The sequence below is a fragment of the Arthrobacter sp. zg-Y844 genome (assembly GCF_024385465.1).
Taxonomy (GTDB): Bacteria; Actinomycetota; Actinomycetes; order Actinomycetales; family Micrococcaceae; genus Arthrobacter_B.
In genome coordinates, this window is sequence record NZ_JANFLS010000004.1 from 57230 (window position 1) to 113241 (window position 56012).

General features: G+C 65.2%; 57 protein-coding genes and 1 pseudogene (2 of these 58 running past the window's edge). 30 read left to right on the forward strand and 28 right to left on the reverse strand.

Translation table 11 applies throughout. From position 1 onward, the window contains the following. On the forward strand, window positions 1-53 hold the 3' end of the coding sequence (locus NNX35_RS16210; protein ID WP_255766888.1) for a YetF domain-containing protein. 493 nt of this gene lie to the left of the window's left edge; only the last 53 of its 546 coding nucleotides appear in the window; its start codon lies off the left edge, out of view; it ends in the stop codon at window positions 51-53. A 307-nt stretch (window positions 54-360) separates the two neighbouring features. Further along, window positions 361-564, forward strand: a complete 204-nt coding sequence (locus tag NNX35_RS12715) for a cold-shock protein (RefSeq protein ID WP_146362594.1) — start codon at window positions 361-363, stop codon at window positions 562-564. Window positions 565-942: 378 nt separating this feature from the next. Here NNX35_RS12715 and glsA read toward each other — a convergent pair whose 3' ends face one another. Continuing rightward, entirely contained in the window at window positions 943-2757 is a 1815-nt protein-coding gene (gene glsA, locus NNX35_RS12720; protein ID WP_255766889.1) for a glutaminase A, read from the reverse strand. Window positions 2758-2963: 206 nt separating this feature from the next. On the opposite strand from glsA, the gene NNX35_RS12725 reads away from it, so the two are divergent. The 6 genes from NNX35_RS12725 (at window position 2964) to NNX35_RS12750 (ending at window position 9142) form a co-directional block, all read left to right on the forward strand. Then, on the forward strand, window positions 2964-3167 hold the full coding sequence (locus NNX35_RS12725) for a cold-shock protein (protein ID WP_146362590.1): 204 nt from the start codon (window positions 2964-2966) through the stop codon (window positions 3165-3167). A gap of 271 nt (window positions 3168-3438) precedes the next feature. Then, window positions 3439-4737, forward strand: coding sequence for an Nramp family divalent metal transporter (locus tag NNX35_RS12730; RefSeq protein ID WP_255766890.1), 1299 nt, complete (start codon window positions 3439-3441; stop codon window positions 4735-4737). Between the two features lie 185 nt (window positions 4738-4922). Further along, entirely contained in the window at window positions 4923-6350 is a 1428-nt protein-coding gene (locus NNX35_RS12735; protein ID WP_255766891.1) for a serine/threonine-protein kinase, read from the forward strand. Between the two features lie 25 nt (window positions 6351-6375). Beyond that, entirely contained in the window at window positions 6376-6789 is a 414-nt protein-coding gene (locus tag NNX35_RS12740) for a YchJ family protein (RefSeq protein ID WP_255766892.1), read from the forward strand. A gap of 148 nt (window positions 6790-6937) precedes the next feature. Beyond that, a complete protein-coding gene (locus NNX35_RS12745) occupies window positions 6938-7993 on the forward strand; it encodes a zinc-dependent alcohol dehydrogenase family protein (RefSeq protein ID WP_255766893.1) in 1056 nt (351 codons plus the stop codon). A gap of 132 nt (window positions 7994-8125) precedes the next feature. After that, window positions 8126-9142 carry a zinc-binding dehydrogenase gene (locus NNX35_RS12750; RefSeq protein WP_255766894.1) on the forward strand — a complete coding sequence of 339 codons (1017 nt, stop codon included), beginning with the start codon at window positions 8126-8128 and terminating at the stop codon, window positions 9140-9142. A 9-nt stretch (window positions 9143-9151) separates the two neighbouring features. Here NNX35_RS12750 and NNX35_RS12755 read toward each other — a convergent pair whose 3' ends face one another. Then, window positions 9152-9802 (reverse strand): NADPH-dependent F420 reductase, encoded by a 651-nt coding sequence (locus tag NNX35_RS12755; RefSeq protein ID WP_255767252.1) that lies wholly within the window; start codon window positions 9800-9802, stop codon window positions 9152-9154. Between the two features lie 107 nt (window positions 9803-9909). On the opposite strand from NNX35_RS12755, the gene NNX35_RS12760 reads away from it, so the two are divergent. Further along, window positions 9910-11007 (forward strand): HoxN/HupN/NixA family nickel/cobalt transporter, encoded by a 1098-nt coding sequence (locus NNX35_RS12760; protein ID WP_255766895.1) that lies wholly within the window; start codon window positions 9910-9912, stop codon window positions 11005-11007. Window positions 11008-11045: 38 nt separating this feature from the next. Here the strand turns inward: NNX35_RS12760 and NNX35_RS12765 are convergent, their stop codons facing one another. From NNX35_RS12765 to NNX35_RS12795, 7 genes are read right to left on the reverse strand one after another with little or no spacing between them, the layout of a single operon-like run. Beyond that, complete coding sequence (locus NNX35_RS12765; RefSeq protein WP_255766896.1) at window positions 11046-11768, reverse strand: ATP-binding cassette domain-containing protein; 723 nt, start codon at window positions 11766-11768, stop codon at window positions 11046-11048. Window positions 11769-11800: 32 nt separating this feature from the next. Then, on the reverse strand, window positions 11801-12655 hold the full coding sequence (locus NNX35_RS12770) for an urease accessory protein UreD (protein WP_255867969.1): 855 nt from the start codon (window positions 12653-12655) through the stop codon (window positions 11801-11803). 4 nt (window positions 12656-12659) lie between these two features. Beyond that, window positions 12660-13412 (reverse strand): urease accessory protein UreG, encoded by a 753-nt coding sequence (gene ureG, locus NNX35_RS12775; RefSeq protein ID WP_255863513.1) that lies wholly within the window; start codon window positions 13410-13412, stop codon window positions 12660-12662. Further along, window positions 13405-14088 (reverse strand): urease accessory protein UreF, encoded by a 684-nt coding sequence (locus NNX35_RS12780; RefSeq protein ID WP_255766899.1) that lies wholly within the window; start codon window positions 14086-14088, stop codon window positions 13405-13407. Before NNX35_RS12780 ends, ureG begins: the two co-directional genes overlap by 8 nt. Before the next feature lie 8 nt (window positions 14089-14096). Then, window positions 14097-15803: an urease subunit alpha gene (locus tag NNX35_RS12785; RefSeq protein ID WP_255766900.1), complete on the reverse strand. Its 1707-nt coding sequence runs from the start codon at window positions 15801-15803 to the stop codon at window positions 14097-14099. A gap of 2 nt (window positions 15804-15805) precedes the next feature. Next, complete coding sequence (locus tag NNX35_RS12790; RefSeq protein WP_304659956.1) at window positions 15806-16123, reverse strand: urease subunit beta; 318 nt, start codon at window positions 16121-16123, stop codon at window positions 15806-15808. After that, window positions 16120-16422, reverse strand: a complete 303-nt coding sequence (locus NNX35_RS12795) for an urease subunit gamma (protein WP_255766901.1) — start codon at window positions 16420-16422, stop codon at window positions 16120-16122. Before NNX35_RS12795 ends, NNX35_RS12790 begins: the two co-directional genes overlap by 4 nt. Window positions 16423-16518: 96 nt before the next feature. Here NNX35_RS12795 and NNX35_RS12800 point away from each other — a divergent pair, with 96 nt between their 5' ends. Further along, window positions 16519-17268 (forward strand): sulfite exporter TauE/SafE family protein, encoded by a 750-nt coding sequence (locus NNX35_RS12800; protein ID WP_255766902.1) that lies wholly within the window; start codon window positions 16519-16521, stop codon window positions 17266-17268. 12 nt (window positions 17269-17280) lie between these two features. Here the strand turns inward: NNX35_RS12800 and NNX35_RS16215 are convergent, their stop codons facing one another. Then, window positions 17281-17919: a hypothetical protein gene (locus NNX35_RS16215; RefSeq protein ID WP_370647054.1), complete on the reverse strand. Its 639-nt coding sequence runs from the start codon at window positions 17917-17919 to the stop codon at window positions 17281-17283. 197 nt (window positions 17920-18116) lie between these two features. On the opposite strand from NNX35_RS16215, the gene NNX35_RS12810 reads away from it, so the two are divergent. After that, complete coding sequence (locus tag NNX35_RS12810) at window positions 18117-19013, forward strand: phosphodiesterase (RefSeq protein WP_255766903.1); 897 nt, start codon at window positions 18117-18119, stop codon at window positions 19011-19013. Here NNX35_RS12810 and NNX35_RS12815 read toward each other — a convergent pair. Next, window positions 19010-19435 (reverse strand): pyridoxamine 5'-phosphate oxidase family protein, encoded by a 426-nt coding sequence (locus NNX35_RS12815; protein ID WP_255766904.1) that lies wholly within the window; start codon window positions 19433-19435, stop codon window positions 19010-19012. The two genes, NNX35_RS12810 and NNX35_RS12815, sit on opposite strands and share 4 nt — an antisense overlap. A 142-nt stretch (window positions 19436-19577) precedes the next feature. On the opposite strand from NNX35_RS12815, the gene NNX35_RS12820 reads away from it, so the two are divergent. Continuing rightward, window positions 19578-21251, forward strand: coding sequence for a catalase (locus NNX35_RS12820; RefSeq protein WP_255766905.1), 1674 nt, complete (start codon window positions 19578-19580; stop codon window positions 21249-21251). 69 nt (window positions 21252-21320) lie between these two features. On the opposite strand, the gene NNX35_RS12825 is transcribed toward NNX35_RS12820, so the two are convergent. Beyond that, entirely contained in the window at window positions 21321-22814 is a 1494-nt protein-coding gene (locus tag NNX35_RS12825) for a stealth family protein (protein ID WP_370647056.1), read from the reverse strand. A 331-nt stretch (window positions 22815-23145) separates the two neighbouring features. Between NNX35_RS12825 and NNX35_RS12830 the strand changes: the two genes are divergently transcribed. The 3 genes from NNX35_RS12830 (at window position 23146) to NNX35_RS12840 (ending at window position 25563) form a co-directional block, all read left to right on the forward strand. After that, window positions 23146-23802, forward strand: a complete 657-nt coding sequence (locus tag NNX35_RS12830; RefSeq protein WP_255766906.1) for a hypothetical protein — start codon at window positions 23146-23148, stop codon at window positions 23800-23802. A gap of 223 nt (window positions 23803-24025) precedes the next feature. Further along, window positions 24026-24676, forward strand: coding sequence for a DUF6318 family protein (locus NNX35_RS12835; protein WP_255867970.1), 651 nt, complete (start codon window positions 24026-24028; stop codon window positions 24674-24676). Window positions 24677-24885: 209 nt separating this feature from the next. Then, window positions 24886-25563, forward strand: a complete 678-nt coding sequence (locus NNX35_RS12840; protein ID WP_255867971.1) for a hypothetical protein — start codon at window positions 24886-24888, stop codon at window positions 25561-25563. Between the two features lie 579 nt (window positions 25564-26142). Here the strand turns inward: NNX35_RS12840 and NNX35_RS12845 are convergent. The 3 genes from NNX35_RS12845 to NNX35_RS12855 all read right to left on the reverse strand — a co-directional run bounded on the left by NNX35_RS12845 (window position 26143) and on the right by NNX35_RS12855 (window position 28208). Then, window positions 26143-26937 (reverse strand): MSMEG_6728 family protein, encoded by a 795-nt coding sequence (locus NNX35_RS12845; RefSeq protein WP_255867972.1) that lies wholly within the window; start codon window positions 26935-26937, stop codon window positions 26143-26145. Window positions 26938-26949: 12 nt separating this feature from the next. Next, window positions 26950-27507 carry a GNAT family N-acetyltransferase gene (locus NNX35_RS12850; protein WP_255867973.1) on the reverse strand — a complete coding sequence of 186 codons (558 nt, stop codon included), beginning with the start codon at window positions 27505-27507 and terminating at the stop codon, window positions 26950-26952. A gap of 65 nt (window positions 27508-27572) precedes the next feature. Next, window positions 27573-28208 (reverse strand): DUF1684 domain-containing protein, encoded by a 636-nt coding sequence (locus NNX35_RS12855; RefSeq protein ID WP_255867974.1) that lies wholly within the window; start codon window positions 28206-28208, stop codon window positions 27573-27575. Window positions 28209-28230: 22 nt separating this feature from the next. On the opposite strand from NNX35_RS12855, the gene NNX35_RS12860 reads away from it, so the two are divergent. Both NNX35_RS12860 and NNX35_RS12865 read left to right on the forward strand, forming a co-directional pair. Then, window positions 28231-28977 carry a TSUP family transporter gene (locus NNX35_RS12860; RefSeq protein ID WP_255863502.1) on the forward strand — a complete coding sequence of 249 codons (747 nt, stop codon included), beginning with the start codon at window positions 28231-28233 and terminating at the stop codon, window positions 28975-28977. 116 nt (window positions 28978-29093) lie between these two features. Then, window positions 29094-30344: a DUF6350 family protein gene (locus NNX35_RS12865; protein WP_255867975.1), complete on the forward strand. Its 1251-nt coding sequence runs from the start codon at window positions 29094-29096 to the stop codon at window positions 30342-30344. On the opposite strand, the gene NNX35_RS12870 is transcribed toward NNX35_RS12865, so the two are convergent. Further along, the gene (locus NNX35_RS12870) at window positions 30341-30772 is read right to left on the reverse strand and encodes a hypothetical protein (RefSeq protein WP_255766914.1); all 432 of its coding nucleotides are present in this window, start codon (window positions 30770-30772) and stop codon (window positions 30341-30343) included. The two genes, NNX35_RS12865 and NNX35_RS12870, sit on opposite strands and share 4 nt — an antisense overlap. Window positions 30773-30812: 40 nt before the next feature. Here NNX35_RS12870 and purN point away from each other — a divergent pair, with 40 nt between their 5' ends. Beyond that, entirely contained in the window at window positions 30813-31391 is a 579-nt protein-coding gene (purN, locus tag NNX35_RS12875) for a phosphoribosylglycinamide formyltransferase (RefSeq protein ID WP_255867977.1), read from the forward strand. A gap of 7 nt (window positions 31392-31398) precedes the next feature. Here purN and NNX35_RS12880 read toward each other — a convergent pair whose 3' ends face one another. Continuing rightward, entirely contained in the window at window positions 31399-32751 is a 1353-nt protein-coding gene (locus NNX35_RS12880) for an MFS transporter (RefSeq protein WP_255766916.1), read from the reverse strand. A gap of 262 nt (window positions 32752-33013) precedes the next feature. Between NNX35_RS12880 and purH the strand changes: the two genes are divergently transcribed. From purH to NNX35_RS12895, 3 genes are all read left to right on the forward strand, one after another. After that, window positions 33014-34627: a bifunctional phosphoribosylaminoimidazolecarboxamide formyltransferase/IMP cyclohydrolase gene (purH, locus tag NNX35_RS12885; RefSeq protein ID WP_255867978.1), complete on the forward strand. Its 1614-nt coding sequence runs from the start codon at window positions 33014-33016 to the stop codon at window positions 34625-34627. Between the two features lie 164 nt (window positions 34628-34791). Next, window positions 34792-36027: an NADP-dependent isocitrate dehydrogenase gene (locus NNX35_RS12890; RefSeq protein ID WP_227924196.1), complete on the forward strand. Its 1236-nt coding sequence runs from the start codon at window positions 34792-34794 to the stop codon at window positions 36025-36027. A gap of 127 nt (window positions 36028-36154) precedes the next feature. Beyond that, window positions 36155-37117, forward strand: a complete 963-nt coding sequence (locus NNX35_RS12895) for a bile acid:sodium symporter family protein (protein ID WP_255867979.1) — start codon at window positions 36155-36157, stop codon at window positions 37115-37117. 314 nt (window positions 37118-37431) lie between these two features. On the opposite strand, the pseudogene NNX35_RS12900 reads toward NNX35_RS12895, so the two are convergent. From NNX35_RS12900 to NNX35_RS12910, 3 genes and pseudogenes are all read right to left on the reverse strand, one after another. After that, a pseudogene (locus tag NNX35_RS12900) lies at window positions 37432-37827 on the reverse strand (Hsp20/alpha crystallin family protein); the annotation flags it as partial. 184 nt (window positions 37828-38011) lie between these two features. Further along, entirely contained in the window at window positions 38012-39481 is a 1470-nt protein-coding gene (locus NNX35_RS12905) for a glutamate--cysteine ligase (protein WP_255867980.1), read from the reverse strand. Window positions 39482-39487: 6 nt separating this feature from the next. Next, window positions 39488-40027, reverse strand: coding sequence for a hypothetical protein (locus tag NNX35_RS12910; protein WP_255766920.1), 540 nt, complete (start codon window positions 40025-40027; stop codon window positions 39488-39490). 231 nt (window positions 40028-40258) lie between these two features. Here NNX35_RS12910 and NNX35_RS12915 point away from each other — a divergent pair, with 231 nt between their 5' ends. From NNX35_RS12915 to NNX35_RS12930, 4 genes are read left to right on the forward strand one after another with little or no spacing between them, the layout of a single operon-like run. After that, complete coding sequence (locus NNX35_RS12915) at window positions 40259-41029, forward strand: hypothetical protein (RefSeq protein WP_255867982.1); 771 nt, start codon at window positions 40259-40261, stop codon at window positions 41027-41029. Then, on the forward strand, window positions 41029-41454 hold the full coding sequence (locus NNX35_RS12920) for a phage holin family protein (protein ID WP_255766922.1): 426 nt from the start codon (window positions 41029-41031) through the stop codon (window positions 41452-41454). Before NNX35_RS12915 ends, NNX35_RS12920 begins: the two co-directional genes overlap by 1 nt. Beyond that, window positions 41451-42080 (forward strand): DUF3618 domain-containing protein, encoded by a 630-nt coding sequence (locus NNX35_RS12925; RefSeq protein WP_255867983.1) that lies wholly within the window; start codon window positions 41451-41453, stop codon window positions 42078-42080. Before NNX35_RS12920 ends, NNX35_RS12925 begins: the two co-directional genes overlap by 4 nt. Window positions 42081-42125: 45 nt before the next feature. After that, window positions 42126-42320 (forward strand): hypothetical protein, encoded by a 195-nt coding sequence (locus tag NNX35_RS12930; RefSeq protein WP_255867984.1) that lies wholly within the window; start codon window positions 42126-42128, stop codon window positions 42318-42320. Window positions 42321-42415: 95 nt separating this feature from the next. On the opposite strand, the gene NNX35_RS12935 is transcribed toward NNX35_RS12930, so the two are convergent. The 7 genes from NNX35_RS12935 to purU all read right to left on the reverse strand — a co-directional run bounded on the left by NNX35_RS12935 (window position 42416) and on the right by purU (window position 50648). Beyond that, window positions 42416-43507, reverse strand: coding sequence for a Gfo/Idh/MocA family protein (locus NNX35_RS12935; protein WP_255867985.1), 1092 nt, complete (start codon window positions 43505-43507; stop codon window positions 42416-42418). A 203-nt stretch (window positions 43508-43710) separates the two neighbouring features. Further along, complete coding sequence (locus NNX35_RS12940) at window positions 43711-44793, reverse strand: sugar-binding protein (RefSeq protein ID WP_255766926.1); 1083 nt, start codon at window positions 44791-44793, stop codon at window positions 43711-43713. A gap of 56 nt (window positions 44794-44849) precedes the next feature. Further along, complete coding sequence (gene mmsB / locus NNX35_RS12945; RefSeq protein WP_255766927.1) at window positions 44850-46142, reverse strand: multiple monosaccharide ABC transporter permease; 1293 nt, start codon at window positions 46140-46142, stop codon at window positions 44850-44852. Beyond that, the gene (mmsA, locus tag NNX35_RS12950; protein ID WP_255867986.1) at window positions 46139-47710 is read right to left on the reverse strand and encodes a multiple monosaccharide ABC transporter ATP-binding protein; all 1572 of its coding nucleotides are present in this window, start codon (window positions 47708-47710) and stop codon (window positions 46139-46141) included. The genes mmsB and mmsA overlap by 4 nt, the downstream gene beginning before the upstream one ends. Before the next feature lie 211 nt (window positions 47711-47921). Further along, a complete protein-coding gene (locus tag NNX35_RS12955; RefSeq protein WP_255867987.1) occupies window positions 47922-49136 on the reverse strand; it encodes an ROK family transcriptional regulator in 1215 nt (404 codons plus the stop codon). A gap of 50 nt (window positions 49137-49186) precedes the next feature. Then, entirely contained in the window at window positions 49187-49714 is a 528-nt protein-coding gene (locus NNX35_RS12960) for a gamma carbonic anhydrase family protein (RefSeq protein ID WP_255867988.1), read from the reverse strand. A gap of 64 nt (window positions 49715-49778) precedes the next feature. Beyond that, window positions 49779-50648, reverse strand: a complete 870-nt coding sequence (purU, locus tag NNX35_RS12965; protein WP_255766931.1) for a formyltetrahydrofolate deformylase — start codon at window positions 50646-50648, stop codon at window positions 49779-49781. A gap of 54 nt (window positions 50649-50702) precedes the next feature. On the opposite strand from purU, the gene NNX35_RS12970 reads away from it, so the two are divergent. Beyond that, complete coding sequence (locus NNX35_RS12970; protein WP_255867989.1) at window positions 50703-51242, forward strand: GNAT family N-acetyltransferase; 540 nt, start codon at window positions 50703-50705, stop codon at window positions 51240-51242. Here NNX35_RS12970 and NNX35_RS12975 read toward each other — a convergent pair. Further along, a complete protein-coding gene (locus NNX35_RS12975) occupies window positions 51217-52287 on the reverse strand; it encodes an FAD-dependent oxidoreductase (RefSeq protein WP_255867990.1) in 1071 nt (356 codons plus the stop codon). The genes NNX35_RS12970 and NNX35_RS12975 overlap by 26 nt on opposite strands. 283 nt (window positions 52288-52570) lie before the next feature. Here NNX35_RS12975 and glyA point away from each other — a divergent pair, with 283 nt between their 5' ends. The 4 genes from glyA to NNX35_RS12995 all read left to right on the forward strand — a co-directional run. After that, entirely contained in the window at window positions 52571-53854 is a 1284-nt protein-coding gene (gene glyA, locus NNX35_RS12980) for a serine hydroxymethyltransferase (RefSeq protein ID WP_255766934.1), read from the forward strand. A 2-nt stretch (window positions 53855-53856) separates the two neighbouring features. Then, window positions 53857-54849 (forward strand): bifunctional methylenetetrahydrofolate dehydrogenase/methenyltetrahydrofolate cyclohydrolase, encoded by a 993-nt coding sequence (locus NNX35_RS12985; RefSeq protein WP_255766935.1) that lies wholly within the window; start codon window positions 53857-53859, stop codon window positions 54847-54849. A gap of 67 nt (window positions 54850-54916) precedes the next feature. Further along, window positions 54917-55894 carry an ABC transporter ATP-binding protein gene (locus NNX35_RS12990; protein ID WP_255867991.1) on the forward strand — a complete coding sequence of 326 codons (978 nt, stop codon included), beginning with the start codon at window positions 54917-54919 and terminating at the stop codon, window positions 55892-55894. Next, on the forward strand, window positions 55887-56012 hold the beginning of the coding sequence (locus NNX35_RS12995; RefSeq protein ID WP_255766937.1) for an ABC transporter permease. The gene runs 768 nt beyond the window's last position; the window shows 126 of its 894 coding nt (coding positions 1-126); it begins with the start codon at window positions 55887-55889; the stop codon falls past the right edge of the window. The genes NNX35_RS12990 and NNX35_RS12995 overlap by 8 nt, the downstream gene beginning before the upstream one ends.

A 56012-nucleotide genomic window follows, 5' to 3' on the forward strand; every position in this document is an offset into this window, starting at 1 on the left:
TCAGGGTGACCAACGCGTCCCGGATTCCGCGTGAGCTGGTGCTTCCCGAGTAGGTCAAGGCATGACGCCGACCACGGCACGAAGCCCTGTTCGACGCCATGCTCGACGAGAATCCAGCTTGGATCACTGAGGCCCGTACCAAGGGCCTGATCAGGTAAACGGAGGGCGCGGGGGAGTGGATTAGGCGCTCGGGCAAACCTCGTGTAGGCTGAAACGCAGTTGTTGTGTTGCGCATTTTGTATTTCAAGTGGCGAAACCCAATTGGTCTAGCTGCTTTTTCTGTAGAAGCGGTAAAGGAACACCGCGACTGAAACCGCCCGAAAGTCGGGATGTGTTTCGAATGCAGAAGGAATTAAAAAAATGGCTACAGGTACCGTGAAATGGTTCAACTCCGAAAAGGGCTTCGGCTTCATTGAGCCCGACGACGGCAGCGCCGACGTCTTCGCTCACTACTCCGCGATCAACTCCAACGGCTACAAGTCGCTGGACGAGAACCAGAAGGTTAGCTTCGACACCGAGCAGGGCCCCAAGGGCCCGCAGGCCTCGAACATCCAGGCCCTCTAAATTTCTTAGAGACTTTGTAACGGCCGCTTAGCGCCGATACTACATAGAGCAGGACGGGATCTCCCGTCCTGCTCTTGTGTTTAACCGGCGTGCTTGGGCTGAAGGTCGCCGGAAAGCGGGTTTCCCTGCAGTTTGTCAGGATTCCCGCGCTGCGCGGCGCAGGGATTGGCACAAACTGCAGGGATCCGGACAAAGCGCAGGGGGTCCGGACAGCTGGAAAGTGCGGGCCCGACATACCGTGCAGGCGCCCGGGTTAGGCGGCTTTAATATTCCTGCGAGCCCTGCGAGCGAGGAATTTCGTTGCCGCCGTTCCGGGTGCCGGAGCAGGAGCCGCCGCAGCGCCGGAGCAGGAGGCTGCGGAGGCCCGCCGCAGCGCCCTCAGTCGTGAATCCGGACGGCTGCCTCGCGCAGGTACTGTTCAACCCGGCTGTACGCGTCCTGGGTCAGGGCCTTCCACAGGTTCATGCTCAGCACCGGATCCTTTTCAGCCAGCTCGTCGATCGAGTCGGCGGTCAGCACCTTGACCTTCACCGGTCCCGCCGCCTTGACGGTGGTTTCCTGGCGTTTGTCCTCACCCATCGCCATTTCACCGAAGGTCATGCCCGGACCCAGCGTGGCGAGTTTGACCCTGCTGCCGTCCGGACCGGGCATGGACGTGGTGATGTGCCCGGAAACGATGAAGAAGACACCCCCGAAGCGCTGGCCTACGCGCCGGACCACGTCGCCGTCGTCGTACGCCCGGTCCTCCATCATTTGCTGCAGCAGCTGCGCTTCTTCGGGGTCCAGCGGGCTGAGCGCCGGGGAGTCTGCTGGATCGATGCTGTCCGGCAGGACAAGCTCGGTGCCGTAGCCTTCCAGCAGCCTGTTTTCGCACCACTCGATGGCCGCGGAACGCATGGTGAAGGATTCCGTCTTCCGGTCCAGTTCCTGCAGTGCGGCCGTAACCGACCCCTCGACATCCACCAGGGCCAGCTCGCGCCCGGCACGGCGGAGCATGTCTTCCGCCTCGGCAATCAGCCGGATAGCGACGTCGGACACTTCGTCCACGCTGCGCAGATCGGCAATGACGAGTTCGACGTCGTCGGGCAGCTCGGTAAGGGCCCGCACCATGGACTCGGCCCCGGCGAAGAGCAGGTCGCCGTTGAGCTCGATCACCTGGACCCGATGGCCGTGCTCGGCCAGGATCTCCGCAGCTTCGTCCGTCCGGCGGATGCCGGAAGGAGTGGAGGTGATGTCGTAGATGGCGCGGATGGCGGAGCGGCCGGTCCGTGCAGCCCGGACAAAGTGGAGGCCGAGGTCGTGGGAGAGCCGCTGGCTGACCGCCACCCCTCGCACGCTGTTGCCGTGGGCGTCCAGGGGAGGGGAATAGACGGCCAGGCCTACTTGACCGGGCAGGACGGCAAGGATGCCGCCGGCCACGCCGGACTTTGCGGGCATGCCTACGCTGCTGATCCAGGATCCTGCGTCGTCGTACATGCCGCAGGTGGTCATCACCGAAAGGACGCGTTCCACCGAGGCCAGGTCCAGGACTTCTTCTCCGGAGAGGGGGTGGCGGCCGCTGTTGGCCAGAGTGGCGGCCATCAGGGCCAGGTCGCGGGCGTTGACCATGACCGAGCACTGCCGGAAGTAGTCCTTGATAATCGGGGCGGGATCGGACTCGATGATTCCGAAGGAGCGCAGCAGATAGGCCAGCGCGGTGTTGCGGTGGCCGGACCTCAGCTCGGAGGCGTAAATCCGCTGGCTCACGTCGAGGTCACGGCCGGCGAAGGCCGAGTAGGTATCCAGGATGCGCTTGAACCGGGACCTGCCGCCGGATCCTTTGACCAGGGAGGTGGCGGTCAGGGCGCCGGCATTGATCATCGCGTTGGCCGGGCGGCCGGTACCTTCGGCCAGGGAGATTTCGTTGAAGGAGTCCCCGGACGGTTCCACGTCCACCTTCTCGTCGACCGCTTCCATGCCCAGGTCTGCGAGGGCCAGGGCGTAGGTGAAGGGCTTGGAGATGGACTGGATGCTGAACTCTTCGCGGGTATCCCCAACCTCATAGACAAAGCCGTCGGCGGTGGCGAGGGCAATCCCGAAGCAATCCGGGTTCACATTGGCCATGGCCGGTATGCCGCGGTACGGGGTGCCGTCTTTCAATCCGGCTATCTCGGCGTGGATCCTGCGTAGGTAGTTCTCGATCGGGGAGTCCATACTTCAAGCCTAGGTGCTTGCGGAGGGGTGACTCTCCACGGGGTGCGCGGTATACTTTTGTTGTTGCAGTGTTGTGCAATTTGTACGTTCAAGCGGCGAAACCCAGATCTAGGGCCAGCCGCTTTTTCTGTATTTTGCATGGAAGGCACGGCAGCGTGAAACTCCCCGAAGGTCGGGGCAGGTTTCGTTCAGAAGGATGATTAAAAATGGCAACAGGTACCGTGAAATGGTTCAACGCTGAAAAGGGCTTCGGATTCATCGAGCCCGATGACGGCAGCGCCGATGTTTTCGCCCACTACTCCGCTATCAACTCCAGTGGCTACCGGTCTCTCGAAGAGAACCAGAAGGTCACTTTCGACACCGAGCAGGGCCCCAAGGGTCCGCAGGCGGTTAACATCCAGGCTGTCTAATAAGACATTAGGTCCGTTTCACGGGCCGGCTTGAATCAGGAGCAGGACGGGATTAATTCCCGTCCTGCTTTTGTTTTGCCCGCCGGATTCTTTCGCTGGCCGTCCATTGCCGGCCCTCGCGGGCGGGCCGGGACGCGTGAGCAATCTAACGCAGGATGACCCGCCGAATGCCGTGTGCCCCAGCCTGGATGCGAAGCTAACCGGGCTCGGAGCGGCGTGCACCATGGGGTAAGCTCCGGCCACACGCGCACCCCAAGGTTAGGAACCAGGCATGTCGGCTGATACCCCTCCCAAGAGGCCCGTAAACCACTCCGATGCAGTGGACGACGACGGCGGTGCACCCGCCAAATGGAAGCTGGTCGGCCCCGGGCTCGTGGTGGCGGCTACCGGCGTCGGCGCCGCCGACATGGTGGCCACCCTCGTTGCCGGATCCCGCTACGGGTACGCGCTGCTCTGGGCGGTGATCCTCGGCGTCGTCCTGAAAATCATCCTGGTGGAGGGTGCCGGACGCTTCACCCTTGCAACCGGTCTGACCATCTTCGAGGGCTGGCGGTCCCTGGGTAAATGGACCACCTGGTATTTCGGCCCCTACATCATGATCTGGGGCTTCATCTACGGAGCCACCGCCATGTCCTCCGCTGCGTTGCCGTTGGCCGCGGTTTTCCCCGCCCTCCCGCTGACGGCGTGGGCGGTCCTGATGGGCCTGGCCGGTTTCGTTATGGTGTGGTTCGGCAGATACGCCACCTTCGAGAAAATCACCGCCGTGCTGGTGGGGCTGATGTTCGTCACGGTGGTGGGGCTGGCCGTGATTGCCGTGCCGAATATTCCGGCGATGTTCGCCGGACTGATTCCGATGATCCCCGAGGGCGGAGTGTTCTACACACTGGCATTGGCCGGCGGTGTGGGCGGAACCATCACCTTGGCCGCGTACGGGTATTGGCTGCGGGAAAAAGGCTGGTACACCCCCAAATGGATGCGGGTCATGCGCATCGACAATTCCATGGCGTACGTGATGACGGGCCTTTTCGTGGTGGCGATGCTCATTGTCGGCGCGGAAGTGGTCCGTTCCGCAGGAGTTTCCCTTTCCAGCGGCGACGAAGGCCTGCTGGATCTGTACGACGTGCTGAAGCTGGAATACGGAGACGTAGTTGGCACCGGATTCCTGATCGGGTTCTGGGCCGCCTCCTTCTCCTCGATCATCGGGGTGTGGAACGGCGTCTCGCTGATGTTCGCCGATTTCTGGGGGAACATCCGAGGCAAGGAATCCGGCCACCCCGACACCCGTATCGGCGGAAAGTACTTCCGCTTCTACGTCCTCTGGCTGACCTTCCCGCCGATGATCCTGTTCCAGCTCGGACAACCCATCGGCCTGATCCTGGTCTACGGCGTACTGGGTTCGCTGTTTATGCCCTTCCTTGCGGTGACCCTGCTCGGCCTGCTCAACGGCCGCCGCATCCCCAAGCAATGGGCCAACAAGCTCCATACCAACCTCGCCCTCGGTTTCACGGCGCTGCTGTTCATTGCGCTGGGCATCCAGCAGCTGTGGGACAACATCGCCAAGGCGCTGTAGCGGCACGGAAACTTCCGGAAGAGCTCCCGCAGGCCGGCCCGCCGCGGACCTTTCGCGGCGGGCTAGTTTAGCGCAGCAGGCGGGCTTCCACGAGGGGTAAAACAGAGTAAAAGAAAAGTGCTTACGGGCCATCTACGCAGCGATTCTGCTCAGCTACGCTATTAGCGGCGAGAGAAGGTTGCAGGATGGAAACCAGCGCAACAGGTGGCCTCGACAGGCTCATCGCAGGCCGATACCGACTCATCGAACCAATTGGACGCGGGGGCATGGCCACCGTCTATCGAGGCCAGGATGAAGCGCTCGGCCGCGACATTGCGGTGAAGCTCTTCCGCGCCAGTGCCGTGGCTCCGGACGACATCGGGCGCCAGGAAAACGAGATGCGCCTCCTCGCTTCACTTTCGCATCCGGGCCTGGTCACCTTGTTCGATGCGGGCAAGGACGACGCCGGCCCCGGGGACGGGAACGGCAAAGCGGGGGAGCCGCGGACGTATCTGGTCATGGAGCTGGTGGACGGTCCGGACCTGCGCAAGCGCCTGCGCGAGGGTGCCGTCCTGTCTGCGGATGTCCCCTCCATCGGGGCCGAGCTGGCGGGAGCCCTGGCCTATATCCATGACAGGGGTGTGGTTCACCGTGACGTCAAGCCGGCAAACATCCTTCTGCCGCCGGCTGTCGCGGGGACATCGCCGCGGGCCAAGCTGACGGATTTCGGTATCGCCCGGATACTGGGCGGCGCACGGATCACTGCTGCCGGTGCCACCCTCGGCACCGCCAACTACCTCAGCCCGGAACAGGCGTCCGGACTCGGGGCAGAGGCAGCAAGCGACATTTACTCCCTTGGCCTGGTGTTGCTTGAGTCCGTCACGGGAAGGGTGGAGTTTAACGGCAGCGCTATCGAGGCGGCGGTCGCCCGCCTCAGCCGCGACCCCGCGATTCCAGAGTCCCTGGAAAGCCATTGGCGCGGCCTGCTTTCCGCCATGACCAGCCGGGACCCGGACCTGAGGCCGACGGCCGCTGAAGTGTCCGCGACCCTGTTGGACTACCGCTGGGCGGAAGGGACGGTGCAGCCGGGACGGGTACCGCAGCTGGCCTCGGGCCCGGGTGGACCAGCAGGTCCGCCGGCTCCCGCAGACCGGGCTCCCGCCGAACCGGACTGGGACCCGTGGAGCGGACCGGCAACGCAGGCGGATGTTGCCTCCGTGAAAGCCGACGACGCCGCCGGGGGAGCCGGCGTCGTCGTTACCCCAAGGGAAGCGGACGGGACCGATGGCGGCCAGGCCCTGGGCGGGCATCCCTCGGCGCCCCTGCCTTCGGTTCCCCCGCCCATGGACCTGCCGGCCCTGTCCGGGCAGATCACGTCTCCGCCGAGTGTCCCGCCCACCGTAGGGACGGTAGCCGCAAAGCCGTTGTCCGAGCCGACGCCGCGTGTACAGGTGCTCGTCGAACCGCGGCAGTCCTTCGCCGGACGAGCCCTGCTTGCCGTCCTGGTGATGGCCGTGCTGACGGCGGCGGTGGTCCTGATGCTCGGGCGCGTGGGGGCGCTGCCGGACGGAGGCGTCATCCCGGGGGAGATCGGGCAGAACCTGGAGCGGCTGCAGGACAACTTCGGGCCGTAACGCACCGGCGCGGGATACTGGAGCGATGAGTACCTCTACACCCGTCCCGTCCACCCCTGTCACCGAGGAAAGCCGCTGCCCGTGCCTTAGCGGGGAAACCTACGGGAACTGCTGCGGGCGCTTCCACTCCGGAGGCGCCACCGCCCCCACCGCGGAGGCGCTGATGCGCTCGCGGTACAGTGCCTTCGCCACCGGAAACGTTCCCTACCTGCTGGCCACGTGGCATCCGGACCACCGCCCCGCGAACCTCGAACTGGACACCGGGATCGAATGGCGGCGCCTGGATATCCTTTCCACCTCCGGCGGAGGTCCCCTGGACAACACCGGCACGGTTGAATTCCGTGCCCATTACCGGCAGGACGGTCAGCGCGGTACGCAGCAGGAACGAAGCAGCTTTGTCCGTGAACGGGGTCAATGGCTCTATGTGGAGGGACGATAGCCCGCCGCTTCTTCCGGACAGCCACGGGCGGGACCTAGGCTTGAAAGCATCCGACGGCGGCCCCGAAAAAGGCACGCTCAGGGAAGCTCCCGAAATGCAGGCGCATCAGAGGTCCTGCACGTAAGTCGGATGAGCAGGCGAGGACACTATGAAAGCACTCGTTTATGAAGGCCCCGGCCAGAAGTCCTGGAAGGACGTTCCCGACCCCCAGATCCAAGACCCGCGCGATGCCATCGTCAAGATAGATACCACCACCATCTGCGGCACCGACCTGCATATCCTCAAGGGCGACGTACCGGCAGTTACGCCGGGCAGGATCCTAGGCCATGAGGGTGTCGGCACCGTCACGGAGACGGGCTCCGGGGTGAACGCCTTCAAGACCGGGGACAAAGTAATCCTGTCCTGCGTCTCGGCGGATGGTTCCTGCAGTTTCTGCAAGGAGGGGCTCTACTCGCACTGCACCGGAGAGGAAGGGCAGCCCGGCATTGGGTGGATCTTCGGACACCTGATCGACGGGACGCAGGCCGAGTACATCCGTGTGCCGTATGCGGACACGTCCATGTACCGGCTGCCGGAAAACGTCTCCCAGGAGCACGGTGTCCTGCTCAGCGACATCTTCCCCACCGGGTTTGAAATGGGCGTGCAGTACGGGCAGGTCCAGCCGGGCGACGTCGTCGCAGTGATCGGCGCCGGCCCCGTGGGGCTGGCCGTGATTGCGACCTCGGGACTGTACGGTGCCGCGAAAATCATCGCCGTGGACCTGGACGCCAACCGGGTGGAGCAGGCCCGAAAATTCGGTGCCACCCACGGAGTGAACTCCGGGGATAAGAACTGGCGGGAACAGATCATGGACCTGACGGATGGCTGGGGCGTGGACGTCGCGGTGGAGGCCGTCGGTATCCCTGCCACGTTCGAGATGTGCACCAGTATCGTCCGGCCCGGCGGCAACGTGGCCAACGTGGGGGTGCACGGGACGCCCGTGAGCCTGGAGCTGGACCGGCTGTGGATCGAGAACATCAACATCAGCATGGGCCTGGTCAACACGAATACCCTGTCCATGCTCCTGAAGCTGATTGCCGAAGGGAAGCTGCCGGCCGAGGAGTTCATCAGCCACCGCTATTCGCTGGGCGACATCCTCACGGCTTACGACACCTTCTCCCGGGCCGCGGAAACGAACGCGTTGAAGGTGATCCTGCAGGCCTGAGCAGTCATCCTGCGGGCAGGAGGGCGGCATCCGGTAGCGGGTGCCGCCTTTTTGCGCATTGGCGGCACCGGCAGATAATGAGAACTGCGGCCGCGTCTGCTCCCGCAGTTCTCAGCTCAGAAGAGGTTTTCCATGTCTAACGGCACCATGATTGCAGGACGGCTCAACGTAGAGACCGGCACCTTCGCCATGCAGGAAGTTCCGATTCCCGATCCTGGCCCGGGCTTCGTGCGCATCAAGGTCGGAGCCGCGGGCGTGTGCCTGTCCGACGTCCACCTGATCCAGGGCCTGCTGCGTCCGCAGTTCCTCCAGGGCAACGAGGTCACCCTCGGCCACGAGGTGGCCGGCACCGTGGACCTTCCCGGTGCAGGTGTCACCTCCGTTGCTCCCGGCGACCGGGTGGTGGTGCAGGCCGGGTACGAATACAACGGCGTCACGCTCACGATGGGCGTTGACTACGACGGCGGCTGGGCCGAGTACCTCGTGGTTCCCGCCGGTGTGCTGGTGCCGCTGGGTGATGACATTCCCTTCGACCAGGCGTCCATCATTCCCGACGCCGTGTCCACTCCTTGGGCTGCCATTGCCTCCACTGCTGAAGTGCGCGCCGGTGAAGCAGTGGGCGTCTGGGGCATCGGCGGGCTCGGTGCGCACGGTGTCCAGCTGCTGCGCCTGATTGGTGCCGCGCCCATCATTGCCGTTGATCCCATCCCCGAGGCCCGGGAGCGTGCCCTGGAATTCGGTGCCGATCTGGCGCTTGATCCGATGGCGGAGGACTTCTCGGACGCGATGAAGGCCGCCACCGCCGGACAGGGGCTCGACGTCGCCCTGGACTTCGCCGGTGTTGACGCCGTCCGGACCCAGGCCATCAACTGCCTGGGCCGGAGCGGACGCCTCGTGCTCGTGGGTCTGTCCGGCAAGCCGATGACCATCAATGACAGCACCGGTTTCTCCTTCGCACGCAAGCAGATCCGCGGCCATTACGGCTCGGACGCGCACCACGTGCCGCAGCTGGTGTCTCTGGCCCGGCTGGGCCGGCTCGATTTCGCCAAGTCCGTCAGTGCGCGCATCCCGCTGGCCGACGCCGAGCAGGCGGTCAAGGCGCTCGACGCGAAGGAAGGCAACCCGATCCGCCTGGTGCTGATCCCGTAGCGTCGTCCGCTACGGCATGTCTGCGTAGCGGACGGCATTGGCAAGGGCTTGTTCCAGCCCCTTGGTATCCAGCGCCTTCACATAGGCAGGTGTGTCGCGCTGCCAGCGCCAGCCTTCGGCCAGCGGACCGGCGTTGACGACGTCGAACCCGAATTCGCGAATCAGGGACGTCACCAGTTCTTTGGACGCCGCGTCGTTGCCGGCAATCGGCAGCGCGCGGCGGTTCGGCGTTCCGGCGGGGGTAGCCTGGCTGGTCAAGTGATCGGCCGCGATGTTGTTGAACGCCTTCACCACGTGCGAATCGGGCAGGTGGTTCTGCAGGAGTTCGCTGGTGGTGAGGGACTCGTCGTCGAGCTCGGCGATGTTCCCGTCCCGCTGGGGGTAGTAGTTCATGGTGTCGATGACGGTCTTGCCGCGCAGTTCCTCCACCGGCACATCCGCGTAGTTCTTCAACGGGATGCTCACCACCACTACGTCTGAGGCTTTCGCGGCTTCGGCCGGGGTGGCTGCGCGGGCATGCCCGCCCAATTCCATGATGAGTGCCTGGAGGGTCTCGGGGTCCCGCGAGTTACTGAGGACGACGTCGTACCCCTGCTTCACGGCGAGCCGCGCCAACTGTGAACCGATGTTCCCGCTGCCGACAAAACCGATGGTCCGAATACGAGGTGTGCTCTCCAGTGTGCTCATAAAGGCATAACCGAGGAGGCTGCCAAATATTCCGACCCCGCTGTTACGTCGCGGAAATCTACGTTCCCTACGATCGGCCCATGACTGCACCCTCCCGTCCCATTGCCCTGTCTGGTCCAGCCGCCCCGCACGACCCCCGCCGTCGTCGGACACTGGCGTGGATGGGGCTCGCCGTCCTCGCGCTGCACCTGCTGGGGTGGGGCGGTTTCCTGCTGGCGGTCGCACCGCACGGATACAGCACGGCCGCCGGATCAGGGTTCGGCGCCGGACTTGCCTTGACCGCCTACCTGCTGGGCGTGCGGCATGCATTCGATGCGGACCATATCGCGGCGATCGATAACACGAGCCGGAAACTGGCTGCCGGTGGCGACCCGCCGGTCTCGACCGGGTTCTGGTTTGCCCTGGGCCATTCAACCGTTGTGCTGCTCGCCGTCGGACTGCTCGCGGCCGGCGTTGACGCAGTCGCCGGGCAGCTCACCGACGATGCCTCGGTGCTTCGACAGTTTTCCGGGGTGTGGGGGCCGGCTGTTTCCGGCACCTTCCTGCTGGCAATCGGGGCCATCAACCTGCTGGCACTGCGCGGCATTGTCCGGGCGTACCGGAAACTACGGGACGGGAGATACAACGAGGTCGAGCTGGAGCGGACGCTGGATCAGCGCGGATTGGTTGCCCGGATGCTGGCTCCGGTGGCACGCCGCGTGGATAAGGCCTGGAAGCTGTATCCACTCGGGTTCCTGTTCGGGCTCGGGCTGGACACCGCCACCACCATCGGCCTGTTTGTGGTGGCGGGCGGCGCCGTCGTCGTCCTGCCGTGGCAGGCGGTGATGGTGCTGCCGCTGCTGTTCACCGCGGGCATGGTCCTTTTCGATTCGCTGGACGGGATCCTCATGAGCCGGGTGTACCGGTGGGCCTTCGACTCTCCAAAACGGAAGCTGTTCTACAACCTGGTCATTACAGCCGTTTCGGTGCTGGCTGCCTTCGGCGTCGGCGCATGGGTGCTTGGCGGACTGTTCACCGAGACACTGGCGCTGGAATCGGGCCCCGTCGCGTGGCTGGGGAACCTGAACCTGGAGTATCTCGGCTTCTCAGTGGTGGGTCTGTTTGTTGGCGTCTGGGGAATTGCCTACGCATTTTGGCGGGTCTCGGGGGAGCGGCTGGCTGCGGCAGAGAAGGGCTGAGTCCGCCGCACCGGCAGCGGCTTAGTGGAGCCGGCCCGCTAGATCCGCCGCAGGTAGCGTTCCGGACCGTTGAGGAAACTCTTCCAATAGGTCACCAGATCGAGTTCGTCCCACTGACGCTCCCGGAATCCCCATGGACCCAGCTCGAGGATCCGGGCTCCCGGAAGCGCAGCGAGCAGCGGCGAGTGGGTGGAGAGCAGGACCTGCGACTTGCCGTCCGCAAGTTTGTCCTTCAGGACACCCAGCAGTGCCAGGCAGCCGGAGAAGGACAACGCGGATTCGGGCTCGTCCAGCACCCACAGCCCCGGGCCGCGGAACCTGTCCTCCGCCAGCGCCAGGAAGGATTCCCCGTGCGAGAGGGAATGGAACTCCACATCCAGACGGGATGTGGAGGGGTTCTCCTCCAAGTAGGTGAAGAAACCGTGCATGGTCTCGGCCCGCAGGAAGTAGCCCCGCTTCGTCCCGCCGGGATTACGGACCAGCTGCAGGTGGCGGCTGAGCTCTGATTCGGTGCTGCGGGTGGTGTGGCGGGCACCGGTGGAACCGCCTTCGGGGGAGAGGCCAAATGCCAGTGCCACCGATTCGATCAGCGTGGACTTGCCGGACCCGTTTTCGCCCACCAAGACTGTGGCCTGGGCAAGGTCAAGGCCCGCCTTCAGCAGCTGCGCCACCGGCGGGAGGGTTGCAGGCCACTTCTGCCGGTCCAGGGGTTCCAAGGGGTGCTCCCGAACCTGGCGGATGGGGTATCGGTCCGTGAACATACGCAGATTCTGCCACGAACAGGTGCACCGGATCAGGCAGGGGCCTCACCGCGCAGCTGGTCCTTCCACGACCGGTAGACGGGGTCGGTTTCCCGTGCGGCTTCATGTGCCGTATCCGAAAGCGCCCGGATCACTGCTCCCTCCGCCGCTAAATCCAGGCGCCGTGCACTGCCGTCACCCCGCCCGGCGCCGTTACCGGGCCTGGGGCCGCCGACCGGCCCGGCGCCGTTCGGATGCAGGGACTGCGGCCGCCAACCGGCCGCCGTCGCACTGGACAGCACCTTGGCGGTGCCGAGGACGCCGACGGCGCGTTGCCGGGTGCCGCGCAGGTCAAGGTCTTCGTACAGGTAGTCCCCGTTCGGGCCGGTCAACCGGGTGATGCTCCGCAGCGGCCCGGCCTCCTCTCCGGAGCGGCCAAGGACCAGCGTTTCGCGGAGCAACACCCGGGCGCCGACGCCCAGCTTCACACGGGTTTCACGCAGCACGTTGGATCCGGCGGCAGCCACAAACGGTGCTCCCTCCCAGATCAGCACCGCGCCCTCGTCCAGCACCGCCTCGAGCGTCCAGCGGGCCTGCTTGCCTTCGGCGTCGTAGGCCACCATGCCGGCCGGCTCGACCACTTCCAAGGTGACACCCGGACCCACAGCCACCTCAATCCGGACGTCGTCTCCGCCGAGCAGCATCATGTGGATGCCGATCAGTGCCACCCGCAGCTGCCGTGCCCCGGAGCCCCCGGAACCGCCGGAACCCCCGGCAACCGGACGGGGCGCCAGATAATGCCCCTGATCCAGGAGCGCGAAACGTGCTCCCTCCCCGGAGGGTTCCACCGCGATACGGGTAGGCCGCTGCCCGGCGGGGTGCGCGCCGGACGGTGCGGAAGAAGGCACCCGCTCAGTGCTGGTGGACAGTGTCTTCATCCCCGTGCGCGTGGACAAACCCGCCGTCTTCGTCCGCATGGAAATGCGGCGCCATGGGTCCGGGGTCCTGCGGCGTATGCTGCCCGGATCGGTGCAGTGCCACCAGCCCGCGGACCCAGGCGCAGAGTTCGTCTACGGTGTCCTGCTGTTTGCGGGAAAGGGCCAGCACCGGAGCGCCGTCCCGTGCCTCGACGGCGTCCGCCACCATTTGTTCCACGTCCACTTCCACGTACGGAGCCAGGTCTATCTTGTTGATCACCAGCAGATCGGCACGGGCAATACCCGGTCCGCCCTTCCGCGCGACGTCGCCGCCGCCGGCAACGTCCAGCACAAAGATCTGTGCGTCCACCAAGGCAGGGGAGAAGGTGGCTGTGAGGTTGTCGCCGCCGCTTTCGACCAGGACGAGGTCCAGCGGCGCGAAGTCGGACTCCAGGTCCTCCACGGCGAGCAGGTTGGTGGTCACGTCATCGCGGATGGCCGTGTGCGGGCAGGCACCGGTTTCCACTGCGCGGATACGCTCCTCCGGAAGCACACCCGCGGAGCGCAGGAACCGGGCATCCTCATCCGTGTAGATGTCGTTGGTGATCACGCCGATCTGCAGCTCGCCGGCCATGGACCGGCAGATCGTGGCAATCAGCGAGCTCTTGCCGGTACCGACCGGACCGGCAACTCCCAGGCGCAGTGAACGGGTGGACGGGGCAGCAGCGGGGAACGAATTGTCAGGCAACGAATAGTCTCCTTGTTCTAGTGGTGTGGTCTTCGGCCCAGTGCTCCATCAACGGGGCGCTGAGGGCGGGAATATCGTCTAAGCCGCCAATGAGCAGCGACTCCACGGCGACAGCGTCGATCTCTCCGGCGGCGTCCAGGATCCAGGCGGTGGCATCCATCGGATCGATGGGCAGCAGCTTCAGGGCAGCTGCCACCACCGACTGCGCATCGTCGTAGCAGCAGAGCCGGGCGAGCTGCAGCTCGCCGACGCCGAGCGCAGCGGCAGTCACGCCCAGGGCCACGGGCCGGGTGGGCCGCGGGACGGTCCGCTGCAGCTCGACGACGGCGGGAGAGTCCGGTCTCAGCTTCCCGGCCAGTCGCAGCATGCCCCGGCCCAGACGGCGCGAGGCTTCCCGCTGCGCAGCGGAGGGCGTCCGCGCGTCGAGGGCAGCTTCGATCCGGGCAAAGCTGATGCCCGCTGCGCCGCAGGCGGACCGGTGCGCCAGCACCGCGGCGGCGGTTTCCACCCGGACCACTGTGTGCAGCCGGGCGAGCAGGTAGGGATACACGCCGTCGACCCCAAGGCCGGCCAGGACCGCAGGCTCCAGGCCCGCCGAATGTGAGTACGCCCCGGAGGGCAACCGCGAATCGGCCAGCAGGAAAGCCGCAACACCGACGTCGGGAGCTGGCAGCATCGCTTCCACTAGAACAGCGAGTAGCGCTGGGTCAGGGGCAGCTCGGACGCGGGGGCCGGTTCAATGACCTGCCCGTCGATGCTGACCATAAAGGTTTCCGGGTTCACCTGGATATCCGGCAGCGCCGTGTTGTTCGGCAGCGACGCCTTGGTGACGTCCCGGGTGGAGCGGATGGCGGTCAGTGTGCGGGTCAGCCCGAGGCGGTCCGCCAATCCGTCGTCGAGCGCGGCCGGCGCCACGAAGGAGGTGGACAGATGCGGTGCCGACGACGCGGTTCCCGCCAGTGCTTCCCGCATCCAGACGGGCTGGGGCGTGGGCAGGGTGGCATTGGGGTCACCCATCTGGCCAGCCACAATGGCTCCGCCCTTGATCACCAGGGTGGGGCGGATGCCGAAGAACGCCGGATCCCACAGCACCAGGTCCGCCATTTTGCCGATCTCGACGGATCCGACCTCGTGGTCGATGCCGTGCGCCACGGCCGGACAGATGGTGTATTTGGCAATGTAACGGCGCACCCGCTCGTTGTCGGCCGGAAGCTGTGAGTGCGTGGCGCCCATGTACTCCTTCATCACGTGCGCCACCTGCCACGTGCGGGTGATCGTTTCGCCGATGCGTCCCATGGCCTGGGCGTCGGAGGAGGTAATGGACATGGCGCCGAGGTCCTGGAGGACGTCCTCGGCCATCATGGTGTTGGCCCGGATCCGGGACTCGGCAAATGCCAGGTCCTCGGGGATCCGGGGATTCAGGTGATGGCAGACCATCAGCATGTCCAGGTGCTCCGCCACGGTGTTGACCGTGAAGGGGAGGGTCGGGTTGGTCGACGCCGGCAGCACGTTCGCGGCGGCAGCCACTGTGATGATGTCCGGAGCGTGCCCGCCGCCGGCACCCTCGGCGTGGAACACATGGATGCCGCGGCCGTTGATCGCCTCCAGCGTGTTCTGCACATAGCCGGCCTCGTTCAGGGAATCCGCGTGCAGGGCCACCTGGACGCCCCACCGCTCCGCGGCGGTCAGCGCGGCATCGATGGCGGCCGGCGTCGAGCCCCAGTCCTCGTGGACCTTGTAGCCCGCGGCTCCGGCCAGGGCCTGCTCTTCCAGCGAGGCCTGGCTGACGGTGTTTCCCTTGCCGTACAGCAGGAAGTTCAGCGGGAGGTGGTCCAGTGCCCGGTGCATCACCTGCAGGTTCCAGGCGCCCGGGGTCACCGTCGTCGCCTTGGATCCTTCGGCCGGTCCGGTGCCGCCGCCGCCCACGGTCGTGATGCCGGAGGCAAGCGCTTCCCGCAGGGCGTCCGTGCCCAGCAGATGGACGTGGGTGTCGATACCGCCGGCCGTGAGGATCCGGCGCTCGCCGGAAATGATCTCGGTTCCGGGGCCGATGACCAGCGCCGGATCGATTCGGTCCATGATGTCCGGGTTGCCCGACTTCCCGATGCCCGTTATCCGGCCGTTCCGGACCCCGACGTCGGCGCGCACAATGCCCCAGTGGTCCACGATGACGACGTTGGTGATCACCAGGTCCGGAGCGCCCTCGGCGGAGGTCCGGGTGGACTGGGCCATGGACTCGCGGATGTTCTTGCCGCCGCCGAAGACGGATTCGTCCCCGCCGAAGGTGTAATCCTGTTCCGGGCTGATCCAGAGATCGGTATCGCCCAGCCGGATCGAATCGCCCGTGGTGGGGCCGTACAGGTGGGCGTATTCGTGCCTGCTGATCCGCATGTTCAGGCCCCTTCCTGCGCGGTACCCCGGAGTTGAAGGCCGGGAACGGTGCCGGTGCCCGCCAACCGGACGAGGGTGACCTCGCGGGAGGCACCGGGTTCGAAGCGGACGGCCGTACCCGCCGGGACTTCCAGCCGGAAGCCGACGGCGGCATCCCGGTCGAAGCGCAGCACCGGATTCACGTCCGCGAAATGGAAGTGGGAGCCGATCTGGACCGGACGGTCGCCGTCGTTGGTCACCACCAGGCTGCGGGTTTCACGTCCGGCATTGATCTCTACGTCTCCCTGCGCGGTACGGATCTCACCCGGCACCAGGTTCATGAGATCGGGTCCGTAATAGTGACCAGCTTTCGGCCGTCAGGAAACGTGGCTTCAATCTGCAGATCCGGAATCATTTCCGGCACCCCTTCCAACACTTCGTCGCGGCGCAGGACCGAGCGTCCCTCGCTCATCAGGTCGGCGACCAGCCCGCCCTCGCGTGCCCGTTCCATCACCCAGCAGGAAAGCAGGGCCACGGCCTCGGGGTAGTTGAGCCGGATGCCGCGTTCGCGGCGGTCCCGTGCCACCATGCCGGCAACGCTAAGCAGCAGCTTGTCCTTATCAGCGGGAGTGAGGAACATGCGCCGATTCTGCCACCGGGTTGTTTCCGTCGTGTTGCGTAATTTGCGTATGCGGAGGAATTGGGAGCCTGCAGTTTTCCGCCATAGACTTCGGCAGTGAATTCCGGACTGCTGCTGGCCATCTTGATCGCCGTCTTTGTTGGGGGAATCGCGCAGCGTGTGGCCGGGATTGGTTTCGGGCTGCTGCTGGCGCCGTTCTTCATTGTTGCCCTCGGCCCGTACCCGGGTGTCGTGGTAACCAATGTTTGCGGGATGCTCGCCGCCGGTCTGGTGATCCGGCACGTCTGGCAGCGAATCGACTGGAAAATGTACGCCTCGCTGGCCGTCCCGGCGGCGCTCGGCGTCGTGCTGGGAACGTATGCGGCATCGGTCCTTCCAGTGGGACCGCTGGAAATCGGGGTCGGAATATTCATGCTCGCCGCCCTGACTTCATCCCTGGTGCTGAACCGCACCGAGGTGGTGCTGCGTGGAGGTTCGCCGAAAACTGCTGCAGGACTTCTGGCCGGCATCAGCAACTCCATGGCCGGAGCAGGGGTTCCGGCCGTGAGCGCCTACGCGGTACTGGCCCGGTGGCCGCAGGCCTCTTTCATGGCAACCATGCAGCCCTTCCTTGCCACCCTGAGCATCGTGACACTGGCGGCCCACGCCGTGGTGGACCCGGGGGAGTGGCCGCAGCTTGCCTGGTGGATCTGGGCACTGCTGGGCATCCTCACGGTGGCCGGGCTTCGAGCCGGAAGCCGGCTGGCACCGCACGTTCCCGAGTCCACGGCCCGCCGCGTCGTCGTTATCCTGGCCTATCTCGGAGCCGTATCCGCCCTGGTGAAGGGGATCATCGACCTGCAGTAGCCGCGCTGGAGCCTATTTGCCGCCGGACTTCCCGGCACGGTCCTTGGCGGCCTTGGCAACCTTCACGGCTGCAGCGGCCTTGGCGACCTTCACGGCCTTTCCGTGCTTGTCGGCTTTGGCAGCCTTCGCAGCCTTCTCAGTCTTGGCGGCTTTGGCGGCCTTGGCGGCTTTGGCAGCACCCTTGGCCCCGACCGCTGCTGCGGTACCCATCACCGGCGTCGGAACCGTGACGACCTTGACCTTGGTCTTCGGCCGCTTGCGGTCCAGGACCAGTGCGGCCGCAATGCCGGCCATCCAGGTGTCCTTCGCCAGCCCGAGGCCGTCGGGGGTGGGGCGGATGCCGTCTGCCTCGGTCATTCCCGGCGTCATGAGGTACATCCGCACCATGCCGCCCGAGAAACAGCCGAGCATGAGCCCGGCCAGACGGCTGGGGACGAACGGGAGCAGCAGGGACAGCCCCACGCAGATCTCGGCCGTGCTGAGCAGCTTGCCGAATTTCGCCGGTTCAATGTCCTGTACCTGGGGAAAGGCATGGGCGGCCATCTGCTGCAGGTAGGCCGCGTTTTCGGCATCCATATTGCGCTTGTTGAGGCCGGAGTTGAGGATGTAGGCGCCGGTGGTCAGGCGCAGGGGAATGTGGCTGAGTTTCATGGGGGTCCCTTCACAGACGATGCAATTCCGAGCCTACGGCCGCCGCGGTGCCTGCGCCAGAGTAGACGCTGGAACGAACGGTGGCGAAGAGCGGGGCAAAAATGTCCGAAACGCGGGGGAACAGGTTACTCACCGGTCGCCATCTCTGCTTTCATAAAGGGGTACGCTGCAGCAGCTGTCGACACAAGAAGGTTCCGATGGAATACCTCCCGGGTGAGCATCCTCGCCCGCGTCATTTCCTCCTCCATCTCAGCGACACGCACCTGCTCGGGGGTGACAACCGCCTGTATGGCGCAGTGGACAGCCATGCCAAACTCCGTGCGCTTTTCGCCCGCCTCGAAGACAGCGGACAACGGCCCGAAGCTCTGATTTTCACCGGCGACCTGGCGGACCGCGGGGAAGCCGGCGCCTACGCCAAGCTCCGGGAGATCGTTCTCCCTGCGGCTGAGCGGATGGGCGCCCGGGTGATCTGGGCGATGGGCAACCACGACAACCGCGCGGCTTTCCGCCAGGTCCTGCTGGACGAGGCCCCGGAAATGTCACCCGTGGACCAGGTGCACCACCTCGGCGGGCTGCGGATCATCACCCTGGACACCACGGTCCCGGACCACCACCACGGGGAGCTCAGCGACGGCCAGCTTGCCTGGCTGCGCCGTGAACTGCAGACGGCCGCTCCGGAGGGAACCATCCTCGCAATGCACCATCCGCCGGTCCCCAGCGTGCAGGACCTCTCCGTCCTGGTCGAACTGCGGCAGCAGCACCGGCTTGCAGGCGTCCTGGCGGGCAGCGACGTCCGGGCCATCATTGCCGGGCACCTGCACTATTCGACGTTCGGGACCTTCGCCGGAATCCCCGTGTCCGTGGCGTCAGCCACCTGTTACACGCAGGACCTCACGACGCCGGGAACCCGAGGCCAAGACGCGGGCCAGGGCTACAACATGGTCCACCTCTACGAAGATTCGGTGGTGCACTCCGTGGTGCCTTTGGAGGAAAGCGGCACCGTGGGGGAGCAGGTGGGGCCGGAGGAAACCGCTGCCCGCCTGGCGGAAGCAGGTATCCGGCTACCAGATGCGCTCACACTGACATCCGCCTAGTCCCGGGACGGCTCCGGACCCAGGTTGAAGAACCGGCCGGTGACGGTTTCGGGCACAATCTCCACGTAGCGGTACTTCTCCGTCCGAACCCAGGGCTGCAGGGGAAGGCTGTCCGCCGCTTCGATCTCGGCGCCCGTCTCCAGGAAGCGGGTTGTCCCCTTGACGACGACGGACCAGGCCTGATCGCTGTGGACGCCGTCGGCTTCGAACGCGACGTACGTATTGACCGCCATTTCCGCCAGCTTCGTGCCCGGCGCGGTGCGAAGGAGGAGCACGCCGTCGTGTGCCAGATAGTTGATGGGATAGATGCTGGGCCGGTTCGCCACACTGACCGCCAGGCGGCCGTGGTGGGTGTGTTCCAAGTACTTCCAGCTCTGTTCATCAGACAGTTCAACGACCGGGGGAAGCTCTTCATTAGTCATGCACTCAGTGTGCCAACGGTGTCCGACCACCGCCACCATCAGGTTGCTTATGAACTTGACTCTGTCCCGGCACTTGCAAGAGAGTGGACTAGGTAGTATTGCCCCGCCAGCAATAAACCTCACCACCGAGGAGCACACGTTTATGACAGATGCAGGACAGCAGCATTCCACTTCCGGCCAGAACGACGCCGGAGACCCGAAGACCCTGACCACACGCCAGGGACACCCGGTCTACGACAACCAGAACACCCGGACCGTGGGAGCCCGTGGCCCGGCCACGCTTGAGAACTACCAGCTCCTCGAGAAGATCAGCCACTTCGACCGTGAGCGGATCCCCGAGCGCGTAGTCCATGCCCGCGGTTTCGTGGCGTACGGCGAGTTCGAGGCTTCCGGCAAGTGGGGCGACGAGCCCATTGCCAAGTACACCCGCGCCAAGCTTTTCTCCGAGCCGGGCAAGAAGACCGATGTTGCCATCCGTTTCTCTTCCGTGATCGGCGGACGTGACTCCTCCGAGGCCGCACGCGACCCCCGCGGCTTCGCCGTCAAGTTCTACACCGAAGACGGCAACTGGGACATGGTCGGCAACAACCTGGGTGTCTTCTTCATCCGCGATGCCATCAAGTTCCCGGACGTGATCCACTCCCTGAAGCCGGACCCCGTCACGTTCCGCCAGGAACCGGCCCGCATCTTCGACTTCATGTCGCAGACTCCCGAAGCCATGCACATGCTGGTCAACCTCTTCAGCCCGCGCGGCATCCCCGCGGACTACCGCCACATGCAGGGCTTCGGCGTGAACACCTACCGCTGGGTCAACGCCGCCGGCGAATCGAAGCTGGTCAAGTACCACTGGCTCCCGCAGCAGGGCGTGAAGTCCCTGACCGAGGAAGACGCCGCGAACATCCAGGCCAACGACCTGGGCCACGCCTCGAAGGACCTCTACGAGGCCATCGAACGCGGCGACTACCCCAAGTGGGACCTGTACGTTCAGCTCATGGATGACCACGATCATCCGGAACTGGACTTCGATCCGCTGGACGACACCAAGACCTGGCCGGAGCAGGAGTTTGAGCCCAAGTACGTGGGCACCATGACCCTGAACCGCAACATCACGGACCACCACAACGAAAACGAGCAGATCGCTTTCGGTACCGGTGTCCTGGTGGACGGGCTGGACTTTTCCGACGACAAGATGCTCGTTGGCCGTACGTTCAGCTACTCCGATACGCAGCGCTACCGCGTAGGCCCGAACTACCTGCAGCTTCCGGTGAACTCCGCGAAGAACGCACGCGTCGCCACCAACCAGCGCGGCGGCCAGATGTCCTTCGGCACCGACCTCGCGCCGGGCCAGAACCCGCACGTGAACTACGAGCCGAACATCACCGGCGGCCTGCAGGAAGCAGCCAAGCCGGAGCAGGCCGAAGTTGGCCCCGAGCCTGAGGGCCGCCTGACCCGCGCCCGCCTGCCCCGCACGAACGATTACATGCAGGCCGGCCAGCGCTACCAGCTGATGGAGCAGTGGGAGAAGGACGACCTGGTCGCCAACTTCGTTGCCAACGTCGGCCAGGCTGTCCGTCCGGTGCAGGAGCGCATGCTCTGGCACTTCTACATGAGCGATGACGAGCTGGGCGCACGCGTCGGCGAGGGCCTGGGCATCAGCTTGGACGAGATCAAGGATCTCGGCCCGCTGGCTACCCAGACACTCAACGAGGAAGAAACCGAGCGCATGAAGAACCTGGGCCACAACGGTCCCCGGAACGTCGAAGGCCTCACCATGACCCACTGCGTGCCCAATGAGCACGTGGTAGTTACCCGGTAAGGAACTTCCACAAACAACGACGGCGCGGCCGCACTTTTCGTGCGTTCCGCGCCGTCGTTGTTTAATTCCCTACTTTTCCCAGGGTGCCCGGACCGGGAAGTACTTTTCGAGGAAGTCCGTCACCCGTTCGGCCCGTTCCGCCGCGGGGACTTCCGGGAAGCTTCCGTCATTGAGGCAGAACATGTCCTTGTGGCGTTTGGCGAGCAGCCGGTCCATCATCTTCAGGCCGGCGTAACTGGTGGTGTCCACGTACCGGACCTTCGCCGTCTCCTGCGTGACCGCCCGGCCTGTGAGCAGCGCGTAGTAGTGGTAGAGCGAGTTGGTCACGGAGATGTTGTCCTTGGCCCGGAAGGTGCTCGCGGCCGTGGCGGCGAACTCCTCGGGGAACTCCGCCTCCATTTCCAGCAGGACACTGCGGCGCAGGGGAGCTGCCGTGTGTTCCAAGTGGCGGGTGGTGACCCGGCCGAAGCGCTCCCAGAGCAGCCGGCGGTTCACTCTCGCAGCATTTTCGAAGCCGCTGCGCTCGGAATCATTGGCGCCCAGGCCAATCCGGGTGCTGGCTTCAATGAACTTGGTGATCCCGCCCGGGGAGAAGAACATGTCCGGGGCAACGGGGCGGCCAAAGAACATGTCGTCGTTGGAGTACAGGAAGTGTTCCGCCAGTCCCGGGATGTGCTGCAGCTGGGCCTCGACCGCCTGGGAGTTGTGCGTGGGCAGCACGGACGGGTCCTTGAAGTGTTCGGAGGCAGGCACGAAGGTGACGGACGGGTGCTCAGCCAGCCAGTCCGGCCGCGGCGAGTCCGAGGCAATAAAGATGCGGCGGATCCAGGGGGCGAACATGTGCACTGAACGGAGGGCGTACTTCAATTCGTTGATCTGCCGGAACCGGGCCTCGTGGTCGTCGCCTTCGCCCACCACGGCGCCGCTCATCCGGGCGGCGCGGGCGGCCTGGAACTCGGGGGAACTGCCGTCCACCCAGGAGAACACCAGATCGATGTCGAACCGGATGTCCGTGGCGTGGTCCGCGAACATGTTCTCGATGGTCGGCCAGAGCAGTCCGTGCTTTTCCACGGTGCCGCGGACCACCTCGGCAGCCGGCAGGGTTCGGCGGGTCAGGGAGTTCTCCACGGGCAGGGTGATGTTCTCGCCCTCCAGGTCCCAGAGTTCAATCTGCACCCCGGCCGAGCCTGAAATCAGCAGGTTCGTGCCGGTGAATGCCCGCGGGCGGTACACGCGGATGATCCGGGCCTTGTCGATGGAGGAGAGGTCCCCGTCTGCGATCAGCAGGGTCCGGCTCTTTTTGGTATCGACGGTCCGGGCGTAGAACGGCTCGTCGCGGCAGGCCTCGACCATCGCCTTCCGCAGCTGCTGGCGCACCCGGAGGTCGACGGCAATGACCGGACGCTGGTCGTTTCCGCGCACCAGAAGGTACTCCACCCCGGCGTCGTCGAGCACCCTGCGCACGAAGAGCAGGTCCTCCACCATGGCCTCGTGCGGTGTGAGACCGGTGTCCATGAGGGCCAGGCGGCCCTTGACCAGGGCGACATTGGTTCTTTGCTCCACTCGCTGGAGCACCGCGGGGGAAGCGGCGAGCAGGGTCTCCGGTTCGAGATCCGGTTCCGGGGCTCCGAAGTAGATATCGTGTTCGGCGGCTGTATCGGTAATAGGAACCTCCTAGGGCGGGTGGGCGCCCATAGTGCAGGCGCTGATGAGTGCTGCGTTGCACGGGAACTGCTGCCGGGCGTCCGGCGGGTCCTTCAAGATGCGCCGGGGATGCTCCGAACGCTATGTGCTCAACCGCGGGCCGCCAGTAGCATTGTCTTCGGACACGGACATTCCGGGAGTAGATGTGGGATACCGTAACACCGCCCGTGGCAGCACCGCGCGTAAAGCCATGGCTCGTAACATAACCGCCCGTAACACTGGCCTGCTCGCGGCAGCTTTGCTCCTCACCAGTATCTCATCCTGCGCTGCGCCGCCGCAGGAGGACCCGACGTCGTCCGCGCCACAGTGGTCCACCTATACGACGGCGGATAGCAGCCTCCGCTTCGAGCACCCGGCCGGGTGGGACATCCGGGAGCTTCCGGCACGCGCCAATGATCCGGCGGGCGGGGTGTCGCTGGAAGTGCTCGACGACGGCGGCCGCGTGCTTGCCCGGCTGGACACCGGCATCATCACGGACCTGAGCTGCACCGAACCTGCCGAACCGGCGTCCTACGTGGAGTATGAGAGCGTGCCGATGCCGAAGCTGGAGTCGAAACAGGGGTCCGACCAGCGGTTTGTCTACCGCTCCCTGGCACCGTCCGGGCCACGCAATGCCCAGGCAACCTACGCCGTGGTGAGCGGTCAACAGCAGAGTCCGGAATGCGGGCTGTTCGATTTCTTCAGGCTGACCGAGTCGAGCGGGGGACGGTTTGCGGGGGAGTACGGGGACGGTTCCGGGGATGCGCAGGACACGGATACCTATCTCGACGGTGCCGAACGGTACCGGGAGACGCAGGAATACAGTGACATCAAGGAGATGCTGACGTCCCTGCGCAACGCGGATTAGGACCGGGTGGGCAGCTGCAGGAGCACTTTCATCCGAGCCTTCCAAATGCCACATTTATAAGCCGGCTGATTTCTGTGAGCCACTCTGGTGCCCTGTGGATAAGTCGCTACGCTCTGCAGCGGCCTGATTACTATGGCCGAACCGACTGCTTGATCCTTTGTCTCGCGGCCCACCCAGCCTTGGGGGTTTTCGAATGCGTAAAGTTCTCCGCCGTACCGTCCGAGTGAGGCTTGCGACCGCCGCGGTTGCGGTCCCGTTGCTGTTCCTGACCGCGTGCTCGGGTGCGTCGGGCGATTCCGGGGATTCCGGGGATTCCGGAGCAGGGAAGCAGCCTTCGAGTCCGGCTGCCACGGCCTCGGAAACGCCGACGCCGACGCCGACTCCCAGCGCCAAGTACAAGCCCGCGTCGGCTGAGGGGCCTGCGGAGAATGTCCCGCTGCCGGTGATGCCGGAGGAGGCGAAGGTCGAGTCCAAAGAAGGGCTCGAGGCCTTCGCCCGGTATTGGTACGAGCTGGTCAATTACGGCTTTGAAACCGGAGACGTGGAACCGATCCGTGCGATCAGCGGCCCGGACTGTGCTGTCTGTGACACTTTTTACTTGATGGTGGGTAAAGGATATGAAAACGACGACTGGATAGTTGGAGGCCAAATCGAAGTGCAAGGTGTCCACTCAGACTTCGTTTTGACACCGGACAGTCGCTACCAGGTCCTTATTCAGGAGAAGCAGGACGAAATTTCCTATTTTGGTCCGGCTGGCCCGTATGGGACGCGCGCGGGAACAGAAGCTTCAGGAGTCCAAATGATTGAAGCGCGCTTTAGCGACAGAGGGTGGTCCGCCGAAGTGGTCGTCACAATCAAGAGCCCAACGACATGAAGGGCTCCTCAAGGTTTCTTTGGGCGGGGGCATGTTGTCTTCTTGTCTCGTTTTCTTCGACTTCCGTTCAGGCGGGTGAGGCGGATGTTGGTTGGCACGAGGACGACAAGATTTCAGGTTCTGTTTACTCGGAGGACCCGGCAACAGGGGTATGGACGACTCTCCCGGTAGGTATCCCTGAGGACCCTTCCGGCTATCGTTTTGAGCCGGTGTGTTTTGACGACCTTGCGGGCGATGTCTCCTGCCTGGCAGCGAACCAGGCCGCATGCACAGCTGGCGAGGACGGCCGGCTTGTCTATTGGTTCTCCGGATTGAAGACAACGGACCCAAGTACTTGGACAAAGGTCAGCGAAACCCCGTCCTGCATCTACTCCGAAGAGCCCGTGGACGTGGGCGAGCAGATCCAGGCGCAGATCCTCACCGCCTTCCAGGAGCGCCCGATAGCTGCCGGGAAACTGGTCCTGCAACCCAGTCCCCACACGCTGGTAGGGATGGAAACCAACGTTTACGTCGAGGCCGCAGAGCAGGTCTTTGAAATGGTGCTGCTGGACCAGACGGTCCGAATTGTTGCTACCCCCACCGAGTTCGAGCTGAACTATGGGGACGGCACCGTGTACGGGCCTACCAGTGTCCCGGGGGCACCGTTGGCCCAGGAGCGGTGGGGCGAGCAGACCCAGACCAGCCACAAATACGATGCCAGCGGCGACTACCAAGTGGGTGCCACTGTGCATTTCTCCGGAGCCTATTCCGTGAACGGCGGACCGATGATTCCCATCGATGGTCGTGCAGCGGTGTCCTCCGAAGCCCAGACCCTGAGCGTCTGGCGGGCGGAAACCCGCAGCGTCGCCGACAACTGCCTGGTGAACCCCAGCGGTGTCGGATGCTAGCCCGGCACACGGCGTGGCATGAGCCTGCGAACTACGGGTTCAAGCCGGCGAAGCGGGGCCCGTGGAGCGACAAGCAGCCCGGAGTGTGACAAGCAGCCCGGAGTGTGACAGCGATCAGCCCGTACCGGCCCGGCAGAGCGGAGCGGCACATAGTCGGGCTCTTCCTGCCTCTCCATGCCGAGCAGTCTGCCCCGGAGGGCCGCGAATCGCGTGAGTTCCGGGCGCCGGGCCCGGAAATCCTTCGAATTGTCGAATGCCTACGGTTTGTGACAATCCCTGCGCCGCGCAGCGCGGGGATCCGGACAAGGTGCGGGGATTCGGACAAACCGCAGGGGGGGCCGGACAAGGTGCGGGGATTCGGACAAACCGCAGGGGTGGCTCCGGACAAGGTGCGGGGATTCGGACAAACCGCAGGGGGGGGCCGGACAAGGTGCGGGGATTCGGACAAACCGCAGGGTGGATCCGGACAAGGCGCGGGGATTCGGACAAACCGCAGGGAGGATCCGGACAAGGATGGCGAAGTGGAAGTCGTCACCACCGCGAAGGTACGTGCATGGTGGACCCAACAGATGACGGCTGCTAGACGGATTCGGGCCGCGGCACCGCAAACAGCGTCCGGGGATCCTGCAGCACCGCAGGGTAGGCGAACGCTGACCGGGAAACTTCCCCGTTCAGCTTCACCTGTCGCACCGCCGTATCGTTCGTGAGCTCCACTGGCCCGGCACGGCCCAGAAGCAGGCGGGTCCGGTCAGCCGGAGAAAGAACAGCCACCTGGTCGCCGTCGTCCATGTCCTCGAGCAACCGAACCAACTGCCGGCCCCGCTTACCGGTGATCGGGGTGCCCTTGGCGGAAAGCATCGGCAGCACGATGGCGGCAGCATCGCCGTCGGGCACCGCACGCACCACCCACAGTCCTTCACCCGGGCCAGGGTCAACAGGATCCGGAATGTCGGCCGGGGAGGGCCAGACGTAGGGCAACCCGGCCTCGGTATCCGGAAACAGCGGTCCGTAAACGTCCGGAGACTTCTCGATGAGGTTGGACCGATGGCTGCGGTGCAGTTCCTCGTTCCCGATCCAGGCGGGAAGATCGACGTCGGCTTCCGCAGCCTCCGGAGCGAACTCCAGGATCTGTTCCCGGACGGTATCGGCATGTCCGCGGGCAATCCACTCATCCGTCATCGCCAGCCCGTAGGCGGTGAGCGCCGGCACGAAGCCTTTCCACATCAGCAGGGCGGGGTGGCGCTGCCAGCCGTAGTCGGGAACCACCAGCCCGCGCAATAACTGCAGGGTCTCCACCCGCTGCTTGCCAAGCCGAGCCTGGTCCAGGACGGCGGCGCTGCGGGCGAAGCCCGGATACGGAAGGAAGGTCTGCACGGGCCTAGTCTGTCACTGCCCGCCGGTGCCGAGCTGCCGGACCATTATCAGGTCCCGGAAAGTGCGGACTCCCACCTGGAAGGACCGGCGCCCGAAGGCCTGGAACCCGGATTTGCGGTATAAGGACTGGGCCCGCACATTCCGGTTGTTCACGCCCAGCCACATGGACCGGGCGCCCGCCGACTCAGCGGCCCGGGCAGCAGCTTCGACCAACTGCCCGGCAAGACCGCTTCCGTGCGCAGCCGGATGCAGGTAGAACTTGCTTAGCTCGGCTGAGGGCAGCGCCGCCCGCCCCGACTCCAGCGCCTCCACGACCTCCGGATCCGACGGCGGCGCCAGCACGAGCAGGCAATAACCGCTGAGCCGGCCTTCCGTCCGGGCGACCAGCACACGGTAGGTCTCGTCAGCGAGATAACCGGCGAAGCGCTCGGCGGAAAGATTCGCCGCAATAAACGCCGCGCTGTCCTCCGGGGTTACCTCAGGCGGGCAGGCCAGCGGGAACGTGACGGCAGCCAGGTCGGCAAGCCCGGGGACATCTTCAAGGTCTGCGGATGAAATGGAAGCTTGCACCCTTCCAGCATAGGCACGCGGAACGCCTCACCGGCCCGCCCCGTAACCCGGCAGGCTTCCCGAAATCAGTACCGTGCGTAGAGCTCGCCCACCTGCAGTGCGGCGTCCACGGTGTTGTCCGGACCCGGAAGCGGGCAGGCCCATGCCTCGTCATACGCGCAGGACGGGTTGTAGAGGAAGTTGAAATCCAGGATCAGGCTGCCGGGAAGATCGCCCGTCCCGAGGTTCGCACCCTTGATCGTGTCCAGCAGGTACCGTCCCCCTCCGTAGCTGCCGCCGTCGACGCCGGATGTCGCATCCCGCACGGGAATGAAGATTCCGCCGCCGTAAGAGTCCAGATGCCAGACCGCCAGGCTGCTCACGCCGTCAGCGGAGACCGTGCCGAGCCGGGTAAACGGCACCACGCCGTCCGTCCCCGTAGCGACCTCCATCTTCTCGCCGGCACCGGCCTCGTCAATTACCGCCTCGAACCGGAACGCCGGATCGTAGCGGGCCGTCCGCAGCCCGCGGAAGCGGCGCCGCGTGTCTTCGGGAAGGGGCGACGCCGGATGGGTGCCGAAAAGCCGGTCGCGTCCGGTGGCCCACAAGGCATGGGAGTGCGACGCCGACATGCCGTCGGCGGCTCGCCTCGCCTGCTCGTAAAGGGCGAACGTGTTACGGCGCCAATCGGCGGTGTCAAGGGCTGTGACGGGAGATACCATTCGTCCAGCGTAGTGTGTTCGAGTGACTACCGGACTCCTCATAGTGGTGCTCGTCGCCATCTTCATCGGCGCGATCGCCCAGCGGATCGCCGGCCTGGGCTTTGCGCTCCTGATTTCCCCCTTCCTGGTGATCATCCTCGGCTCCCACGGGGGAGTGCTGATGGTGAACATCTGCGGACTGGTCTCTTCGCTGCTGATCATGTCCCGTGTCTGGCGGGACGTGGACTGGTCCATGTACCGCTGGTTGGCGGTCCCAGCGGTTATTGCCAGCGTGCCGGCATCCGCAGCCGCGGTTTACCTGCCCGCCGCACCGCTGGCCGTGACGGTGGGCGCCGTCGTCCTCGTGGCGCTGAGCATCTCGCTGCTGCTGCAGCGCACCTCCGTGGTGCTGACCGGCAACGTCCCGAAAGCCGTGGCCGGTTTCGCTTCCGGGATCACGAACGCGATGGCCGGCGTCGGCGGTCCCGCCGTAAGCGTGTATGCGTTGCTGGCCCGTTGGCCGCAACGTCCGTTCGCAGCCACGCTGCAGCCGTTCTTCGTCACCACCGCCACGGTCACCCTGACGTCCAAGCTACTGCTGGATCCGGGGCAGATGCCGCCGTTCCAGTCCTGGGCGTGGGCATTGATCGGGGTCATGATCGTGGGCGGCATCTTCGTCGGCGAGAAACTGCAGCGCTACATCCGCGATGACCAGGCGCGGCTGGCCGTGATCGTTATTGCGTTCATCGGTGCGGCAGCGGCACTGGTCAAGGGCCTGGTCGACCTGTAGGGCAGCGCCGGAGTTACCCGACTCACGCCGGCGCCTCAACGGGCTGTGCAGGGCCGGATGGCACGATAGAAACGATGAAAATTTTATTGCGGCCGAAGAAGCCGGGTGTGCCGCCCATGCCACTCTGGTTGCAGGGGACGTTCGAACTGGGCCAAGCCGCCGTGCTTTCCGCCCTGCTGGTCCTCCTGCCGCTCATCGGCGTGTGGTTTGCCAACGGGTTTACGGATCGGGACTTCACCTCGCTGGCCCGCCTGGGCGGACAGGCCTGGCTGCTGATCCACGGCGTGCCGATGTCACTGAGCTTCCCCGCCGGTGAACTGGGAGAGGCACCCGCCTCCGGGCTGCTCTCCTTCTTTCCGCTGGGACTGACTCTGATTCCGTTCTTCCTGTCCTGGCGTGCGGGCCGGCGGCTTGCCCGGGCCTCCTATACGGACCAGCTCTGGCAGGCAGTTCTGGGCGCACTGGGCACCTATGCGCTGATCGGTGCCGCGGCGGCGTACTTCTGCAGTACCGAAGGCGTGCGGATTTCCGTGACGGCAGGTGCCCTGGTTCCGCTGATCGCCGCAGGTGCCGGGCTCATTGTGGGCGCCCGCATAGAGGCCGGCTCCTGGGTGCGGTTGATCGGCATGGACCTGACCGATTGGATTGCCCGCACCAGCCAGCATTCCCGCTGGGCGGGTTCCTACATGTGGGCCGCGATGCGCGCCGGCGCCGTAGGCACCCTCGCCGCGCTGGGTCTGTCCGCCGTGCTGCTGGTGGTGGCCCTGGCGATGAACTGGGCCGAGATCGCGTCCGTCTACGAACGGCTCGACGCCGGTGCGCTGGGCGGCGCGGTGCTCACCGTGGTGGAACTGGGTCTGATGCCCAATTTCGTGGTGTGGACGCTGGGCTGGGCGTCCGGCGCAGGCTTCTCGCTGGGAACCGGAAGCATGATCAGTCCGCTGGAAACCACCGTCGGTCCGCTGCCCGCACTGCCGGTGCTGGCGGCGCTGCCCGTGGGAAACATGGAATACGGCTACGCGGCTCTGCTGATCCCGGTAATGGCCGGGATCCTGGCGGGCTGGTGGTTCCTCCGGGAGGGCGAAAACCACTTCGACGAGTGGCTTTCCATCAAGATCCGCGCCCGCTGGTTCACCGCACCCGTTTCCACGCTTGTCCTCGGGGTGATCGTCGGCCTGGTGTCCGGAGTGCTGGCCGCCGGCGCTGCCTGGCTGGCCCTCGGCTCCCTTGGCATCGGACGCTTCGTCAGCCTCGGACCGAACCCGTTGTGCCTGGGGCTGTGGGTGGCCGCGGAAGTAGGGATCGGCGTCGTTATTGGTTACGCCGTAGGGCCGTGGCTCGAGCGTGAACCCAAGCCGGACGCCTAGCGGATCTGCTGGAACGGCAGGTATTCCGCCTCGCAGGCTTCCACGCCATCGAGGGTGAGGGCGGAGCGCATGCAGGATTCGTAGGTTACGGTCTCATCCCAAAGCATGGCCATTCCGGCCAGCCCCAACGTAGTGAGGGCCGTAATGACCAGACCCAGCGACACCAGTACCGGCATCAGCGGTCCCATCCGGCGCCTCGCCAGCTTGACCACGGCGATGATCCCCACCACCAACGCCGCGATCCCCAGCGCAAGCGGGATCAGCTTCCACGGCAGGACCAGGTTGCTGCTCAGCAGCATGGCGAACATCAGGAGCCAGAACACTCGCACGTACTGAATCGCGTTGCGTTTTTGCTCGTCTGTAGGCGCGGGATGGCGGCTGTCGGGCGCGGGCAAGGTCTTGGTCTGGTGCTGGGTGCCGTCGGTCATGGGTTTAAGCGTAGGGGACGCCGCGTCCTATGGTGGACGCATGCGCATCGTAGTCCTCGTGTCCGGCACCGGATCCAACCTCCAAGCGGTGCTGGACGCCGTCCGTGACGGCAGGCTTGACGTGGAGATTGCCGCCGTCGGCTCCGACCGGCCCGGAACCTACGGGGTCCAGCGCGCCGCCGACGCCGGCTACCCGACCTTCGTGGTCCCCTTCCGGGAGTTCCCGGTGCGGGCGGACTGGAACCGGGCCCTCACGGAAAAGGTTGCCTCCTATGAGCCGGATCTGGTCCTTTCCTCCGGATTCATGCGGATTGTGGACGAGCATTTCATCGACACCTTCGAGGGACGCTACCTCAACACCCACCCGGCGTTGCTGCCGTCCTTCCCCGGGGCGCACGGGGTCCGTGACGCACTTGCCTACGGTGTGAAGGTCACCGGCTGCACGGTTCACCTGGCCGACGCCGGCGTCGACACCGGTCCGATCCTCGCCCAGGCCGCCGTCGAGGTGCTCGACGGCGACACTGAGGAAACGCTGCACGAACGCATCAAGGTGCAGGAACGGCGGCTGTTGATTGAAACCCTGAACCGGATCAGCCGCGAGGGCCTGCCGGCGCTGTAACCACCGGCTAGTCCAGGGCCGCACCCTTTGTCTCCGGCGCGAACCGGGCCATCCACAGTACGGCCATGAGCACCAGGATCCCGGCCAGGGCGAAGGACATCGGCAGTCCCAGGTAGGGCCAGAGCACCGACACGAAGATCAGCGGACCGAAGCCGGCGCCGATCCGGGAAACGGTGGACGCCCAGCCGAAACCGCTGCCGCGCAGATTGGTGGGGTAGAGCTCCGACACATAGGCATAGAGCACGGGAATGGCTACCTGCACCACAAACCCGTACACCAGCAGCAGGATCGTGGCGGCAGCGGGGACATCCACCACCAGTGCGACCACCACCAGGATGGCAGCCGAAAGCGGGCCGGTAATCGCCAGGATCCATTTCCGGCCGACCTTTTCCACGAGCAGCGCGGCCACGATCACGCCCAGCAGGCCGACGGCGGCCATCCCCGAAGTGGTCAGGAACGCGCGGTGTTCGGCGAACCCGGCATCCACGAGGATTTTCGGCATCCACTGCAGGGCCAGGTAATAGACCAGCAGGATGGTCAGGAACAGGGACCAGGCCGCAATGGTGGTCTTGGCGCTGAACCGCCAGAGGTCCGTGAGCTGGGTGCCGACGGTGCGCAGGGACAGCTTCTCGGGGGCCTGCGGTTCGGGCAGGCGCCATTCGGTCTGTGTCCCGCCGGTGCGGCGGACCAGATCGTCGATGACCGCGGAGGCTTCCTCCGTGCGGCCCTTCCGGACCAGATAAAGCGGAGACTCCGGGACCGAGCGCCGCACCCAGAAGACCAGGAACGCGGGGATCACCATGATCAGCATGGTGTAGCGCCAATCCGCGAAAGTGGCCATGATGGCCGCTGAGGTGACACCGCACAGCGCTGCGCCGACGGGCCACCAGCCGTCCATGCCGGTCAGCACCCTTCCCCGCTGTTTCTTGGGAGTGAACTCACCCACCAGGGCATAGTCCACCGGAACGCAGCCGCCCAACCCGAAACCGGCCATGAAACGGAAGATGCAGAACCAGACGATGTCCGGGGAGAAGGCGCCCAGCACCGTAAAGATCGAGAACACCAGCAGCGTGGCGGAAAAGGCCCGCTTCCGGCCGATCGCATCGGCAATGGAACCCCAGACGAAGGCACCGATGGCCATGCCCAGCAGGTTGGCTGTTCCGATCCAGGCCGCTTGTGCCGGGGCCAGCGCCCATTCCTTGGAGAGCAGGGGAATCAGGACGCCGTTCAGCGTTACATCCCAGGCATCGAACATAAAGCCGAGGCCGCCGATGAGGAAGATCTTGCCCTGGACCTTCCACCGCCAGGGCAGGTTCTGGACCACCTGGTCACCGGTGGGCAGAGCGTTGGTGACGGACATGTGTTTCGGGGCCTTTCGGAGGGGAGGTGCGCGGGTTCGGGGAGAACACTACCGCGGCGGAGCCCCTGCATGTGGATAAAACCGAAGGGACTCGCGCGGAAGGGACTATATTGCCATCGCTGGATCACAGGCAGCCGGGCAGGAAAACGGGCCCGAGACGGGTTGTTACACGCAGCCCGGGGACCGGAAGGAAGCGAAGGCATAAACTTCTCGTGGGCCGCACGGCCTGCGCCCCGATCATCGACCATTTGGAGTGTCAGTTGTGAGCAATCCCGTCCTTGACCGTGTTCCCATCCGCCGGGCCCTGATCTCGGTCTACAACAAGACGGGCCTGACGGAACTCGCGCAGGGCCTCGCGGCAGCCGGCGTCAGCATTGTCTCCACCGGTTCCACCGCAAAGCAGATTGCCGCAGCGGGCGTCGAGGTCACCGAGGTCGCCGAAGTCACCGGGTTCAAGGAATGCCTGGACGGACGCGTCAAGACGCTGCACCCGCGGGTCCACGCGGGGATCCTCGCCGACCGCCGCCGCGAGGACCACATTGCCCAGCTGGAGGAAATGGAGATTGAACCCTTCGACCTCGTGGTGGTGAACCTCTACCCGTTCGTGGAGACCGTCCGCTCCGGCGCCGGCCAGGACGAAGTGGTGGAACAGATCGACATCGGCGGCCCCTCCATGGTCCGCGCCGCGGCGAAGAACCACCCCTCGGTGGCTGTGGTGGTGGATCCCGGCAAATACTCCGACGTCGTCACCGCGGCAGCCGAAGGCGGATTCGCCCTGGCGGAACGACGCCGGCTGGCCGCCGAAGCCTTCGCGCACACCGCTGCCTATGACACGGCGGTTGCCACTTGGGCGGCAGAGCAGTTCGGGGACGGCACCGAAGACGGCACCAAGTGGCCGGCCTACACCGGTCTCTCCCTGGAACGCGCCGAGGTGCTGCGTTACGGGGAAAACCCGCACCAGGACGCGGCGCTTTACGTGGACAAGGGGGCCGCTCCCGGCGTTGCCCAGGCCGACCAGCTGCACGGCAAGGCCATGTCCTACAACAACTACGTGGACGCCGACGCCGCCCTGCGCGCAGCCTTCGACTTCTCGGAACCGGCAGTCGCCGTCGTCAAGCATGCCAACCCGTGCGGCATCGCCGTGGCTTCGCCCGGTGCCGCGGACCCAATCGCGGACGCGCACGCCAAGGCGCATGCCTGCGATCCCGTCTCGGCCTTCGGCGGAGTCATTGCCGCCAACCGCACGGTCACTGCCGGCATGGCGCGGACCGTGAAGGAGATTTTCACGGAGGTGGTGATCGCTCCTGACTTCGAGCCGGAAGCCGTGGAGATCCTCTCGGCGAAGAAGAACATCCGCCTCCTGACGCTGCCCGACGGCTACGGGCGCAGCAACACCGAATTCCGGCAGGTGTCCGGGGGTGTCCTGGTGCAGAAGGCGGACCGGCTTCAGGCTGAGGGCGATGACCCCGCAAACTGGACGCTCGCAGCGGGCGAGGCCGCCGACGAAACGACGCTGGCCGATCTGGCCTTCGCCTGGTCCGCCGTACGTGCAGCCAAGTCCAATGCCATCCTCCTGGCGAAGGACGGCGCGTCGGTGGGCGTGGGCATGGGACAGGTCAACCGGGTGGATTCCTGCCGGCTCGCCGTCGAACGTGCCAATACGCTCGGCGCTCCCGGCGAGGAACGGGCCCACGGCTCCGTAGCCGCTTCCGACGCGTTCTTCCCCTTTGCGGACGGCCTGCAGATCCTCGCCGACGCCGGTGTCCGCGCGGTGGTGCAGCCGGGCGGATCGGTCCGGGACAACGAAGTGGTTGAAGCCGCGGCGGCGGCCGGCATCACCATGTACTTCACGGGTGCGCGCCACTTCTTCCACTGAAGTCCAGCCTGGAACGGCAAGGCGGTGCAGGTAATGCGCCGCCTTGCTGTTTAGGGCGCGGATAGTGGGCTGTGGCATAGTTGAACTCAAATAAAAGCCAAAAAGACGGGTTCCGTCATGCCACAAGACATGCTCCGGTGCCCACCAACACACAAGGAGATCGTGTGGCTGAGAAAATTAAGGTTGTGGGCTCTGTAGTAGAGCTCGACGGCGACGAGATGACCCGCATCATCTGGCAGTTCATCAAGGATCGCCTGATCAACCCGTACCTGGACGTAGACCTGAAGTACTACGACCTCTCCATCCAGAACCGCGACGCGACCGACGACCAGGTCACCATCGACGCAGCCAACGCGATCAAGGAACACGGCGTAGGCGTCAAGTGCGCCACGATCACCCCTGACGAAGCACGCGTCGAGGAATTCGGCCTGAAGAAGATGTGGGTCTCCCCGAACGGGACCATCCGCAACATTCTGGGCGGCGTGGTCTTCCGCGAACCGATCATCATCTCCAACATCCCGCGCCTGGTCCCGGGCTGGAACAAGCCGATCATCATCGGCCGCCACGCCCACGGCGACCAGTACAAGGCCACGAACTTCAAGGTTCCCGGTGCCGGTACCCTGACGCTGACCTACACGCCCGCCGACGGCAGCGAAGAAATCAAGCAGCAGGTTGTTACGTACAACGAAGATGGCGGCGTCGCCATGGGTATGTACAACTTCAACGATTCCATCAAGGACTTCGCGCGCGCTTCCTTCGCCTACGGCCTGCAGCGCAACTACCCGGTGTACCTCTCCACCAAGAACACGATCCTGAAGGCCTACGACGGCCAGTTCAAGGACCTGTTCCAGGAAGTCTTCGACGCCGAGTTCAAGGACCAGTTCGAAGCAGCCGGCCTCACTTACGAGCACCGCCTGATCGATGACATGGTTGCCTCCGCGATGAAGTGGGAAGGCGGCTACGTCTGGGCCTGCAAGAACTACGACGGCGACGTCCAGTCCGACACCGTGGCACAGGGCTTCGGCTCGCTGGGCCTGATGACCTCCGTGCTGATGACCCCGGACGGCCAGACCGTCGAGGCAGAAGCTGCACACGGTACGGTTACCCGCCACTACCGCCAGCACCAGCAGGGCAAGCCCACCTCCACGAACCCGATCGCCTCGATCTTCGCGTGGACCCGTGGCCTGATGCACCGCGGCAAGCTGGACAACACCCCCGAGGTCATCAACTTCGCCGAGACCCTTGAAGACGTTGTCATCAAGACGGTCGAATCCGGCAAGATGACCAAGGACCTGGCACTGTTGGTCGGCCCGGACCAGGCCTACCTGACCACGGAAGAGTTCCTCGCCGCACTGGACGAGAACCTCAAGGCCCGCCTGGGCGCCGAGGTTGCAGCCTAAGCATTACTGCACCAACGACGACGGCGCGCTGCCCCTTTACGGGGCGGCGCGCCGTCGTCGTTCCCCGCCTTGTTAAGCACACGCGTAACAACTAGCGCTGCCGCACGGGCGGTGCCACCATGTGGGGATGTCGAACTCCACCACTGCGCAGCCCGCCGCGAAGAGCGCCGAAGAGCGAAGCGCCCGCATAGCGGTAACCGTGTTCCCGCTGCTGATTGTTGCCGGGGGAGCGGTGGCCCTGTTCTTCCCGCAGACCTTCACCGGACTGTCCGGCTACATCAACCCCGGGCTGATGCTCATTATGTTCGGGATGGGCCTGACCCTGACCCTGCCGGATTTCGCGCTGGTTCTCCGGCAGCCGCTGCCCGTCCTGCTGGGAGTGGTTGCGCAGTACCTGATTATGCCGCTGCTAGGTTTCGGTATCGCCTGGGCGCTGCAGCTCAGCCCAGAACTCGCGGCCGGCGTGATCCTGGTGGGCTGTGCCCCCGGCGGCACGGCGTCGAACGTGGTGACGTACCTGGCCCGCGGGAACGTAGCCCTTTCCGTCGCCATGACTTCGGTTTCCACACTCCTTGCGCCGCTGCTGACCCCGCTCCTCGCGCTGTGGCTCGCCGGCCGGTACATGGCGGTGGACGCCGGGTCAATGGCATGGTCCATTGTCCAGATTGTGTTGATCCCGGTGGTGCTGGGCCTGGTTATCCGATATCTGGCACCCCGGGTGGTGGACCGGGTCCTGCCTGTCCTGCCCTGGATTTCGGTGCTGGCCATTACCTTCGTGGTTATTGCCGTGGTGTCGGGCAGCGCCGAAGCCATCTTTACCGCAGGCTGGCTGATCCTGCTGGCGGTGGTGCTGCACAACGGCCTGGGACTTGGGCTGGGTTACGGCGCAGCGAAACTGTTCCGGCAGCCGATTCCCTCCCGCCGGACCATGGCCATTGAAGTGGGTATGCAGAACTCCGGGCTGGCCGCGGGACTTGCCAGGCAGTACTTCGCTCCCGAAGCGGCCCTGCCTGCAGCGGTCTTCTCGGTCTGGCACAACGTCAGCGGTGCCTTGATGGCAGCCATCTGGCAGCGGCGCCCCACCAGCTGAGCGTCCAGCCGGTTAGGCCCGCCGCAGCCGACGGAACGCCCGTGACGCGGCGCAGGCCCCGGACACGCTGTCCGGGGCCTGCGCCGGTTGTGCCGGCCGTTCTGCGGCTAGATGCCCGCGCCTGGATCGCCGGACGAAGACTGCCCGGAACCGGATGATCCCGAGCCCGCGGATCCGGAACCGGATGACCCCGAACTGCCGCTGCTCTGGCCGAACGAGCCCGGCGAGCCCGAACCGCCGGAACCGGAGCCGCTGGACGAGACCGAGGCAGGCTCCGACGAAGACTGCCCGGAAATGGTGTGGCCGTCCTTGTAGGCGGCCGCCACCTCGATCTTGCGCGGCTTCGACCGTTCGCTCACCGGAATGAAGACGCTCAGCACTCCGTTCTCGTACTTCGCTGAGATCGAGTCAATATCAATGCCCTGGCCAAGATTCAGCTGGCGCAGGAAGGTTCCGCTTTCCCGTTCGCGGTTAAGCCAGGTAACCCCCTCGGTGGTGTGGATGGTCCGCTCGGCCCTGATGGTCAGCAACTGGCCGTCAACGTCCACGTCCACTGAGCCGGGGTCGATGCCCGGCAAATCCGCGTTGAGGATGTAGTGGTCGCCCTCGCGGTAGAGGTCGATCGGCATGAGCCGCAGCCGCTGCCGGGGATCGAGAAGGGCGCCTGCCATCCGGTCAAGCTCGCGGAAAGGATCAAACTTCATCGCCATTGTCATCAACTCCTGTTGCCCCGGTACCCGCCGGGCACCGGTGGTTGGAATGCCGTTGTTGGAAAAGGGTCGATAAAGGTTGAGTCGTCATGACTCAACGATGGAATTCACGCTAGCACTCACCACTTTTGAGTGCTAGGTTCAGCGTCCGATTCTTGCCGCCAGGCGCCCGGTTTTCGCCCGGTCAGCCGACCGGCCAGGAGTGGACAGCCGCATTGGTGTGCATGTTCTCCCAGTAGAGCCGGGAGAGCTCGCCCAGGGCCGCCGGCCGCGGCATCCCGGCATCCTCGAGGCGGCGCAGCGTGGCGATCTGCCAGGAAGCGCCGTTCTGCTCCGTGCGGGCACGTTCGGCCACCACGCTCAGGTAGCGGTCGATCAGGGAGGAATCCACTTTCAATTCCCTCAGTCCCTCGGCGGCCTGTGGAATCAGGTGGCGCACAATCAGTTCGGCCACCGGAATCTCGCCGATGCCCGGCCAATAGACTGCTGCCTCCAGTCCGTACCGGGCGCAGGCCAGGAAGTTGTCCGACGCCGTCTTGAAGGCAATGCGGCTCCACAGCGGCCGGTCAGCTGTGCGGATGTACTCCACGAGCCCGTAGTAGAACGCGGCGTTGGCGACCACGTCCAGGACGGACGGGCCGGCAGGCAGCACCCGGTTCTCCAGACGCAGGTTGGGTGTGCCGCTGCCGGGGTCGTAGATCGGCCGGTTCCAGCGGTAGACCGTGCCGTTGTGCAGGCGCAGCTCGGGCAGCAGCGGGGCACCGAAAGCGGTGGCTTCCGTTCCGCTGCCGGACAACTCCGGAAGCAGGGCAGGGAAATAGCGCACGTTCTCTTCGAAGAGATCGAAGATCGAGGTAATCCACCTTTCCCCGAACCAGACACGGGGGCGTACCCCTTGGTTGCGCATCTCCGGCGGCCGGGTGTCTATGGCCTGCTTGAAGAGTTCAATCCGGGTCTCGTGCCACAGCACGTGTTCCATGAAGATGGGTGAATTGGCGGCAAGGGCAACCTGGGGGCCTGCGATCATCTGTGCCGCGTTCCAGGCCGGAGCAAACTGTTCGGGCGAGACTTCCAGGTGCAGCTGGACCGATGTGCACGCAGCCTCCGGCGCGATGTTCTGTGCGTAGAAGGACAACGGCTCCGGGCCGGACAGGTCGAGGAGGACGTCTTCTCCCCGGGCCTGGAGGACCGACGTGTTCAGGGCGGCATAACGCTGCCCGCTGCTGAGCCAATCCCATCCGTCCATGAAGCGGGGGGTGAGGGTGGGGAGGATGCCCACCATCATGATGTCTGCCGCTTCCTGGGCGGCACGCTCATCGGCACGGTTGAGCTGCACCCGGAGGCTGTCCTCGAGCTCCTTCAATCCAAACTGTGCCACCGACAGTGCGGGGTGGTTCATCTCGATGTTGAAGGCGCCGATTTCGGTCTGGAAGGCCGGATCGGCGATTCGCTCAAGGACAGCCGTGTTGCGGAGGGCGGGGGAGAAATCACGGTTGGTCAGGTTCAACTCCAGTTCCAGGCCAATGCTGGCCGTGTCCGCAAACTGCGCGGTGGAAAGGAAGTGAGCGAAGTGGTCCAGGTTTTCCAGCAAGCGCTGCCGGTAAGCCGTGCGCTGCGCCCGGCTGAAGGTCCTGCTCGTAACTTCTGCGCCCATTGCCCGTTACTTCTTTTTCAGGCCCTTGAGGACATTGGCCGGCCGTTGCATCTCGCCGTGCTGGGCGCCCATCACAATCACCGCACCCGAAAGCACGGGGATGCTCCACTGCAGGACCTTCAGCTGGCGCTGGGCCGACTTCAATTCCTTGGATGCGCCCTCGCGGGGTTCCGTAGCCCCTTGGCTGCCCTGCTCCGAGAGCTTCCCTACCTTGCCGCCCAGGATGCCGGAATAGAGGGTGACTACCGCCGCCAGCGCCGTCACGGCTGCCTTGTATACGGTGAGGGAACCGACCCCCTCCTGCTTGGAGACCCGGGTTTTGTTGTCACCGATGAGCGCGAGTCCGGCCAGGAAATGCAATCCGATAGCTCCGGCCTGCACGGGGGCCCACTTTTTCCAGCCAAGGGCGGACAGCCGGGTTCTCTCAGTGGGATCCTTGGCCTCGGCAGTTGCTCCGTTAAGTCCGACGGCGCCCATCAGGGAACCGCCGAACCAGGCCGCCGCCGTGAGGTCATGGACGGATCGTGCTACTAGATTTGCAGCCAATGTGATGCTCCTGTGCGTTGTGGCCGAGGGGACTGACGTGCCGGATTATTCGGCAGGGTACGGCGTCCGCTGGCTCTTCTGATCGGTGGAAAAAGAAAACCACGCACGGAATCCAATAGCAAGGGCACTTACAATCCTAACACGCTACACATTCGTAACTAAGTGTGCTTATTATCTTGGTACGGACCATCCGATCTTGATCAGCAGTTGCAATGACGAAAGAGAGCGATGATGACAGAGAACTTCACTCCGCGCGACGGAAGCCATGCAGCATCCCCGGCCGGAAGTACCAATGACTCCACAGCCGCTGCGAAGGCCGATGCGGCCAAGCAGCAGGCCGGTGACATCGCCCAGCAGGCCAAGGGAAACGCCGCTCAGGTTGCGGACACCGCAAAGTCTGAAGCAGCGGGTGTTGCTTCCGAGGTAAAGACCAACGCCAAGGACCTGTTTACCCAGGCCCGTTCCGATCTCACCGAGCAGGCAGGCACCCAGCAGCAGAAGGTGGCTGAAGGCCTTCGCTCGATGGCAGACGAACTGCACTCCATGGCGCAGTCCGGCCAGTCCGGGGTAGCCTCCGATCTCGTCGGCCAGGCAGCCAGCCGTGCGTCTTCGGCCGCCACGTGGCTCGACGGCCGCGATCCGGGATCCCTGCTGGACGAGGTCAAGGGCTTTGCCCGCCAGCGCCCCGTCGCCTTCCTCGCCATCGCAGCCGGAGCCGGTTTCCTGGCAGGCCGCCTCAACAAGGGCCTCAGCGCAGGCCTCCCGACGCAGGGTGCGTCCGGATCCGCCGGCCAGCACGTGGGACCGCCCGTTCCGCCCGTGACGCCTGTCCCGCAGGCACCGGCGGCACAGCCCACGGTCGGCACCGCCGCGACCAACGATCCGTTCGGCACCGAACCGGTCCGCCAGCCGGGTACGGGTCCCGCATCGGCCCAGACTCTTCCGCCCACCCCCTCCACCGGCGTTCCGGCAGCTGATCCCTACAGCGGTGGTCGGCACTGATGAGTACCGAACTCCCTCCCACACCAGCACAGGCTAAGGCTGAGTCCACGTCCCTGGGCGATCTGCTCGGCCAGGTGACGCAGGACATGTCCACCCTCATGCGTCAGGAAGTGGAGCTGGCGAAGGTCGAACTGAAGCAGTCCGCAACCCGCGCAGGCACGGGTGCCGGAATGTTCGCCGGAGCGGCCGTCGCAGGCTACTTCGTACTCCTCTTCCTCTCGGTCGCCCTGTGGTACGCACTGGGCACGACGGCGATCGGCTTCGGCTGGTCCGCAGTGATCGTGGCGGTTATCTGGGCCATCGTCGCTGCCGTCCTCGCCTCCCGCGGACGCAAGGAAATGAAGAAGATCAAGGGCATGCCGCAGACGTCCGAGACGCTGCAGGAGATCCCCCAGACTATGAAACCAAGCGAGGAAACACGATGAGTGAAAACCCGGATGAGATCCGCGCCGACATCGAAGCAACCCGCCGGCGCCTAGGCACCAACGTGGACGCCGTGGCGGACAAGGTAACTCCTTCCCACATCGTTCAGCGCCAGACGGACAAGATGAAGGACAAAGTATTCGGAGTGAAGGACAGGGTGATGGGTGTGGCCGATTCAGTAGGTAACAGCGCAAGCAATACCGGCAGCAACATCGGCGGCAGCGTGTCCGACATGGGCAGCAGTGTTTCGGGCGGCATGTCTGCCGCCGGCTCCGCCGTCCAGGGTGCGCCGGCGAAGCTCGCCGGCCAGACGCAGGGCAACCCCATTGCCGCAGGTCTGATTGCCTTCGGCGCCGGCCTGCTGGCGGCAACGCTGATCCCCGCCAGCGACAAGGAGCGCGTCGCTGCTGACAACATCAAGACCGCCGCGCAGCCGATGACCGACGAACTGGCAGGCGCAGCCAAGGAAATGGCTGAAGGCCTCAAGGAACCGGCCCAGGAAGCGGTCGAGAATATCAAGGCCACTGCCACGGACGCCGCGCAGAACGTGAAGTCCGAAGGCCAGGCAGCCGCCTCGGACGTCAAGGATTCCGCTTCCGAAGCGCCGCAGAACGTGAAGAACGCCTAGCAGGCACCAAACCGCAGCACGCGCCACTCAGCAAAGGAGTACCTGATGCAGATCGACAAGCAGCAGATTATCGAATTTCTGAAGAATCGCGGCGACAGCTCGAAGGCAGGCCAGGCGGAGTCCGACCTGCCGGAGAAGGTGGATACCGAGCGCGACTCGGGTCTGCTGGACAAACTTGGTGTAAACCCCAAGGACCTGCTCGGGAAACTCCCGGGTGGCCTGGGCGGTCTGGGCGGCTAGCACGGCACTGAAACGACGACGGCGGTGCCGCACCTGCAAAAGGTGCGGCACCGCCGTCGTTTTTAGTGCCTTGCCGGCTGCTGCGCCTCCACGGCTCAGTCAGCGGGGACAGTGGCCTTGTCATTGGCGTACAGCACGCCGATCTGCGCCCGTACCGCGTCAAAGAGCCGCATGGTCCGCAGGGAGTCCGCCCACGTCATGGTGGGGCTTTCCACCATGCCCGCCTGGATGCAGCGGGTCACCTCGCGCAGCTCGTACGCGTAGCCGTTGCCGACCTGCGGGAACCGCTCCACGCGGGCCTCGCCGTCCTGCGGCACGATGGTCAGCTCCACCGGGTTATGCAGGGGTGCGCCGGTGCGGAGCCAGCCCCTGGTGCCGGAAATGACCGCGGTCCGCGGGCAGGAGGAGACCAGAGACGAGGTCAGCTGCGCCAGGCCGCCGGACGGGTACCCGAGCGTCAAGGCGTTCTGTGTGTCCACGCCGTCGGCGTTGATGCTGCCTACTGCGTGGACCGTCTCCGGGTAGCCCAGCGCGCCCAGGGCAAAAGTGAGCGGATAGACGGTCAGGTCCAGCAGTGCGCCTCCGCCCGCCGCCGGGTCCCAGAGCCTGCTGGCAGGGTCATACGGTGCCGGGAAGCCCAGGTCTGCCTGCACCCAGTTGATGTCGCCGAGCTCACCTGAGGCAATGAGTTCCCAGATGCGGTTGATGCAGGGCAGGAAACGGGTCCAGACCGCTTCCATGAGGAACAGGTTGCGGGACCGGGCCAGTTCGATCAGGTCCTCGGTTTCGCGGGCATTGATGGTCAGCGACTTTTCGCACAGTACGTGTTTGCCGGCCTCCAGGGCCCGCCGGGCAATCCGATAGTGCTGGGCGTGCGGGGTCCCGATGTAGACGACGTCGACCTCGGGATCGGCAAAGAGCAGGTCGTAGCCCGAGGCATCGTCTGAGTCGAAGTAGCTGCTGGCGAAACCGAAGCGGGCGGCGAACTCCTCGGCCGTGGCCCGGCGGCGGGAACTGACCGCCTGCAGGACGGCGTCCTCCAACCGGGCGATGTCTTCAGTGACACGCTCGGCAATGTTTCCGGTGGCGACTACGCCCCAGCGCAGGGTTCGTCCCGTGGACTGGACGGGACTGGGAGCTCCCGGCTGGACACAGGGCGGGGTGGGTATGTGTTGAACGGCAGTCATGGTCCTCGTCTTCCGCGTCGTTGCAGGGAGTACCCCTACTCTATGGTCGCCCCGGCCATTGGCCTAGGGATGGACTCCGGGTTCGTGCGGCACGAAGTGCAGGCGACCGGTGTGTGGAACAGAGTGGAACAGGCGTGGAACAGCCCGGGTCTCCGCTGAGGGAAACCCGGGCTGTTCCGCCCCGAGGGGCAGTGAATACGTGCTTACTTGGTCAGCTCGGAGAGCGTGGGGTCATTCGCGTAGGCCTCGGCAGCGTTGGCCTTGGTGACGATGACCGGCTCCAGAAGGTAGCTCTCGACTACCTTCTTGCCGTTGTCGTAGCTCTCGTCGTCGTTGATTTCGACCTCTTCACCGGCGCCCAGTGCCTTGACCATGTCAATGCTCTGGTTCACCAGGTTGCGGGTGTCCTTGTTGATGGTGGAGTACTGCTTGCCTTCCATGATCAGCTTGACGGATTCCACCTCGGAGTCCTGGCCGGTGATGACGGGCAGCGTCTTGCCGGCGCCGGAGACCGAGGTCAGGACGGCGCGGGCCAGGGTGTCATTGGGGGAGAGGACGCCGTCCAGTTCCTGGGAGGCGTAGTTGCTGGAGAGCAGGGTGTCCATGCGCTTCTGGGCGTTCTCCGCCTTCCAACCCTGGGTGACGGCCTGGTTGAACTCGGTCTGGCCGGAACCGACCACGAGGTTTCCTGCTTCGATCTCCGGCTGGAGGACATCCATGGCGCCGTCGAAGAAGACCTGGGCGTTGGCGTCATCCGGAGAACCGGCGAACAGCTCAATGTTGTACGGGCCCTCGGGCTTCTTCTCCTTCAGCCCGTCCAGCAGGGCCTGGCCCTGCAGCTGGCCGACCTTGAAGTTGTCGTAGGCCACGTAGTAGTCAACGTTTTCGGTGTTGGTCAGCAGACGGTCATAGGCAATGACGGTGATGCCGGCGTCCTTGGCGTCCTGCAGCTGCGAGCCGAGCTGGCTGCCGTCAATGGCACCCACAATCAGGACCTCGACGCCGTTGGTGATCATGGAGCTGATCTGGTTCTGCTGTTCGGACACGCCGCCGTTGGCGAACTGGACCTGGCCTTCGTAGCCGGCTTCCTTGAGGCCGTCGTTGAAGAGGGTCTCTGCCAGCACCCAGTTTTCCGAGGTCTTCTGCGGCAGGGCAACGCCGATGGATGCCCCGTCGTCGAATCCTTCTTCGGCGCCGGAAGCGGTTTCTTCGGTGCGGCCGCAGGCGGACAGCGACAATGCTGCCACCGTTGCCGCAACGGCGAAGGACTTTGCGAATTTACGCATGATGTTCTCTTTCTGAATAGCGGTTGTGGAAAATAGTGCGGAGTAAGTGGTGCGGTCTAGGCGTCAGTGGAGATGACGGTCTTGGTGCCCGTAGGCATTTCCGGGGTGGCGTCGACGACGGCGGGGGCCGGCTTGGGCTTGTTGCCGCCGAAGTTGCGCATCAGCAGTCCGGTGATGGAGGGCTTGCCCTGGGTCTTGTTGTAGACGTCCAGTGCGACGGCGAGGAGCAGGACCAGGCCCTTGATCATGGAGGTCGTGTCCGCGCCCACGCCGAGCAGCTGCAGGCCGTTGTTCAGGACGGCCATGACCAGGCCGCCCACGATGGAACCGACCACGGTGCCGACGCCGCCGGACACGGCCGCTCCGCCGATGAAGACGGCGGCAATGGCGTCGAGTTCCCAGTTGGTGCCGTCAAACGGACCGGAGGCGGTGGAGCGGGCCACGAAGATCATGCCGGCCAGGGCGGCCAGGATCGACATGTTCATCATGACCATGAAGTTGACCTTCTTGCCCTGCACGCCGGAGAGCTCTGCTGCGTGCCGGTTTCCACCCACCGCGTAGACGTGGCGGCCGAGGATGGTCTTGTTGGAGACGAAGCCGTAGAAGAGGACCAGGACGCCCAGGATGATGCCCGAGACCGGGAAGGACGTGCCGGGACGGCCCGTGGCGAAGAGGTACGTGGCGTAGAGGATGACGGCGCAGAGCAGGCCGATCTTGACCACCGGAACCCAGGCAGGCGGGTTGGCTGTGCCCAGCTTGGCGTTGCGGGAACGCTTGCGCATTTCGCCGTAGATGACTGCGGCGCAGAGGATCAGGCCCAGCAGCAGCGTCAGGTTGTTGTAGCCGGGGATCGGGCCGCCCTCGGGCAGGTAGCCTGCGCCGATGAACTGGAATTCGGAGGGGACCGGAACCGTGTTGGACTTGCCCACCCACTGGTTGGCTCCGCGGAAGATCAGCATGCCTGCCAGCGTCACGATGAACGCCGGGATTCCGACGTACGCCACCCACAGGCCCTGCCAGGCGCCGATTGCGGCGCCCACCAGCAGGCCCAGGAGTATGCCCGCGTACCAGGGCAGGCCCCAGTCCCGCATGGCCATTGCGACGACGATGCCCGAGAACGCGGCGACGGATCCCACCGAGAGGTCGATGTGGCCGGCGATGATCACGAAGACCATGCCCACGGCCAGGATCAGGATGTAGGAGTTGCCGTTGAACAGGTTGATCATGTTCGTGGGCGTCAGGGTCTTGCCTCCGGTGAGGACCTGGAACAGGCCGACCAGGATGGCCAAGGCGAAGATCATCCCGAATTGGCGGCCGTTGCCGCCCAGGAGTTGCTTGATGGCGTTCATGAAAGTGTTCCTTGAGTGGCGTAGTCGGCGGGCTTCCGGGCGGGGGAGGTCATGAGCCTCATGAGGTTCTCCTGGTTGGCCTCCGCCTTGGAGACCTCGCCGGTGATCGCCCCTTCGAAGATGGTGTAGATACGGTCGGAGAGGCCCAGGAGCTCGGGGAGCTCAGAGGAGATCACGATGACTCCCTTGCCCTGGTTCGCGAGCTGCTGGATGATTCCGTAGATTTCGTACTTGGCGCCCACGTCGATGCCGCGGGTGGGTTCGTCCAGGATCAGCAGGTCCGGGTCGGTGAACATCCACTTGGCCAGGACAACCTTCTGCTGGTTGCCGCCGGAGAGCTTGGAAACGCCCTCATCGACAGTGGGTGCCTTGGTGCGCAGGCTCTTGCGGTATTCCTCCGCGTGGCGGAACTCGGCGTCGTTGTCGACAACCAGGCCCCGGGTGATCTTTTTGAGGTCTGCCGAAACCGTGGTGGCCTTGATGTCGTCCAGGAGGTTCAGGCCCAGGGTCTTGCGGTCTTCAGTGACGTAGGCCAGGCCATGGTTAATCGCGGAGTGCACCGTCTTGAGGGTGATCTCCTTGCCGTCCTTGATGATCTGGCCGGAGATGAAGTTGCCGTAGGAGCGGCCGAAAACGGAACGGGCCAGCTCGGTGCGTCCGGCGCCCATCAGTCCGGCGAATCCGACAATCTCGCCGCGTTTTACGTGGAAGTCCGCGCCCTTGCAGACCAGGCGGTCCGCGACGGAGGGGTGGCCCACGGTCCAACCGCGGACCTCGAAGAACGTTTCACCGATCGTCGGGGTGTGGTCCGGGAACCGGGACTCCAGCGAACGGCCAACCATGCCGCGGATGATGCGGTCTTCGTCCGCGCCTTCGGCGGCGACGTCGATAGTCTCGACCGAGCGGCCGTCGCGGATGATGGTGATGGAATCTGCAATCTGCTCAATTTCATTGAGCTTGTGCGAGATCATGATGCAGGAGATGCCCTTGTCCCGCAGGCCTGACATCAGGCCCAGCAGGTGCTGGGAATCGGTCTCGTTGAGCGCTGCGGTGGGCTCGTCGAGGATCAGCAGCTGTACCCGTTTGTTCAGTGCCTTGGCGATCTCCACCAGCTGCTGCTTGCCCACGCCCAGATCCTTGATGGGCGTGGTGGGGTCTTCCTGGAGTCCGACCCGTTCCATGAGGTCCAGGGTGTCGAAGTTGACCTTGTCCCAGTCGATGACGCCGAACCGGGTGGGTTCATTGCCCAGGAAAATGTTCTCGGCAATGGAGAGTTCGGGAATCAGCGCCAGTTCCTGGTGGATGATGACAATTCCCGCGGCTTCGCTGGACCGGATATCGCGGAACTGGACGGGCTTGCCCTGGAAGACGATTTCTCCGGTGTACGTACCGTGGGGGTAGACGCCGGAGAGGACCTTCATCAGCGTGGATTTTCCTGCGCCGTTTTCTCCGCAGATGGCGTGGATTTCGCCGGCCCGGACGTTCAGGGCCACATCCGCGAGGGCCTTGACGCCGGGGAACTCCTTGGTGATGGAGTGCATTTCCAGAATGAATGGACTAGACGACATGCGTATTGTCCCTGCCGTGATGGCAGGGAGCGCACCGCGCGCCGACTGCCGGAGCTGCTTCTGCTCGCATGAGTGCCTCCGTGTGACCTCTTTGTCGTGATACGGCCCACAGAGTGGGCCGTAAGGAAGTTACCACGGTCACAGGCACTGCCGTCAAGTCTTGAACGCAACAGGAGCGGTTTCGGGTAGTTTGCGGGCCGCCGGGCAGGTACTACGCAGCCGCGGTTCCCTGCTCCTGGAGGACGAGTGCCGCTGCTCCCAGGGCTTCGGCGCGGTCCCCGAGCGAGGACATAAGCACGGTGGAGGTTTCGCCGACGAGGGGAACGGCGTGCCGCAGCAGGCCGCGGCGGATCGGGTCCAGGAACGTGTCGCCGAGGTCGGTCAGCGAACCGCCGATGATGATGAGTTCCGGATTCAGGGTGTTCGCGAGGTTGGCGGCGGCGCGCCCGACCGCAACGCCGGCGTCGTCAATAACGCGCAGGGTGGCCGGATCCTTTCCGGCGGCGCGTGAAAGGATGTCCGCGGTGGTGACGGTGCCGTTGGAAGCACGGCTCAGCAGCTCGATCATGATGGAGGTCGAGGCGATGGTTTCCAGGCAGCCGCGGTTGCCGCACCGGCAGATCAGCCCCTGGTCGAAGATGGTGGCGTGGCCGATTTCTCCGGTGATACCGACATTGCCGTAGTAGAGCGAACCGTTGATGACCAGCCCGGCGCCGATGCCGGAGGCAACCTTGATGAAGATCAGGTTTTCGCTGCAGCCGTGCGGCCCCCAGGTGACTTCCGCCAGCGCACCGAGGTTGGCGTCATTGTCGATGTAGACCGGGACACCCAGCCGGTCGGCGAGGTCTTCGCGCATGTTGATCCCCACCCACTCGGGGAGGATTGCACCCTGGACCACAGTGCCCGTGCGACGGTCGATGGGGCCGGGGATGCCGACGCCGGCACCCAGGACCGCGCTGCGGTCCACCCCCTGCCGGCGCAGCAGCCGGGCCAGCAGGGCCGCAGCGGCATCCATGCCCTCTGCTGCGGAGTGGCCCAGCGGAAGCTGGATGGACTCCTCCTGCAGGATCCGGTGGCCGAGCGAGGCCAGGATCACCCTGACGTGCCGGCGACCGATGTCGATGCCGGCAGCAACGGCTCCTGACTCGTTGAGCCGCACCGAAAGCGCCCTCCGCCCGGAGCTGGTGGTGGGCTCGGTGATGACGAGCTGACGCTCGCTCATATCGCCCACGATGTTGGAGACCGTGGCGCGGGACAACCCCGTCTGGCGCGAAAGTTCCGCCTGCGTCAACGGACCCGAGGCCAAAAGGGCCTGGATGATGCGCTGCCGGTTGCGTTCGCGCAGGGCGCTCTGCGAGCCCGGATTGGGCGGGGTGGTCCCCGGCGTGCGGGTGGTCCTCAACGGCGAGGATGGTTCGGCTGGCATTAGTTTAGAGTGCTACATCACACTCTTGCAGTCAAGAAGTGAACACAAGCCTAGGGTTGCGCGGCTACGGCAGATCGGTGGTCGGCAGCCGTCTGCCGGTAGTTTTCCGCGTTGGCCTTCACTCCCGCGAACTCCTCATCCGTGAGCGTGCGGCGGACCTTTGCCGGCATGCCGGCCACCAGCGAGCGGGGCGGGACCACCGTACCCTCAAGAACCAGTGCGCCGGCGGCGACGAGGGAACCGGCGCCGATCACGGCACCGTTCATAATCGTGGCGCTCATACCGATCAGGCAGTCATCCTCGACCGTGCAGCCGTGCACCACGGCATTGTGGCCGATGCTGACCCGCTCGCCCACCGACGTCGGGAAGCCCGGGTCCGCATGCAGCACCACATTGTCCTGGAGGTTGGTTCCGGCGCCCACGCGGATGCTGTTGGAGTCACCGCGGACGCAGGCGCCGTAGAAGGCGCTGGAGTCCGCTGCCATGGTGACGTCGCCAATGAGCGAAGCGGTGGGAGCGAGGAAGACGCTGGAATCGACGGCGGGGGTCTTGCCCCGGAATTCAATGATGTGTGCCATGCCACCCAGCGTAGCGCCGCCCGGAGGCCGGTTAGCGGAAGCCGGCACCCGCAGCAGGAACCGCCTAGTTGAAGACGATGGTCCGCCCGCCGTCCAGCAGGACCCGGTGCTGGGCATGCCACTGCACGGCTTTGGACAGTGCCCGCCCCTCGACGTCGCTGCCCAGGGCCGCCAGCTGGGCAGCCGAACGGGCGTGGTCCACCCGCATGACTTCCTGTTCGATGATGGGACCCTCATCCAGGTCCGAAGTTACGTAATGCGCCGTGGCACCGATCAGCTTCACTCCCCGGGCATGCGCCTGGTGGTAGGGCCTCGCTCCCTTGAAGGAAGGCAGGAAGGAGTGATGGATGTTGATGGCACGCCCGGACAGGTCACGGCAGAGGTCGTTGCTCAGGATCTGCATGTAGCGGGCGAGGACCACCAGCTCAATGTCCAGTTCGGCCATCAGGGCGCGCAGCCGGTCCTCCGCCTGGCCCTTCGTGTCCGGAGTGACGGGGACATAGTGGAACGGCACGCCGTAGAAGTCGGCGAGGGATTCCAGCTCGCGGTGGTTGGAGACAATGGCCGGGATATCGATCGGCAGGGTCCCCGCACGCTGCTGGAACAGCAGGTCGTTGAGGCAGTGGCCGGACTTGGACGCCATGATCAGGGTGCGGGTCCGGCGGCCGGCGCGGTGCAGTTCCCAGGACATGGCAAATGCAGACGCCGTTGCAGCGAGTTCCGCATGGACCTGCTCGTAGGAGCGCGGGGAAGTGAAGTCCACGCGCATAAAGAAGGAGCCGGTTTCCCGACTGCCGAACTGCGCGGACTCGGTGATGTTGCCTTCGGCCGCCACCAGGGAAGCACTGACGGCATGGACAATGCCGGGACGGTCGGGGCAGGACAACGTCAGGGTAAAGGCGTTGGCGGCGGAGGCGTCGGGAAGAGAGCTCATGTCTGTCACCCTTGCTAGGTTACCGGTTTCCGTGCCCTGGCCTAGGGTGGGCACATGGATGTGATGTTCCTTCCGTTTTCCGACAAGGACGAGGGAGAGCTCGTACGTTTCCTCACTACCAACAGCTTTCCCTACCACCGGATCAAGGCGCCTTCCGAGGGGCTGGTGCGGCGCCTCCTGATCGAGGGACGGTTCGACGGCGACGGCGTGAGTACCTTCTGGGTGTTCGGCGACAACCACCGCATGGGCCTGGTCATCTTGGAGGAGCTGGGAACGAGTACACCGGTGCTGGACCTGCGCCTGGTGGAGAAGTTCCGCGGCCGGGGCAACGGCGTACCGGTGTTGAAAGCCCTGACCGGCAAGGTGTTCGATGACTATCCCGAAGCGCACCGCTTCGCGGGCCATACGAGCGAGGACAACATCGCCATGCGCAAGACCCTGCTGCGTTCAGGTTTCGTGAAGGAAGCGCATTACCGGGAGGACTGGCCGCTGGAAGACGGGCGCAGGGTTGCCACGGTGGTTTACGCCATCCTGCGCCGTGACTGGGAACAGGGCACGGTAACTTCCATCAACTGGGAAGAGCTGCTTTCGTAGCCGGCTGGCGCAGGGCGGCAAGCGCGGCTGCCCGGCCGGCGCGGGTAGCCCCCAGCGTGGAGGAGGACTCACCGTAGCCCACCAGCAGCAGGCGGGGCTCTCGCACCACCCGGACCCCGTCCATCCGGATCCCGCCGCCGGGTTCGCGCAGGTGCAGCGGCGCCAGATGCTCCAGGGCGGCACGAAAGCCGGTGGCCCAGAGGACAGTGTCCACGGACTCGGCGGACCCGTCTGCGAAAACAACTCCGGAGGTGGTCAGGCGGCCGATCGGTCCGCGTGACACGAGCACCCCGTCCTCAATGCCCCGCCGGTATTCATCCGTCAACGGCAGGCCCGTGGCGGAAACGACGCTCAGCGGCGGCAGGCCGGCACGGGTCCTGGCGCTGACTTTCGCTTCCACGGCCCGCCCCCACTCGGAGTCGAACGGGCGGAGGGTGAATTCCGGCGGCCGGCGGGTGGACCAGACGGTTTCCACACCGGCACGCTGCAGCTGCAGCAGGAACTGCACGGCGGAGGTACCGCCGCCGACCACAAGGACCCGCTGCCCGGCAAAGTCAGCCACGCTGCGAAAGTCCCGGGTATGCAGCTGCCGCCCGCGGAAGGACTCCCGCCCGGGGTAATAGGGCCAATACGGCCGGTCCCACGTGCCCGTGGCGTTGATGACCGTGCGGGCCTGCCACTCGCGGCCATCCACGGCACGGACCGTGAGCCTGCCGCCGTCGCCCTCCGCCACCGCCGCCACGGAGACCGGCCGGACAACGTCGAGCCCGAACTCCTGCTCATAGCGTCCGTAGTACCTGGTGACGACGGCGGAAGCGGGTTCGGCGGGATCGGGCGAGCCCAGCGGCATCCCCGGGAGATCGTGCAGGGCGTGCGCCGTACCGAAGGTCAGCGAATCCCACCGGTGGCGCCAGGCCCCGCCCGGCCCGGGGTTCGCGTCCAGCACGGTGAAGCCGGCGCCGGGCTCCAGGCCGCGGCGGCGCAGGTGGTAAGCGGCGCTGAGCCCGGCCTGGCCGGCTCCGATCACGAGTATGTCCGTTTCCACCTGTGCACTCCTTCGTTCCTGAGAACCGTAACGGTCCGGGCATTGCGGCTATTCCGCCGAAGCCCTGCAGACGGGGGACAGGTGAGGCTAGGATGGAGAGCGTCGCGACTGGCGTTAGGTGGATTACCACCAGGAAGCGGCACGGCACCCCTGCGGGGGGGTCCTAACGACCACGGATCGCACGCCTGGGCCGCGGGTCACGCGCGAAACTGTTGTGCCATGCCCGGCCTATGCCCCGACAGGTAGCCTGACCTATAGAGAACCCCTTCCCAGGAGATCCCACGTGAGAGTATCCACCCAGTCCGTCACCAACGCGCCGCTTATCGATGTTGATCCCGAAATAGCAGCGGTCCTGAATGATGAATTGTCCCGCCAGCGCAGCACCCTCGAGATGATCGCCTCCGAGAACTTCGCCCCGCGCGCCGTCTTGGAAACCTCCGGCTCCGTCCTCACCAACAAGTACGCCGAGGGCTATCCCGGGCGCCGCTACTACGGCGGCTGCGAACATGTGGACGTGGCAGAGAACCTCGCCATCGAGCGGGTGAAGGCCCTGTTCGGTGCGGAGTTCGCCAACGTCCAGCCGCACTCCGGCGCGCAGGCCAATGCTGCCGCGCTCGCGGCCCTGATGGCGCCGGGCGAGAAACTGATGGGGCTGAACCTGGCCCACGGCGGGCACCTTACCCACGGCATGAAACTGAACTTCTCCGGCAAGCTGTACGACGTCGCGGCCTACGGGGTGGATGAGCAGACCTACCGGGTGGACATGGAGCGGGTCCGTGAACAGGCGCTGGCGGAACGCCCGCAGGTTATTGTCGCCGGCTGGTCCGCCTACCCGCGGCAGTTGGACTTCGAGGCCTTCCGCTCCATTGCCGATGAAGTTGGTGCCTATCTCTGGACCGACATGGCGCATTTTGCCGGACTGGTGGCCGCGGGACTGCACCCCAACCCGGTGCCGGTGTCCGACGTCGTCACCTCCACCGTGCACAAGACCCTTGCCGGGCCGCGCTCGGGAATGATCCTGGCGAAAAAGGAATACGCGAAGAGGCTGAACTCCGCCGTTTTCCCCGGCCAGCAGGGCGGCCCGCTGATGCACGTGATCGCTGCGAAGGCCGTGGCCTTTAAGATCGCCGGCACCGAGGAGTTCCGGGAACGGCAGGAACGCGTGCTCGAGGGTGCGCGGATCATTGCCGACCGCCTGAACGCAGCGGATGTAGCCGAACACGGCGTTTCAGTGCTCACCGGCGGCACGGACGTCCACCTGATCCTGGTGGACCTGCGGCACTCCGCCCTGGACGGAAAGCAGGCCGAAGACCTGCTTGATTCCGTGGGCATCACGGTGAACCGCAACTCCGTACCCTTCGACCCGCGGCCGCCGATGGTCACGTCCGGCCTGCGGATCGGCACCCCGGCGCTCGCAACCCGCGGCTTCGGCGCCCCGGAATTCACCGAGGTTGCCGAGATCATTGCCGCCGCACTGAAACCCGCTCCCGACGTCGAGGTCCTGCGGGGCCGCGTACGGGCGCTGGCAGACAATTTCCCGCTTTACCCCGGACAGGAGGAATGGTAACCGTGGAGAAAGGAACCAATATGGAGGGCGCCGTGACCGGCGAGGACGCCAGCGTGAACCTCGGCTGGGACGTCAAGGAGAAGACCGATTTCGGCACTCCGGTTGCGGCGAAGATCCTCGACGGCCGTGCCGCCGCCCGGGAGATCAAGGAGGACCTGACCGAACGGGTGCGCGTGCTGAAGGAAGAGCACGGCGTCACTCCGGGGTTGGGGACGGTGCTGGTGGGCGATGACCCCGCCAGCCACTCCTACGTGGGCGGCAAGCATAAGGACTGCAAACAGGTGGGGATTAACTCCATCCGCCGGGACCTACCGGGCGACATCAGCCAGGCAGACCTGGAAAAGGTCATTGACGAGCTGAACGAGGACCCGGCCACCACCGGGTACATTGTGCAGCTGCCGCTGCCGGCGCACATCGATGCCAATGCCATCCTGGAGCGGATCGCCCCGGAGAAGGATGCGGACGGGCTGCACCCGGTCAACCTGGGCCGCCTGGTGCTCAACGTCAGCGAACCGATGACGTCGCCGCTGCCCTGCACGCCGCACGGGATCGTGCAGCTGCTGGTCCGCAACGGGATTTCGCTGAACGGCAAGAAGGTCCTCGTGGTCGGACGCGGCGTCACCGTCGGGCGGCCGCTCGGCCTGCTGTTGACCCGCCGTCCGATCAACGCCACGGTCACGCTGGCGCACACCGGGACCGCGGACCTGTTCGAGCACCTGCAGGCAGCCGACGTGGTGGTCGCCGCGGCCGGCTTCCCGGAAATGATCCGGGCCGAGGAGCTCAAGCCCGGCGCGATCGTGCTGGACGTCGGCGTCACCCGGGTCACCGATCCGGAAACCGGGGAAACAACGCTGACCGGCGACGTCGAACCGGCAGCGGCCGACGTCGCCTCCTGGATCTCGCCCAACCCCGGCGGCGTGGGCCCGATGACCCGCGCAATGCTGCTGGCGAACGTGGTGGAAGCCGCCGAACGGCAGGCCGGAATCCTGGTCTAGGACCAAATCGGAGCAGTTGACGGGGCCGGTGCGCAGCGACATGCACCGGCCCCGTCCTGCGTCCACTATGCTGTCTCAAGTGTCGCAGATCACATCAAGCAAAACCGTCCCCGAAACCCGCTCCGACTTTGTCATTTCCGCACGGAACCTGACCAAGTCCTACGGTGATTTCACCGCCGTCAACGGCATCTCCTTTGACGTTCCGCCGGGGGAGTCCTTCGGGCTCCTCGGGCCCAACGGCGCGGGGAAATCCACCACCATGAAGATGATCGGCGGCGTCTCCCAGCGCACCGCCGGAGACCTGAGCATTATGGGCCTGGATCCGAACCGGTACGGCCCCGAAGTCCGCGCCCACCTGGGCGTTGTGCCCCAGCAGGACAACCTGGACGAGGACCTGCGTGTGCGGGACAACCTCATAGCCTACGGCCGCTACTTCGGCCTGCCCAAGAGCTACCTGCAGCCCAAGGCAGACGAACTGCTGGAATTCGCGCAGCTCACGGACAAGGCGAAGGCCCGCGTGGAGTCCCTCTCCGGGGGAATGAAGCGGCGCCTGACCATTGCCCGGTCCCTGATCAACGACCCGAAGATCCTGCTGTTGGACGAACCGACCACCGGACTGGATCCGCAGGCCCGGCACATCCTCTGGGACCGGTTGTTCCGGCTCAAGGAAGCCGGCGTCACGCTGATCCTCACCACCCACTACATGGACGAGGCGGAGCAGCTGTGCGACCGGCTGATCGTGGTGGACAAGGGGGCCATCATGGCCGAGGGTTCCCCGGCCGCCCTGATCCGCGAGTACTCCACCCGCGAGGTGGTGGAGCTGCGGTTCGGATCCGAGCGGAACACCACTGTGGCCGGCGAGCTTGAGGGAATCGGCGAGCGGCTGGAGACCCTCCCGGACCGGGTACTGATCTACGCAGACGACGGCGAAGCCGCGCTGGATGCCGTCACGAGCCGGGGGCTGCGGCCCATCACGTCGCTGGTGCGCCGCTCCTCGCTGGAAGACGTGTTCCTCCGCCTCACGGGTAGGAGCCTCGTTGAGTAAGCCCGAAGCCGCCGACCCCGGCGTCCAGCGCCATGAGGTGCTCGGGCTGCGGTCGCCGCTGACCCCACGCCAAACCGCCGCCAGGGCGCGGCGCTTCGGCTCCTTCTACTACGCCGAC

What these genes read in the sequence shown, in the direction of transcription:
- NNX35_RS12730 (WP_255766890.1), top strand. Translation starts at nt 3,439, where the DNA reads ATGTCGGCTGATACCCCTCCCAAGAGGCCCGTAAACCACTCCGATGCA.
- NNX35_RS12760 (WP_255766895.1), top strand. Translation starts at nt 9,910, where the DNA reads ATGACTGCACCCTCCCGTCCCATTGCCCTGTCTGGTCCAGCCGCCCCG.
- purN (WP_255867977.1), top strand. Translation starts at nt 30,813, where the DNA reads ATGCGCATCGTAGTCCTCGTGTCCGGCACCGGATCCAACCTCCAAGCG.
- glsA (WP_255766889.1), bottom strand. Translation starts at nt 2,757, where the DNA reads ATGGACTCCCCGATCGAGAACTACCTACGCAGGATCCACGCCGAGATA.
- NNX35_RS12930 (WP_255867984.1), top strand. Translation starts at nt 42,126, where the DNA reads ATGCAGATCGACAAGCAGCAGATTATCGAATTTCTGAAGAATCGCGGC.
- NNX35_RS12990 (WP_255867991.1), top strand. Translation starts at nt 54,917, where the DNA reads ATGCTGTCTCAAGTGTCGCAGATCACATCAAGCAAAACCGTCCCCGAA.
- NNX35_RS12915 (WP_255867982.1), top strand. Translation starts at nt 40,259, where the DNA reads ATGACAGAGAACTTCACTCCGCGCGACGGAAGCCATGCAGCATCCCCG.
- NNX35_RS12830 (WP_255766906.1), top strand. Translation starts at nt 23,146, where the DNA reads ATGGCTCGTAACATAACCGCCCGTAACACTGGCCTGCTCGCGGCAGCT.
- NNX35_RS12795 (WP_255766901.1), bottom strand. Translation starts at nt 16,422, where the DNA reads ATGTTCCTCACTCCCGCTGATAAGGACAAGCTGCTGCTTAGCGTTGCC.
- NNX35_RS12905 (WP_255867980.1), bottom strand. Translation starts at nt 39,481, where the DNA reads ATGGGCGCAGAAGTTACGAGCAGGACCTTCAGCCGGGCGCAGCGCACG.
- NNX35_RS12785 (WP_255766900.1), bottom strand. Translation starts at nt 15,803, where the DNA reads ATGCGGATCAGCAGGCACGAATACGCCCACCTGTACGGCCCCACCACG.
- NNX35_RS12895 (WP_255867979.1), top strand. Translation starts at nt 36,155, where the DNA reads ATGTCGAACTCCACCACTGCGCAGCCCGCCGCGAAGAGCGCCGAAGAG.
- NNX35_RS12970 (WP_255867989.1), top strand. Translation starts at nt 50,703, where the DNA reads ATGGATGTGATGTTCCTTCCGTTTTCCGACAAGGACGAGGGAGAGCTC.
- NNX35_RS12780 (WP_255766899.1), bottom strand. Translation starts at nt 14,088, where the DNA reads ATGCTGCCAGCTCCCGACGTCGGTGTTGCGGCTTTCCTGCTGGCCGAT.
- NNX35_RS12740 (WP_255766892.1), top strand. Translation starts at nt 6,376, where the DNA reads ATGAGTACCTCTACACCCGTCCCGTCCACCCCTGTCACCGAGGAAAGC.
- NNX35_RS12855 (WP_255867974.1), bottom strand. Translation starts at nt 28,208, where the DNA reads ATGGTATCTCCCGTCACAGCCCTTGACACCGCCGATTGGCGCCGTAAC.
- NNX35_RS12935 (WP_255867985.1), bottom strand. Translation starts at nt 43,507, where the DNA reads ATGACTGCCGTTCAACACATACCCACCCCGCCCTGTGTCCAGCCGGGA.
- mmsB (WP_255766927.1), bottom strand. Translation starts at nt 46,142, where the DNA reads ATGAACGCCATCAAGCAACTCCTGGGCGGCAACGGCCGCCAATTCGGG.
- NNX35_RS12940 (WP_255766926.1), bottom strand. Translation starts at nt 44,793, where the DNA reads ATGCGTAAATTCGCAAAGTCCTTCGCCGTTGCGGCAACGGTGGCAGCA.
- NNX35_RS12750 (WP_255766894.1), top strand. Translation starts at nt 8,126, where the DNA reads ATGTCTAACGGCACCATGATTGCAGGACGGCTCAACGTAGAGACCGGC.
- purU (WP_255766931.1), bottom strand. Translation starts at nt 50,648, where the DNA reads ATGAGCTCTCTTCCCGACGCCTCCGCCGCCAACGCCTTTACCCTGACG.
- NNX35_RS12715 (WP_146362594.1), top strand. Translation starts at nt 361, where the DNA reads ATGGCTACAGGTACCGTGAAATGGTTCAACTCCGAAAAGGGCTTCGGC.
- NNX35_RS12815 (WP_255766904.1), bottom strand. Translation starts at nt 19,435, where the DNA reads ATGACTAATGAAGAGCTTCCCCCGGTCGTTGAACTGTCTGATGAACAG.
- NNX35_RS12745 (WP_255766893.1), top strand. Translation starts at nt 6,938, where the DNA reads ATGAAAGCACTCGTTTATGAAGGCCCCGGCCAGAAGTCCTGGAAGGAC.
- NNX35_RS12820 (WP_255766905.1), top strand. Translation starts at nt 19,578, where the DNA reads ATGACAGATGCAGGACAGCAGCATTCCACTTCCGGCCAGAACGACGCC.
- NNX35_RS12865 (WP_255867975.1), top strand. Translation starts at nt 29,094, where the DNA reads ATGCCACTCTGGTTGCAGGGGACGTTCGAACTGGGCCAAGCCGCCGTG.
- NNX35_RS12735 (WP_255766891.1), top strand. Translation starts at nt 4,923, where the DNA reads ATGGAAACCAGCGCAACAGGTGGCCTCGACAGGCTCATCGCAGGCCGA.
- NNX35_RS12960 (WP_255867988.1), bottom strand. Translation starts at nt 49,714, where the DNA reads ATGGCACACATCATTGAATTCCGGGGCAAGACCCCCGCCGTCGATTCC.
- NNX35_RS12790 (WP_304659956.1), bottom strand. Translation starts at nt 16,123, where the DNA reads ATGAACCTGGTGCCGGGTGAGATCCGTACCGCGCAGGGAGACGTAGAG.
- NNX35_RS12955 (WP_255867987.1), bottom strand. Translation starts at nt 49,136, where the DNA reads ATGCCAGCCGAACCATCCTCGCCGTTGAGGACCACCCGCACGCCGGGG.
- NNX35_RS12920 (WP_255766922.1), top strand. Translation starts at nt 41,029, where the DNA reads ATGAGTACCGAACTCCCTCCCACACCAGCACAGGCTAAGGCTGAGTCC.
- NNX35_RS12925 (WP_255867983.1), top strand. Translation starts at nt 41,451, where the DNA reads ATGAGTGAAAACCCGGATGAGATCCGCGCCGACATCGAAGCAACCCGC.
- NNX35_RS12870 (WP_255766914.1), bottom strand. Translation starts at nt 30,772, where the DNA reads ATGACCGACGGCACCCAGCACCAGACCAAGACCTTGCCCGCGCCCGAC.
- NNX35_RS12810 (WP_255766903.1), top strand. Translation starts at nt 18,117, where the DNA reads ATGGAATACCTCCCGGGTGAGCATCCTCGCCCGCGTCATTTCCTCCTC.
- NNX35_RS12765 (WP_255766896.1), bottom strand. Translation starts at nt 11,768, where the DNA reads ATGTTCACGGACCGATACCCCATCCGCCAGGTTCGGGAGCACCCCTTG.
- NNX35_RS16215 (WP_370647054.1), bottom strand. Translation starts at nt 17,919, where the DNA reads ATGAAACTCAGCCACATTCCCCTGCGCCTGACCACCGGCGCCTACATC.
- NNX35_RS12725 (WP_146362590.1), top strand. Translation starts at nt 2,964, where the DNA reads ATGGCAACAGGTACCGTGAAATGGTTCAACGCTGAAAAGGGCTTCGGA.
- NNX35_RS12880 (WP_255766916.1), bottom strand. Translation starts at nt 32,751, where the DNA reads ATGTCCGTCACCAACGCTCTGCCCACCGGTGACCAGGTGGTCCAGAAC.
- mmsA (WP_255867986.1), bottom strand. Translation starts at nt 47,710, where the DNA reads ATGTCGTCTAGTCCATTCATTCTGGAAATGCACTCCATCACCAAGGAG.